Source organism: Streptomyces sp. NPDC107498, assembly GCF_055582805.1.
The window spans coordinates 224376-279023 of sequence record NZ_JBVJPE010000011.1; the positions used below are offsets into that span (position 1 = coordinate 224376).

53 protein-coding genes (1 of these 53 cut by a window edge) are annotated in these 54648 nt (G+C 72.7%); 25 read left to right on the top strand and 28 right to left on the bottom strand.

Translation table 11 applies throughout. From position 1 onward, the window contains the following. Positions 1–1593, bottom strand: the 5' portion of a protein-coding gene (locus ACZ66Z_RS21180; RefSeq protein WP_469936253.1) for a hybrid sensor histidine kinase/response regulator. Its footprint begins 2103 nt before the window's first position; the window shows 1593 of its 3696 coding nt (coding positions 1–1593); the start codon lies at positions 1591–1593; the stop codon falls past the left edge of the window. A 343-nt stretch (positions 1594–1936) separates the two neighbouring features. Here ACZ66Z_RS21180 and ACZ66Z_RS21185 point away from each other — a divergent pair, with 343 nt between their 5' ends. After that, the gene (locus tag ACZ66Z_RS21185; RefSeq protein WP_469936090.1) at positions 1937–2164 is read left to right on the top strand and encodes a DUF5133 domain-containing protein; all 228 of its coding nucleotides are present in this window, start codon (positions 1937–1939) and stop codon (positions 2162–2164) included. 157 nt (positions 2165–2321) lie between these two features. Here ACZ66Z_RS21185 and ACZ66Z_RS21190 read toward each other — a convergent pair whose 3' ends face one another. Beyond that, positions 2322–2483 carry a DUF5670 family protein gene (locus ACZ66Z_RS21190; protein WP_469936091.1) on the bottom strand — a complete coding sequence of 54 codons (162 nt, stop codon included), beginning with the start codon at positions 2481–2483 and terminating at the stop codon, positions 2322–2324. A gap of 87 nt (positions 2484–2570) precedes the next feature. After that, complete coding sequence (locus ACZ66Z_RS21195; RefSeq protein ID WP_469936092.1) at positions 2571–2960, bottom strand: hypothetical protein; 390 nt, start codon at positions 2958–2960, stop codon at positions 2571–2573. Positions 2961–3065: 105 nt separating this feature from the next. On the opposite strand from ACZ66Z_RS21195, the gene ACZ66Z_RS21200 reads away from it, so the two are divergent. After that, a complete protein-coding gene (locus tag ACZ66Z_RS21200) occupies positions 3066–4658 on the top strand; it encodes an FMN-binding glutamate synthase family protein (protein ID WP_469936093.1) in 1593 nt (530 codons plus the stop codon). A 32-nt stretch (positions 4659–4690) separates the two neighbouring features. Further along, positions 4691–6421 carry a thiamine pyrophosphate-dependent enzyme gene (locus ACZ66Z_RS21205; protein ID WP_469936095.1) on the top strand — a complete coding sequence of 577 codons (1731 nt, stop codon included), beginning with the start codon at positions 4691–4693 and terminating at the stop codon, positions 6419–6421. Positions 6422–6594: 173 nt separating this feature from the next. Here the strand turns inward: ACZ66Z_RS21205 and ACZ66Z_RS21210 are convergent, their stop codons facing one another. Together ACZ66Z_RS21210 and ACZ66Z_RS21215 are read right to left on the bottom strand one after the other, a co-directional pair. Continuing rightward, the gene (locus ACZ66Z_RS21210) at positions 6595–6810 is read right to left on the bottom strand and encodes a hypothetical protein (protein WP_469936097.1); all 216 of its coding nucleotides are present in this window, start codon (positions 6808–6810) and stop codon (positions 6595–6597) included. Positions 6811–7055: 245 nt separating this feature from the next. Beyond that, on the bottom strand, positions 7056–7424 hold the full coding sequence (locus ACZ66Z_RS21215; RefSeq protein WP_469936098.1) for a PRC-barrel domain-containing protein: 369 nt from the start codon (positions 7422–7424) through the stop codon (positions 7056–7058). 245 nt (positions 7425–7669) lie between these two features. On the opposite strand from ACZ66Z_RS21215, the gene ACZ66Z_RS21220 reads away from it, so the two are divergent. From ACZ66Z_RS21220 to ACZ66Z_RS21240, 5 genes are all read left to right on the top strand, one after another. Continuing rightward, on the top strand, positions 7670–7843 hold the full coding sequence (locus tag ACZ66Z_RS21220) for a CsbD family protein (protein WP_469936100.1): 174 nt from the start codon (positions 7670–7672) through the stop codon (positions 7841–7843). Positions 7844–8067: 224 nt separating this feature from the next. After that, on the top strand, positions 8068–9549 hold the full coding sequence (locus ACZ66Z_RS21225; protein ID WP_469936102.1) for a SulP family inorganic anion transporter: 1482 nt from the start codon (positions 8068–8070) through the stop codon (positions 9547–9549). A gap of 121 nt (positions 9550–9670) precedes the next feature. Further along, the gene (locus tag ACZ66Z_RS21230; RefSeq protein WP_469936104.1) at positions 9671–10222 is read left to right on the top strand and encodes a YciI family protein; all 552 of its coding nucleotides are present in this window, start codon (positions 9671–9673) and stop codon (positions 10220–10222) included. A 204-nt stretch (positions 10223–10426) separates the two neighbouring features. Next, positions 10427–10849, top strand: coding sequence for an STAS domain-containing protein (locus tag ACZ66Z_RS21235; protein WP_469936106.1), 423 nt, complete (start codon positions 10427–10429; stop codon positions 10847–10849). Next, positions 10846–11016 (top strand): hypothetical protein, encoded by a 171-nt coding sequence (locus tag ACZ66Z_RS21240; RefSeq protein ID WP_469936108.1) that lies wholly within the window; start codon positions 10846–10848, stop codon positions 11014–11016. The genes ACZ66Z_RS21235 and ACZ66Z_RS21240 overlap by 4 nt, the downstream gene beginning before the upstream one ends. Positions 11017–11100: 84 nt before the next feature. Here ACZ66Z_RS21240 and ACZ66Z_RS21245 read toward each other — a convergent pair whose 3' ends face one another. After that, complete coding sequence (locus tag ACZ66Z_RS21245) at positions 11101–11913, bottom strand: DUF6042 family protein (protein WP_469936110.1); 813 nt, start codon at positions 11911–11913, stop codon at positions 11101–11103. A 253-nt stretch (positions 11914–12166) separates the two neighbouring features. Next, positions 12167–16390, bottom strand: coding sequence for a S8 family serine peptidase (locus tag ACZ66Z_RS21250; RefSeq protein WP_469936112.1), 4224 nt, complete (start codon positions 16388–16390; stop codon positions 12167–12169). 91 nt (positions 16391–16481) lie between these two features. Between ACZ66Z_RS21250 and ACZ66Z_RS21255 the strand changes: the two genes are divergently transcribed. The 7 genes from ACZ66Z_RS21255 (at position 16482) to ACZ66Z_RS21285 (ending at position 24308) form a co-directional block, all read left to right on the top strand. After that, positions 16482–17435: a helix-turn-helix domain-containing protein gene (locus tag ACZ66Z_RS21255; RefSeq protein WP_469936114.1), complete on the top strand. Its 954-nt coding sequence runs from the start codon at positions 16482–16484 to the stop codon at positions 17433–17435. Positions 17436–17795: 360 nt separating this feature from the next. Then, entirely contained in the window at positions 17796–19025 is a 1230-nt protein-coding gene (locus ACZ66Z_RS21260; RefSeq protein WP_469936116.1) for an MFS transporter, read from the top strand. A gap of 39 nt (positions 19026–19064) precedes the next feature. Continuing rightward, on the top strand, positions 19065–19484 hold the full coding sequence (locus tag ACZ66Z_RS21265) for a GlcG/HbpS family heme-binding protein (protein ID WP_469936118.1): 420 nt from the start codon (positions 19065–19067) through the stop codon (positions 19482–19484). 178 nt (positions 19485–19662) lie between these two features. Beyond that, entirely contained in the window at positions 19663–21480 is a 1818-nt protein-coding gene (locus ACZ66Z_RS21270; RefSeq protein ID WP_469936120.1) for a glycoside hydrolase family 15 protein, read from the top strand. Between the two features lie 165 nt (positions 21481–21645). Next, on the top strand, positions 21646–21738 hold the full coding sequence (locus tag ACZ66Z_RS21275) for a putative leader peptide (RefSeq protein ID WP_352028280.1): 93 nt from the start codon (positions 21646–21648) through the stop codon (positions 21736–21738). Positions 21739–21862: 124 nt separating this feature from the next. After that, on the top strand, positions 21863–23266 hold the full coding sequence (locus tag ACZ66Z_RS21280) for a sulfatase family protein (RefSeq protein ID WP_469936122.1): 1404 nt from the start codon (positions 21863–21865) through the stop codon (positions 23264–23266). Between the two features lie 145 nt (positions 23267–23411). Further along, positions 23412–24308 carry a DMT family transporter gene (locus ACZ66Z_RS21285; RefSeq protein WP_469936124.1) on the top strand — a complete coding sequence of 299 codons (897 nt, stop codon included), beginning with the start codon at positions 23412–23414 and terminating at the stop codon, positions 24306–24308. A gap of 93 nt (positions 24309–24401) precedes the next feature. Here ACZ66Z_RS21285 and ACZ66Z_RS21290 read toward each other — a convergent pair whose 3' ends face one another. Continuing rightward, positions 24402–25781 (bottom strand): STM4012 family radical SAM protein, encoded by a 1380-nt coding sequence (locus ACZ66Z_RS21290; RefSeq protein WP_469936255.1) that lies wholly within the window; start codon positions 25779–25781, stop codon positions 24402–24404. A gap of 261 nt (positions 25782–26042) precedes the next feature. On the opposite strand from ACZ66Z_RS21290, the gene ACZ66Z_RS21295 reads away from it, so the two are divergent. After that, positions 26043–27140: a DUF1152 domain-containing protein gene (locus tag ACZ66Z_RS21295; RefSeq protein WP_469936126.1), complete on the top strand. Its 1098-nt coding sequence runs from the start codon at positions 26043–26045 to the stop codon at positions 27138–27140. Between the two features lie 26 nt (positions 27141–27166). On the opposite strand, the gene ACZ66Z_RS21300 is transcribed toward ACZ66Z_RS21295, so the two are convergent. Beyond that, positions 27167–28390: a saccharopine dehydrogenase family protein gene (locus ACZ66Z_RS21300; RefSeq protein ID WP_469936128.1), complete on the bottom strand. Its 1224-nt coding sequence runs from the start codon at positions 28388–28390 to the stop codon at positions 27167–27169. Positions 28391–28508: 118 nt separating this feature from the next. Between ACZ66Z_RS21300 and ACZ66Z_RS21305 the strand changes: the two genes are divergently transcribed. After that, positions 28509–29231 carry a TetR/AcrR family transcriptional regulator gene (locus ACZ66Z_RS21305; RefSeq protein ID WP_469936130.1) on the top strand — a complete coding sequence of 241 codons (723 nt, stop codon included), beginning with the start codon at positions 28509–28511 and terminating at the stop codon, positions 29229–29231. 86 nt (positions 29232–29317) lie between these two features. Here ACZ66Z_RS21305 and ACZ66Z_RS21310 read toward each other — a convergent pair whose 3' ends face one another. From ACZ66Z_RS21310 to ACZ66Z_RS21370, 13 genes are read right to left on the bottom strand one after another with little or no spacing between them, the layout of a single operon-like run. Next, a complete protein-coding gene (locus ACZ66Z_RS21310) occupies positions 29318–30109 on the bottom strand; it encodes a hypothetical protein (RefSeq protein WP_469936132.1) in 792 nt (263 codons plus the stop codon). 50 nt (positions 30110–30159) lie between these two features. Continuing rightward, positions 30160–30702 carry a nuclear transport factor 2 family protein gene (locus tag ACZ66Z_RS21315; RefSeq protein WP_469936134.1) on the bottom strand — a complete coding sequence of 181 codons (543 nt, stop codon included), beginning with the start codon at positions 30700–30702 and terminating at the stop codon, positions 30160–30162. 26 nt (positions 30703–30728) lie between these two features. Further along, a complete protein-coding gene (locus tag ACZ66Z_RS21320; RefSeq protein ID WP_469936136.1) occupies positions 30729–31544 on the bottom strand; it encodes a hypothetical protein in 816 nt (271 codons plus the stop codon). Next, positions 31541–32110, bottom strand: a complete 570-nt coding sequence (locus tag ACZ66Z_RS21325; protein ID WP_469936138.1) for a hypothetical protein — start codon at positions 32108–32110, stop codon at positions 31541–31543. The genes ACZ66Z_RS21320 and ACZ66Z_RS21325 overlap by 4 nt, the downstream gene beginning before the upstream one ends. Next, entirely contained in the window at positions 32107–33381 is a 1275-nt protein-coding gene (locus tag ACZ66Z_RS21330; protein WP_469936140.1) for an MCE family protein, read from the bottom strand. Before ACZ66Z_RS21330 ends, ACZ66Z_RS21325 begins: the two co-directional genes overlap by 4 nt. Beyond that, positions 33378–34595, bottom strand: coding sequence for an MCE family protein (locus ACZ66Z_RS21335; RefSeq protein ID WP_469936142.1), 1218 nt, complete (start codon positions 34593–34595; stop codon positions 33378–33380). The genes ACZ66Z_RS21330 and ACZ66Z_RS21335 overlap by 4 nt, the downstream gene beginning before the upstream one ends. Next, positions 34592–35620 (bottom strand): MCE family protein, encoded by a 1029-nt coding sequence (locus ACZ66Z_RS21340; protein ID WP_469936144.1) that lies wholly within the window; start codon positions 35618–35620, stop codon positions 34592–34594. Before ACZ66Z_RS21340 ends, ACZ66Z_RS21335 begins: the two co-directional genes overlap by 4 nt. Further along, positions 35617–36666: an MCE family protein gene (locus ACZ66Z_RS21345; protein WP_469936146.1), complete on the bottom strand. Its 1050-nt coding sequence runs from the start codon at positions 36664–36666 to the stop codon at positions 35617–35619. Before ACZ66Z_RS21345 ends, ACZ66Z_RS21340 begins: the two co-directional genes overlap by 4 nt. Next, a complete protein-coding gene (locus ACZ66Z_RS21350; protein WP_469936148.1) occupies positions 36663–37718 on the bottom strand; it encodes an MCE family protein in 1056 nt (351 codons plus the stop codon). The genes ACZ66Z_RS21345 and ACZ66Z_RS21350 overlap by 4 nt, the downstream gene beginning before the upstream one ends. Continuing rightward, the gene (locus ACZ66Z_RS21355; RefSeq protein WP_469936150.1) at positions 37715–38968 is read right to left on the bottom strand and encodes an MCE family protein; all 1254 of its coding nucleotides are present in this window, start codon (positions 38966–38968) and stop codon (positions 37715–37717) included. The genes ACZ66Z_RS21350 and ACZ66Z_RS21355 overlap by 4 nt, the downstream gene beginning before the upstream one ends. A gap of 1 nt (position 38969) precedes the next feature. Beyond that, positions 38970–39776 (bottom strand): MlaE family ABC transporter permease, encoded by an 807-nt coding sequence (locus ACZ66Z_RS21360; RefSeq protein ID WP_469936152.1) that lies wholly within the window; start codon positions 39774–39776, stop codon positions 38970–38972. A 5-nt stretch (positions 39777–39781) separates the two neighbouring features. Next, positions 39782–40546, bottom strand: a complete 765-nt coding sequence (locus tag ACZ66Z_RS21365) for an MlaE family ABC transporter permease (RefSeq protein ID WP_469936154.1) — start codon at positions 40544–40546, stop codon at positions 39782–39784. Next, a complete protein-coding gene (locus ACZ66Z_RS21370; RefSeq protein ID WP_469936156.1) occupies positions 40543–41553 on the bottom strand; it encodes an ABC transporter ATP-binding protein in 1011 nt (336 codons plus the stop codon). Before ACZ66Z_RS21370 ends, ACZ66Z_RS21365 begins: the two co-directional genes overlap by 4 nt. Before the next feature lie 624 nt (positions 41554–42177). Between ACZ66Z_RS21370 and ACZ66Z_RS21375 the strand changes: the two genes are divergently transcribed. The 4 genes from ACZ66Z_RS21375 to ACZ66Z_RS21390 all read left to right on the top strand — a co-directional run bounded on the left by ACZ66Z_RS21375 (position 42178) and on the right by ACZ66Z_RS21390 (position 46962). Next, positions 42178–42807, top strand: coding sequence for a hypothetical protein (locus ACZ66Z_RS21375; protein ID WP_469936158.1), 630 nt, complete (start codon positions 42178–42180; stop codon positions 42805–42807). 111 nt (positions 42808–42918) lie between these two features. Then, positions 42919–44550, top strand: coding sequence for a DUF6801 domain-containing protein (locus ACZ66Z_RS21380; protein ID WP_469936160.1), 1632 nt, complete (start codon positions 42919–42921; stop codon positions 44548–44550). 44 nt (positions 44551–44594) lie between these two features. Then, complete coding sequence (locus ACZ66Z_RS21385; RefSeq protein ID WP_469936162.1) at positions 44595–45536, top strand: hypothetical protein; 942 nt, start codon at positions 44595–44597, stop codon at positions 45534–45536. Between the two features lie 214 nt (positions 45537–45750). After that, positions 45751–46962: a PucR-like N-terminal domain-containing protein gene (locus tag ACZ66Z_RS21390; protein WP_469936164.1), complete on the top strand. Its 1212-nt coding sequence runs from the start codon at positions 45751–45753 to the stop codon at positions 46960–46962. A gap of 48 nt (positions 46963–47010) precedes the next feature. On the opposite strand, the gene ACZ66Z_RS21395 is transcribed toward ACZ66Z_RS21390, so the two are convergent. After that, entirely contained in the window at positions 47011–47493 is a 483-nt protein-coding gene (locus ACZ66Z_RS21395; protein ID WP_469936257.1) for a winged helix-turn-helix transcriptional regulator, read from the bottom strand. Positions 47494–47587: 94 nt separating this feature from the next. Between ACZ66Z_RS21395 and ACZ66Z_RS21400 the strand changes: the two genes are divergently transcribed. Together ACZ66Z_RS21400 and ACZ66Z_RS21405 are read left to right on the top strand one after the other, a co-directional pair. Continuing rightward, positions 47588–48289, top strand: coding sequence for an SDR family oxidoreductase (locus tag ACZ66Z_RS21400; RefSeq protein ID WP_469936166.1), 702 nt, complete (start codon positions 47588–47590; stop codon positions 48287–48289). 28 nt (positions 48290–48317) lie between these two features. Then, entirely contained in the window at positions 48318–48743 is a 426-nt protein-coding gene (locus ACZ66Z_RS21405; RefSeq protein WP_469936168.1) for a tautomerase family protein, read from the top strand. A gap of 79 nt (positions 48744–48822) precedes the next feature. Here ACZ66Z_RS21405 and ACZ66Z_RS21410 read toward each other — a convergent pair whose 3' ends face one another. After that, positions 48823–50310, bottom strand: a complete 1488-nt coding sequence (locus ACZ66Z_RS21410) for a long-chain-fatty-acid--CoA ligase (RefSeq protein WP_469936170.1) — start codon at positions 50308–50310, stop codon at positions 48823–48825. Between the two features lie 160 nt (positions 50311–50470). On the opposite strand from ACZ66Z_RS21410, the gene ACZ66Z_RS21415 reads away from it, so the two are divergent. Then, on the top strand, positions 50471–51622 hold the full coding sequence (locus ACZ66Z_RS21415) for a PucR family transcriptional regulator (protein ID WP_469936259.1): 1152 nt from the start codon (positions 50471–50473) through the stop codon (positions 51620–51622). A 96-nt stretch (positions 51623–51718) separates the two neighbouring features. Here the strand turns inward: ACZ66Z_RS21415 and ACZ66Z_RS21420 are convergent, their stop codons facing one another. The 4 genes from ACZ66Z_RS21420 to ACZ66Z_RS21435 all read right to left on the bottom strand — a co-directional run bounded on the left by ACZ66Z_RS21420 (position 51719) and on the right by ACZ66Z_RS21435 (position 53918). Continuing rightward, a complete protein-coding gene (locus tag ACZ66Z_RS21420; protein ID WP_469936172.1) occupies positions 51719–52171 on the bottom strand; it encodes a DUF5709 domain-containing protein in 453 nt (150 codons plus the stop codon). A gap of 43 nt (positions 52172–52214) precedes the next feature. Further along, entirely contained in the window at positions 52215–52382 is a 168-nt protein-coding gene (locus ACZ66Z_RS21425; protein ID WP_469936174.1) for a hypothetical protein, read from the bottom strand. Between the two features lie 376 nt (positions 52383–52758). Then, positions 52759–53283: a hypothetical protein gene (locus ACZ66Z_RS21430; protein WP_469936176.1), complete on the bottom strand. Its 525-nt coding sequence runs from the start codon at positions 53281–53283 to the stop codon at positions 52759–52761. A gap of 209 nt (positions 53284–53492) precedes the next feature. Then, positions 53493–53918, bottom strand: coding sequence for a beta/alpha barrel domain-containing protein (locus ACZ66Z_RS21435; RefSeq protein WP_469936178.1), 426 nt, complete (start codon positions 53916–53918; stop codon positions 53493–53495). Positions 53919–53994: 76 nt separating this feature from the next. Here ACZ66Z_RS21435 and ACZ66Z_RS21440 point away from each other — a divergent pair, with 76 nt between their 5' ends. Further along, positions 53995–54630 (top strand): TetR/AcrR family transcriptional regulator, encoded by a 636-nt coding sequence (locus tag ACZ66Z_RS21440; protein ID WP_469936180.1) that lies wholly within the window; start codon positions 53995–53997, stop codon positions 54628–54630. Positions 54631–54648: the final 18 nt, after the last annotated feature.

Here is a 54648-nt window from a genome sequence, read left to right on the forward strand (position 1 = left end):
GCCGAGTCCCGAGGAGATGACGACGTAGTCGGCGGGGACGTTCTCGGCCGCGATGGTGCGGCGGCTGCGGGCGGCCTGTCCGACGAGCGACTCGCCCAGCCGGAAACGGTCCTTGCCCCGGTCGTCGGCGGGTCGGCCGTAGGAACCGACGAGCCCCAGCTCGACGCCGCCCGCTCCCTCCTCGGCCAGGTAGAAGGCGCCGTACTGGGCGGCCACGAGCGGGGTCAGCTCGTCCATGACGAGCTCGGCGACGACGGCCAGGTCGCGGTGGCCCTGCATCAGCGCGGAGATCCGCGCCAGGCTGGACTTCAGCCAGTCCTGTTCCTGGTTGGCCCGCGTCGTCTCGCGCAGCGAGCCGACCATCGCGTTGATGTTGTCCTTGAGCTCGGCCACCTCGCCCGACGCCTCGACGGTGATCGAGCGGGTCAGGTCGCCCTCGGCGACGGCGCTGGCGACCTCGGCGATGGCGCGGACCTGTCGGGTCAGGTTCCCGGCGAGCTCGTTGACGTTCTCGGTCAGCCGCTTCCAGGTGCCGGAGACGCCCTCCACCTCGGCCTGGCCGCCCAGCCGGCCCTCGCTGCCGACCTCCCGGGCCACGCGCGTCACCTCGGCGGCGAACGAGGACAGCTGGTCGACCATCGTGTTGATGGTGGTCTTCAGCGCCAGGATCTCGCCGCGGGCGTCCACGTCGATCTTCTTGGAGAGGTCGCCGTTGGCGACGGCCGTGGTGACCTGGGCGATGTTCCGGACCTGGCCGGTCAGGTTGCTCGCCATGGAGTTGACGTTGTCGGTGAGGTCCTTCCAGGTGCCGCCCACGTTCGGCACCCGGGCCTGGCCGCCGAGGCGGCCCTCGGTGCCCACCTCCCTGGCCACTCGGGTCACCTCGTCGGCGAAGGACGAGAGCTGGTCCACCATCGTGTTGATGGTGTTCTTGAGCTCCAGGATCTCGCCCCGCGCGTCCACGGCGACCTTCTTCGACAGGTCGCCGTAGGCCACCGCGGTGGCGACGTGGGCGATCGCCCTCACCTGCGCGGTGAGGTTCCCCGCCATGGAGTTGACGGAGTCGGTCAGGTCGCGCCAGGTGCCGGAGACCCCCTGCACCTCGGCCTGGCCGCCCAGCCGGCCCTCGGTGCCCACCTCCCGGGCCACCCTGGTCACCTGCTCCGCGAAGTTCGAGAGCTGGTCCACCATCGTGTTGATGGTGTTCTTGAGCTCCAGGATCTCGCCCCGCGCGGCCACGTCGATCTTCTGGGAGAGGTCTCCCTTGGCGACGGCGGTGGCGACCTGGGCGATGTCACGGACCTGGGTGGTGAGGTTGCCGGCCATGGCGTTGACCGAGTCGGTCAGATCGGCCCAGGACCCGGAGACGCCGGGCACCACGGCCTGCCCGCCCAGGGTGCCCTCCGTGCCGACCTCGCGGGCCACCCGCGTCACCTCGGAGGTGAACAGGGAGAGCTGGTCGACCATCCCGTTGAAGACGGTGGAGATCTCGCCCATCAGGCCGCCCGCCTCGTCGGGCAGGCGGGTGCCGAAGTCGCCGTCCCGCACCGCCGTGAGACCGGCCAGGAGCTGTCGGAGCTCGGGCTCTGCCACCGCGCCCGGCTCCGGCCGCCCCTCGATCGAGGAGCCCTTGATCGTCGTCTCAGACACGCCTCATCCTCGTTCGCCTCCGGACATCCGTTCACGGGCCGTACGGACCCGTTCACATGCCGTGCTGCCCGTGCTCTCGTGACGGCTCCGGCCTCGACCGTTGCCGTACGGCAATGGTGACGACCCTACCCTTCCGTGATCGACAGGAGGAGAGCGGTGCCGCGTCAGGCGGCCGGAACACGACGTCGAGCGGCTTTCGGACGTTCCCCCGCATGCGACGCCGGAGCCCGGGTACACGGCGCGTCGAGCCGGGCGGTCGATGCCCTGCCTACGAAGGGAGTAGCACGTGCTGATGGCCCATCCCGCGGTCCTGCGCAACCTCATCGAGCAGTACGAGGCGCTCGAGGTGCTCCGGGCGGAGAACGGCAGCGACGAGGTGCGGCAGCGCATGGACGACCTGGCGTACACCCTGTGCGTCTCCACCGGCACGCGTGACGTGGACGCGGCGCTGATCGCGGCTCGCCACCGGCTGCCGGGCGTGCGTCCCGAGGACGACTCCGTGCTGACCGCCTGAGGGCACGACTGAGCCCGGCCCCCTCCTTCCGGAAGGAGGGGGCCGGGCTCAGTGGTGCCGGGGGGTGAGGCCACTCCGTGAGCGAGGTCACTCCGTGAGGGGGTTCACACCGTGGTGGGTTCGCACCACGGACGAGTTCGCACCGCGGGCGGTCCGCCTACCAGCGGTACCAGCGTCCCGTGCCCCCCTTCGGCCGGGCCACGAAGCCCAGCAGCCACAGGACGAGCACGATCACGGCTATCCACCAGAGCGCCTTGACGGCGAAGCCGAAGCCGAAGAGCAGCAACGCGAGAAGAAGAACCAGCAGCAGGGGAACCATGTGCGTCGACCTCCTGGAATGACGTTTGTTCAGGAACAGGTGAACGGGGTGTACGGCCGGCAGGAAGAGGAGGACGTCCGCAGTCCCTCAGAAGCGGCGTTCGAAGAAGAGGGCCACCGGGCCGCGGCCGCGTCGCCCCGCCCGCCGTCCCAGCGCGTACGCGGCAGCGGTGATCGCGGCCGTCGCGCCCACGGCGGCACCGGCCGTCACCGCGTCGAGCGAGCGGACGGCGGTCCACGGCCCGCCCCCGGCGCCACCGGGCCCGGGCGCGGCCGGTGCGATCGCACGGATCTCCTCGGCCGTCACGGTCGGCAGGAACCGCAACTCCCCCATGGTCACCGGTTCGTGCGTCCCCGTGGTGTCCACGCGCCCCTCCCCGGCGCGGTCCGTGCCGCGCGGTGTGCCGGCACGGTCCGACACCGCGTACGGGCCGAACCGGCGGAAGGGGTTCTGTCCACTCTTCTCCGAAGCACTCATGGGAATCCGTCTCGCCGGACTCTCCTGCCGCAAACCTCGTCCGTCCCGCCGGGCGCCCTCCCGGCGGCACGCTTGTGCCGACCGATCCGGGACAGACGGCCCCGCATGGTGACGCTTCTTCTCGCCGGTCTCCCGGTCATCGCCGCCCTGGCCACCGGCCTCCTGGCCGTCCTGGTGTCCCCGTGGTGGTGGTGCGCGGCCGGCCCCTCACTCCTGCTCGCCGCGGCGGCGTCGTACGACCTGCTCCAGCGGCGCCACTCGATCCTGCGCAACTACCCGGTCCTGGGACACCTGCGGTTCGCGATGGAGAAGATCCGCCCCGAGGTGCAGCAGTACTTCGTCGAGCGGAACGTCGACGGCGCCCCCTTCGACCGGGACACGCGCTCCATCGTCTACGAACGGGCCAAGGGCACCGACGCCGAGGACCCCTTCGGCACGGAGCTGGAGCTGGACCGGCCGGGCACCGACTACCTCGTCCCCTCCATGTCCCCGCGCCCGGTGCCCACGCGGCCGCCCCGGGTCCGGATCGGCGGCCCCGACTGCACCAGGCCCTACGACATGGCCCTGCTCAACGTGTCCGCGATGAGCTTCGGCTCCCTGTCGGACCGGGCGGTCCGGGCCCTGAACGAGGGCGCCCGGCGCGGCGGCTTCGCCCACGACACCGGTGAGGGCGGGATGTCGGAGCACCACCTGGCCCCCGGTGGGGACCTGGTCTGGGAGATCGGCACGGGTTACTTCGGCTGTCGTACGGAGGACGGCGACTTCGATCCGGAGAAGTTCGCCGAGAAGGCCGCCCTCGACCAGGTCGCCTGCGTCCTGCTGAAGATCAGCCAGGGAGCCAAGCCCGGCATCGGGGGCGTGCTGCCCGGTCCCAAGGTCACCCGGGAGATCGCCTCGGTCCGGGGCGTCCCCGAGGGCCGCACCGTGCTCTCCCCGCCGTACCACCGCGTCTACCGGACCCCCAGGGAGCTCGTGCGCTTCCTGGGCCGGATGCGGGAGCTCGCCGGGGGCAAGCCGGTCGGATTCAAGCTGTGCGTCGGATCGCGCCGCGAGTTCCTCGCCGTCTGCAAGGCGATGCTGGAGGAGGACGTCACGCCCGACTTCATCGTCGTCGACGGGGCCGAAGGCGGCACCGGGGCCGCGCCGTTGGAGTTCGCGGACACCGTCGGGCTCCCCCTCACCGAGGGGCTGACGACGGTCCACCGGGCCCTCGTCGGCACGGGACTGCGCGACCGGATCCGGATCGGCGCCTCCGGCAAGGTCGCCACCGGCAGCGACATCGTCAAGCGGTTGATCCAGGGCGCCGACTACACCAACTCCGCCCGGGCCATGATGTTCGCCCTGGGGTGCGTCCAGGCCCAGCGCTGCCACACCAACACCTGCCCCGTCGGGGTCGCCACCCAGGACCCCCGGCGCGCCCGGGCCCTGGACGTCGAGGACAAGGCGCGCCGCGTCCAGCGCTTCCAGGAGGCGACCGTCAAGAGCGCCCTGCAGATCATGGCCGCCATGGGCGTCGACGAACCGAGCGGCCTGACGCCCGACATGCTGCTGCGCCGGGTCGATCCGGACACCGTCCGGTCCCATGCCGACCTGTACACGCCGCTCGAAGCCGGACAGCTCCTCATGTCGGCGTCGGTCCCGTCTTCGTGGGCAGACGACTGGAAGGCGGCCCACCCTGACCGGTTCGCCCCCCGGTGACCCGGTCGTCGCCCTTCGTGAAAGGAGACCCCATGACCCGTACCGTCGCCCAGGTGATCGTCGACGGTCTCGCGGACCTCGGTGTCGACCACGTCTTCGGCGTGGTCGGCGACGCCCTCAACCCCCTCACCGATGCCATCCGGGTCACGGACGGCATCGAGTGGACCGGCTTCCGCCACGAGGAGGCCGCGGCCTTCGCCGCCGGCGCGCACGCCCAGCTGTCGGGCGAGCTCGGCGTCTGCATGGGCACCGTGGGGCCGGGATCGGTCCACCTCCTGAACGGGTTGTACGACGCCGCCAAGAGCGGCGCCCCCGTCCTGGCCATCTGCGGCCAGGTGCCGTTGTCGGAAGTGGGAGGCGACTACTTCCAGGAGGTGGACAACGACCTCCTGTTCCGGGACGTGGCCGTGTACCGGGCCACGGTGACCTCCCCCACCCAGATGCCGAGGCTGCTGGAGTCCGCGGTGCGGGCGGCCGTGACCCGCCGGGGCGTGGCGGTGCTGACCGTCCCGGGCGACCTCGGCGACCAGAAGGTCGAGGACGACCGGCCGCCCAGGTTCGCGCTGCCCCGCCCGGCCGTGACCCGGCCCGACGACCCGGCGCTGGCCGAGGCGGCGGAGGCGATCGCCGCCGGCTCCCGGGTCACCCTGCTCGTGGGTCGCGGTGCCCGGGACTCCCGCGAGGAGGTGCTGCGCACCGCCGAGCTCCTCTCGGCACCGATGGTGCTCACGCTCAAGGGCAAGGAGGGCTTCGAGGAGGACAACCCGTACGAGGTCGGCCAGACGGGCCTGATCGGCAATCCGGCCGCCGCCCACGCCCTGGACACCTGCGACACGCTGATCCTGCTGGGCACCGACTTCCCCTACCGCGACTGGTACCCGGACGACTGCCGGGTCGTGCAGATCGACGTCCGGGAGGAACATCTGGGGCGCCGGGTCCCGGTGGACGTGGGGCTGGCCGGGGACGTCGGCGCGACGCTGCGGGCCCTGCTGCCGCTGCTCGCCCCGATCGACTCCCGCACCCACCTCGACGAGGCCCGCGAGCGCTTCCTGCGGTGGCAGGAGGGCCAGGCCGCCCTGGCCGACCCCGCCCACGACAAGCGTCTCCTCGGGCGGGTGCGGGCGGTGTTCGACAACCGGGTCGAGGAGATCCGTCCGGAGGCACTGGCGGCGGCGGTGGACCGTCACGCGGCCGACGACGCGATCTTCACCTCCGACACCGGCATGGCCACGGTCTGGCTGTCGCGTTTCGTCAGCATGCGCGGCAGCCGCCGACTGATCGGCTCGTACAACCTCGGCTCCATGGCCAACGCCATGCCCCAGGCCATCGGCGCCCAGCTGTGGGCACCGGACCGGCAGGTCGTGGCGTTCTGCGGCGACGGCGGCCTGAGCATGCTGCTGGGCGACCTCATGACCATCCGGACCGAGCGGCTGCCGGTCAAGCTCGTGGTCTTCGACAACCGCCGTCTCGGCATGGTCAAGCTCGAACAGGAACAGGCCGGGCTTCCCGAGTTCGGGACGGTCCTCGACAACCCCGACTTCTCCGCCGTGGCCGAAGCCCTCGGGATCCGCGGCATCCGCGTCACCGAACCCGCGGAACTGGACGAGGCCGTGCGCCAGGCGCTCGCCGATCCCGGGCCGGTGCTCCTGGACGTGGTGACCAACCCCTCCGAAGTGGCCGTGCCCGGCAAGCCGACGGTGGCCCAGGGCTGGGGCTTCGCCATCGCCAAGATCAAGGAGAACCTCCCGTCGGGCGACGGCTGAGCGGTGTCGCCGCGGTGAGCCCGGCGCCCGGCCACAGGTGGGGGAACGCACCGGCCGGGTGCCGGGTTCCTGATGGTTTTCGGCCCGGGACGGAACACGTGTTCCGTCCCGGGCCGAAAACCATCAGGAACCCGGTGAAGGGCTCGAACCCGGCGAAGGGCTCCGCCCTCCGCTCAGGCCCGGCCGTTCTCCGGATCCGTCCCGCTCGCCCGCCGCCGCGCGTCCTCCTGCGCGCTTCGGCTGGGCGAAAGGGCGTCGGCCGCCTCGCCGTCCCGGTCGTCGTCCTCCCGCAGGTCCGTCTCCGCCTCCTCGACCTCCTGGAGGACCTCCTCGGCCGCGGTCTTCGGACGGCCACCGGTCTGCGACGCCTCACGGTTTCCCTGGGACATGCCTCTCCTCCTCGGTCTTTTCTCGTACACGTCCCCGCTACCCGCCGATCCGTGGTTCACCCCGGGCGCTTTCGGAATCCACCCCGCGCTCTGGATGTGCGTCCCGGCGCTTTCGGCATTCGCCCCACCGCTTTCGCCCGTTCTCCTCGGGCCGGGAAAGAACGGGGCCGGAAAGCACGGGGCCGGGAAAGCACGAAGGGAGGGCCCGAACTCGTCGAGTTCGGGCCCTCCCTTGACACGGGGGTTCAGACCATCGGGCCTCCGAACGGGCCCCCCAGTCCGTAGTACGCGCCCAGTTCACGGCGGTAGTCGGAATCACCGAGGTGCTTGTCGCGGTGGAACTCGGGAGCGTCCTTGACCTGTTCCTTCGTCCGGTCGACGAAGATCTTCCGCTCGTCCAGGTCGATCCGGACCACGGTGGCGGCCGGCAGGAGGACCTCCTTGCCGAAGATCCAGACCCCGGTGTCCACGACCAGGTAGGCGTCGTCGACCTCGTCGGAGTGCTTGTCCACCTTCCCGATGCTGCCGTCGATCGCCTCGACCCCGTAGCCGGTCAGATCGGTGCCGGCCAGGTGGCCCGCGGTCGACTTGTAGCTCCACACGTGCTCAGTCACGCGAAAACAACTCCTCCGGTGGACGGGGACGGCCTGCGAATCGCGGCCGTTCTTCTCTTCCGTGTGCGTTTCACCGCGGGCCCGGCCCGCTTGGACTCCGCTTGCCCCGGCCCCGACGGCTCATGCACCCGATCTCGGGTGCGACAGGAGGAAGGAAATCAATTTCCCTTTCCGGGTTTGTCGTCGCGCTTTCCGGCCAGGAGTCTTCTCGTCAGATGTGCTGAACGGAGAAGGAGTGATCGTCCGTGTCCGGTGAGCAGAAGATGAAGGCCAAGAGCGAGCAGGCCAAGGGCAAGGTCAAGGAAGCGGCCGGGCGGATGACCGGTGACGAGCGCCTCGAGGCGGAGGGCCGGGCCGACCAGGCGAAGGGCGACGCGCGCGGCGCCAAGGAGAAGGCGAAGGACGCCTTCAAGCACTGACGCCACGAACGCACGGACCGCGTCCGGCAGAGAAGGGGCGGCCCCGCCACGGCGGGCCGCCCCTCTGTCGTACCCGCACCCGCCCCCTTCCCCCAGGGCCCGTGTTCCGTCGGGGCTCGACGCCGGTACCGTGGAGGGCCGTCCCCACTCCCGTACGCTCGCCTGCCTGTCGGCGGTGTGCCCGCCCGACAGGTCTGCCCGCCTTGCCCGACTCCGCCGTTTCCATGTCCCCGCGGCCGCGCTTCTCCCGTCCGTCCTGGCTGTCACCGAAGGTGCTGCGCACCGAAGTGCCGGCCGGCCTGGTGGTCGCGCTGGCGCTGATCCCCGAGGCGATCTCCTTCTCGATCATCGCCGGGGTGGATCCGGCGATCGGTCTGTTCGCCTCCTTCACGATGGCGGTCACGATCGCCGTCGTCGGCGGCCGGCCCGCGATGATCTCCGCCGCCACGGGGGCGGTGGCCCTGGTCATCGGCCCGCTCAACCGGCAGTACGGCTTCGGTCATCTGGTGGCGGCGGTCATCCTGGCCGGCGCCTTCCAGATCGTGCTGGGCGCGCTGGGCGTGGGCAGGCTGATGCGGTTCATCCCGCGCCCGGTGATGGTCGGTTTCGTCAATTCCCTGGCGATCCTGGTGTTCATGGCCCAGATTCCGCAGCTGTGGCACGTGCCGTGGGCCGTGTACCTCCTCTTCGCCGCCGGTCTGGCACTCATGGTCCTGTTCCCGAGGATCACCACCGCGGTTCCGGCCCCGCTGGTCTCGATCGCGATCCTCACGGTGATCACCGTCGCCGCGGGCATCACCGTGCCGACCGTGGGCGACGAGGGCGCGCTGCCGTCCTCGCTGCCCGTCCCCGGCCTGCCCGACGTGCCCTTCACGCTCGGCACCTTGGCCACCGTCGCCCCGTACGCCTTCGCCATGGCGCTCGTCGGACTGATGGAGTCGCTGATGACGGCTCAGCTCGTCGACGAGATCACCGACACCCGCTCCTCGAAGACCCGGGAGGCCGTCGGGCAGGGCATCGCGAACATCGTCACCGGCTTCCTCGGCGGCATGGGCGGCTGCGCCATGATCGGCCAGACCATGATCAACGTGAAGGTCTCCGGTGCCCGGACCCGCCTGTCCACCTTCCTCGCGGGCGCGTTCCTGATGGTGCTGTGCATCGCCTTCGGACCGGTCGTCTCCGACATCCCGATGGCCGCCCTGGTCGCCGTCATGGTCATGGTCTGCTTCGCGACCTTCGACTGGCACTCCGTCGCGCCCCGGACGCTGAAGCGGATGCCCGCGGGCGAGATCGTCGTCATGGCCGTCACCGTGGTGTGCGTCGTCGCCACCCACAACCTCGCCGTAGGGGTGGTCACGGGGTCCGTCACCGCGACGGTCGTCTTCGCCAGGCGTGTCGCCCGGCTCGCGGACGTCACCGCGGTCACCGACCCCGACGGCGGCCAGGTCGTCTACGCGGTCACCGGCCAGCTGTTCTTCGCCTCCTCCAACGAGCTCGTCGGCCGCTTCGACTACGCCGGCGACCCCGACAGGGTCGTCATCGACCTCTCCGCCGCCCACATCTGGGACGCCTCCTCGGTGGCGGCGCTCGACGCGATCGAGCACCGTTACGCCCAGCGCGGCAAGACCGTGGAGATCACGGGCCTCAACGGGCCCAGTGCCGGCCTGCACGACTCCCTCAGCGGCGGACTCACCCCGGCGGGCTGACACCGGAACCCGCACACGGCGCCCACCGCCCCGTCGGACGGACGGCGCCGCGCGCGGGGCGGAACGGCCCTCCGGGGAAAACCGCTCGACCCGGACGCCCGTGTGAGGAAATCTTCGGGAGATGGAATTCCTCTGCTACCACCGTGACCGGCCCGGCTCGCTGCCGCTGCGCCACGAGCTGAACGAGGCGCACTGGTCCTACATGGATCAGTACGCGAAGGAGATGATCGCCCGGGGCCCGACCTTCGCCGACGACGGCGAGACGCTCACCGGAAGCGTGCACATCCTCGACCTGCCGGATCCCGCCGCCGCCCGCGCCTTCGCGTTCGACGAGCCGAACTACCAGGCCGGCGCCTACCGGGACGTGATGCTGCGTCGGTGGCGCAACGCGCTGGGGCGCACCATGGGGGAGTTTCCCGGCGGCCGGACGGGCGGCAACCGCTACCTGGTGCTGGGCCTCGGCACGGGACGGGCCGCCGACCTCGACGTGCCGGCCGACCCGAACGAGCTGATCGCCTACGGGCCTCTGCTGTCCGACGACGGCGCCACCTGGCTGGGCACGGCGGCGCTGGTGCGGGCGCCGGACCCGTCCACGGCGCGCGCCGTCCTCACTTCGGACCGGTACGCCGCCATCGAGGTGCACGACTGGCAGTTCGGCGGGCGCCCGTCCTAGGGCCCGTCGTCTCCCAGGGCCTGTCGTCACGGTGGAAGTCCGGGGATCGCGCGGCGTTTCCGGACCGCGGATGCCGGCAGGGGCGCCCGTATGCCTCGTCCGGGTGGAATCTTTCCCCCTTGTCGGGGATCGGTGCTGGTCGCATGGGGTGAAAGGGCCGCGTGGCCCGTTTCCCGGGCCGGGCCGGAGGGCGTTGATGGGGATGTGAGCACCTCAACCACCGCCCCGATACTGGCCGCGTCCCTCACCGCCCCCGCCCTTCCCGTCGTGCACGACTCGGGCGCGGACACCGCGCCCGGCGTCATACTCATCGACTCCTGCACCACCCTCGGCGACACCCTGGTCGTCCACCTCGCCGGGGAGATCGACCGCTCCAGCGCCGCACCGCTGTGGGCTCTGTTGGCCTCGGCCGCCGACCACGGCTGCACCGGCCTCGTCCTGGACACCTCGCGGGTCACCTTCTGCGACTCCGGCTTCCTCGCCGTCCTCCGCTGGTGGCCCCGGCGCGGACGCCGTCTCAGACTGGCGAACCGCTCCCGGCCCGTTCAGCACCTCCTGAACGCGGCGGCCGCGGCGGGGCGGCGGCCGGCCCGGTCCGGTTCACCGACGGCAGCGATCACGTCATGACGTTCATGCTCCTGACCTGCGGCCCGATGCTCGCGGCGGTCCTCCTCGCGTACCGGGAACCCCGGGAGGCACGGCACCGCCGCTCCGCCGAACCGTCCCGGCCCGCACCTCGCAGGACCCTGGTCCACTGCCGCCTGGCACCCCCGCTCCTGCGCCCCACGGCCTAGACAGGGGAAGGTGTGGGGGCCCTGCCGGCTCGCCGGGCCCCCACACCTGTGCCACCGTCCCCACCCCGTCCGGCGCTTTCCCCGTCACGCGTCGTCGTTCACGACGATCGTCTCCACCCGGATCCCGTGGAAGTGGTCCCAGTCCATGACCAGGCGGAAGCGCCGATGGGCCTCCAGCCGTTCCGCGTCGGCGGGAACCCGCCCGCGTCGCACCTGGGCGTCGCCGGACTCCACGAGTTCCGCGAGGGCGAGACGGACGTCGTCGACGTCCTGGCCGGTGGCGGCCGCCAGGCGGTCCAGTGAGGTGAGGACCTCCTGAGGTTCACCCAGATCGTCGACCAGGTGCCGGATCAGCGCGTTGACGAGGGGGTCGGTGCGCATCGTCCAGCGCATCGAGTCGAGTCGCTCGGCGAGTTCGGCGTCCAGGGGCAGCAGGTCACCGGGCAGCGGCAGTGCGGCGGGCATCGACCAGCGGGGACCGTCCGGCGTTTCCTCACGGCTCGCCGGACCCCACGTCAGGTAGAGCTCGGACAGGTCCCGCACGGTCGTGGGCACCGGGAAGCCGGCGGCCGTGAGCACGGCGCCGAACGTCTTCCAGTTGTTCGCCTCGTATGCTTCGCGTCCCTCCGGCGCGGTCTCGTGGTCCCCCTCCTCATCGGGCCACGCGAACGTGAGCGCGGCGTCCAGGTCGCCGCCGATCATGTGCCAGTGGCCGTCGACGACCTCCTGCAGCAGGTCGTCCAGGGAGCCGGTGAAGTCGGGCTGGGCGGCGGTGCTGACCAGCATCGCCAAAGGGAAGCCCTGGCGGGGCAGGACGTGGTCCCAGCCCGAAGCCCACCAGTCGTTGTGCATCGCCACGTCCCGGCGCGGTCCGGGCACGGACGGGTTCTCGGTCATCCGCAGCTCTTCCTCGGAGGAGGGCCGAACGCCGACGGCGTACGCACTGTGGTGCACGCCGCGTTCTCACGCGGCGTGCGTCCCGGGCGCGGGGACGTCGACGACACCGTCCGGCTCGCCGTCGGCGCCGAGCGGTCACGCGCGCGAGCGCCGGCCCGGCCCGGGGCTTCCGGGCCGGGCCGGCGCTCGCACCGGTCGTGCGGTCGTACCCGTCATGCGCGGGTACAGTCGCACCCGTCACGCGCGGGGTGGGTCAGCGGCGCAGCTTCAGGCGGTGCACCCCGCCGTCGACCGTGCCGACGTAGAGCGTGCGGCCGTCGGGGGCGGCGGCCAGCTCGGTGGTGTCGGTGTTCTGCAGACCGCCCGAGATGTTCTCCCAGGTGAGGCCATTGTCGGTGCTGCGCAGTACGCCCCGGCCGCCCTGGACGAGTCCGGACGCGGTCGAGCCGGCGGTGGCCGCGTAGAGCGCTCCGCCCACCCGCAGCAGGTCCGCGACGTGGACCGCGAGCGGGCCGGTGTCCGCGGTGCGGAAGGTCCTGCCGTCATCGGTGCCGACCCGGACGGTCGATCCGCCGACGACCAGGCGCCGGCCGTCCATCACGATCGCGGAGACGGGGCCCTCGGCGACCTTGGTCTTGGTGACGCCGCCGTCGTCCGAGCGGTAGAGGCCCGAGGCGTTGCCGAGCCAGAGGCGCCGCGGGTCGCGCGGGTCACCGGCCATGGCGTCGAAGGACCTCTCGTGGAAGAGGTTCTTCCACGTCCTGCCGCCGTCGGACGTCGAGAACAGCCCGTCGCCGAAGATGCTCCTGAAGCTGATCGCCACCCGGTCCGGGTCGGCCGGGTGCACCAGGATCGAGGTCGGTATCTCCGACGACGTGCCCTTCACCCGCCAGGTCCGGCCGGCGTCACCGCTGCGGGAGACCTCGAAGAGGCCGGTCGCGGTGCGCCGGACCTGCCACACCACCTTGGTGTCCTCGGGCGAGACGGCGAGGTGCGAGGTGAGACGACCGGTCATGCCCTCCGCCCCGGACCGGCCCCACTCGGGGCCGGCGACGGGGATCGTGGTGCGGTAGGTGCCGCTCACCGTTCCGGCGAGCAGCTGGTCTCCGCCGACCGCGAGGGCGAAGGCGGTCAGGCCCTGGACGCCGATCCTCCGGTATCCGGTGCCGTCGGCCGAGCCGCGGTACAGGCCGTCCTGTTCGCTGGACACGGTCACCGAGCCGTCGGCCCAGCGGTCGTAGTCCATCGCGATGGCCGCCTTCGAGGGCGCGGGCACGGGCTTCCAGGTCCTGCCGTGGTCGCGGCTCACCTGCCCGGCGCCGAACAGCGCGCGCAGGTACAGGTCGCCGCCGGAGGCGGACAGTCCGTTGCCGCCCTGCGCCAGGGGCAGCAGGGTGGACCAGGTGCGGCCCTTGTCGTAGGAGCCGCGGACGCCCGTACCGGGGACGTACGCCGCCACCACGGTGGAGTCGGCCGCCATGCCGCGGATGGTGTTCACCGGCTCGTCGAGGACGAGGTGCGCCGTACCGGGGTCGCCCTTGCCGACGCCGTCGATCCGCCAGACGGCGTCGAAGGTCGCCAGGTACAGGGTGTCGCCGACGAGGGTCGCGTCGCGGACGTCACCGGTGACTCCGGTGGGGTACGTCGCCCAGCTGTCGCCCGCGTCCGTGCTGACCAGCAGCGTGCCGTCGACGATCGCGGCGAGGGTGCGGGTCTGCTCGTCCGCGACGAACCCGTCGATGTGCGCGTCGGGCACGTCGAGCCTGCGCCAGGTGCGGCCGTTGTCGTCGGTGCGCAGGATCGTGCCCCGGCGGGTGGGGTCGGCGGCCGTGTTCACGGCGTACCACCAGCGATCGGGGCGGCGGGCGTCGACCACGACCGCTCCGGTGCCGTTGCCGTCGGCGATCGGCAGCCTGCCGACCTGGCGCCAGTGGGCGCCGCCGTCGGTGGTCAGCCAGGGGGCGGCCTTCCGGAACTGGGTCACGACGGCCTGCTTCGGCCGGGCGGGCGAGAGCGCGACGTGACCGGCCTCGCTGTTCGGGCCGATGGGCTCCCAGCGGTCGCCGCGGCTGCCGGCGGGGGTGACCTCGAAGGCGCCGGTTCCGGTGATCCGTCGGCCGTCGGTGGTCGTGGCCCGCACGGCCAACCGGTGGGCACCGGCCGCCTTTCCGGTCACGTCGGCCTGGTAGTAGCCGGCGCCGTTCATGGTGGTGGGCAGCGTGAAGGCCTTGCCGTGCGGCGGCGTGACCCTGATCTCCGGCGGCGCGTTCAGGGCGGCCGGGGCGGCGACGTGCACGGTGGAGCGGCCGTCGCTCGGGTCGGGGGACGCCTGGACGACCAGGTGCCGGACGACGAGCAGGTACGGCACCCGGAGGGCGGGGCCTCGCGCGGGGGTGGCCGTGATCCGGCCGCTGATCTCCGTGTCGGTGGCCGGGCGGTCCGCGCGCAGGGTGACGTCGACGGTCGCCGACCCCCCGGCGGGGACGGTCACCCGCGGCGGGGACACGGTGGTGGGCCCGGTGCTGTCGAGGGCGACGGTCAGCGGCTTCCTGCCGGGGTTGGCCAGGCGCACCTTCGCGGTGCCGCCGACGGTCCGGTCCGCCAGGTCGGCGAGGCCGAACGACACGCTCGTCGGGGAGGCGATGAGGGTGGCCGACGCCGCGGCGGCCACGTCGAGCCGTCCGTTGCCCTGGACGGTGGGGCCGGTGCCGGCGAGCTGCTTCGCGGTGCCGACCAGTGCGGACCTGATCCCGTCGGGGTCCTGGTCGGGGCGCAGTTGGCGCAGCAGGGCGGCGGCTCCGGCGACCTGCGGGCTCGCCATCGAGGTGCCCGACATGCGGTAGACACCGGGTTCGTACATCGAGGTGGGGACCGAGGAGCGGATCTCCACGCCGGGTGCGACCAGGTCGGGTTTGAGTCCGAAGCCGGTGCCGGGTCCGCGCGAGGAGAACGAGGCGATCTCGTCGGTGGAGTCGGTGCCGCGCAGGGTGACGGACACCTTTCCGGCGGCCAGTTCGCGGCTCAGCTGGGCGTACTGGGTCGTGTCGATGCCCATGACGACCAGGCGGTCCATGCGCAACGAGTCGCCGGAGGCGGCGGTCCGGGCGAGGTCGGGGCGGGCGGGGGTCTCCCGGGCTTCGGCCGTTCCCCGGGTGGCGGCGAGCGCGGGTCCGTCGTGGTCCGGGAGGCCGCCGAGCACGGCGAGCGCGCCGCGTTTCTCGGCTTCGCGCGCCCAGTCGATGTCGCTCTGGCTCAGGACGTCCGTACTGGGCGGGACGAGGATGTCGGCCCGCAGGATCTTGCCCCGTACGTCACCGACCCGCTTCCAGTCCTCGGCGGTGCCCGCGCCGACGTCCACGAGCGGCGCGGTGACCGGTTCTCGGGGCGGGTTCGCGGACAGGACGCCCCGGTACGTCTGGATCAGTTCGGGCTCCTCGCCCGCCAGGTACGCGCTGGGGACCCGCAGTCCGCTGGTGGAGGCGCCGACCGCGATGACGCCGTCGGCCGCCGCCGGTGTGCTGACGGTGCCGCTGCCGGGTCCGGCGTTGCCCGCCGCCGCGACGACGACCACTCCGGCCCGCACGGCGGCGGTCGCCGCGCGGCCCAGCGGGTCGGTGCCGTCACCGGGGCCGCCGAGGCTCATGTTGATGACGTCGGCCGGATGGGGGTTGCTCGGATCGGCCGCGGCCTCGATGCCGGCGATGATGTCGGAGGTGTAGCCGCTGCCGTCGGCACCGGTGACCTTGTAGGCGAGCAGGCGCGCGTCGGGCGCCATGCCGGTGACGCCTCCCTTCCCGGCCGCCTTGCCCGCGACGATGCCCGCGACGTGGGTGCCGTGGCCGTTGTCGTCCATCGGGTCGTCGTCGCCGTTGGCGAAGTCGAAGCCGCCGACGACCTTGTGGCCCTCGCCGAAGCCGCCGCCCAGGTCGGGGTGGCCGTAGTCCACGCCACTGTCCAGGACCGCCACGACGGTGCCCTTGCCGGTGGCCTTCACCCCGGCCGGGTCCTGGCGCTTCCAGACCTCGGGCGCGCCGGTCAGCGGGACGCTGGTGTCCGTGCGCACCTGTATCCGGGTGTCGGGACGGACGGCGACGACGCCCGGCAACGCGGCCAGCCGTGCCGTCTCGGAGGCGGGCACCGTCATCGCCACGGCGTTGACGAGCAAGCCGAGTCCGCGGGGTGCGGCGGGGTGGAGTCCGGCGTGCCGTGCGGTCCTGACGAAGGTGTCCTGCCGTGCCGCCAGGGCCCGTCGGGCGTCGCCGACGGCGGAGGCGGTGCCGGCGGTCAGGGTGGTGAGCGAGCCGTCGGGGGCGGCTGCCACGGCGGCGTCTCCGGACAGCTCGACGATGACCCGCTGGTTCGGGTCGGGTGACTTCGCGGTCGCGGTGCCGGGTGTCGCGGTGAGCGTCCCGGCCAGCGCGACGGTGGTGACCGCGGCGGCCACCAGACGTCGGCTTCCTCGTGGGTTCTTGGCCATGGGGAGAAGTCCTAGCGCCGAAGTCACTCTCCGTACAACGGATCTTGGCGGCCCATTGCTGCACCTGGCACAAGTGGGCCAGGATCCGCACATGACGAACGAGCTCAGCGCGGCAGGCATCGATCCGTTCGACGAGAGCGTCTACCGGGCCGTGTTGGCCCGGCGCACGGCGGCCCCGGCCGAGCTCGCCGCCGACCTCGGCTGCTCCTCCCTCCGCGCCGCCAGGGCGCTGGACCGGCTGCACGACCACGGCCTGGTCGGGCGGCTCGCGGGGGTCCGCCGCCGGTACGCGGCGATCGAGCCGGGAGCCGCGGTGGAGTCCCTGGTGCGGAACAGGACAGCGGAGTTGGACCGGGTCCGTTCGGCGGCGGGCGAGCTGTCCCGCCTCTTCGCGGCGGCCCAGGCCGGCACCGCCGGGGAGGACGAGGTGGAGATCGCCACCGGCCGCGAGGCGCTCGGCCGCTGGTTCGTCCGCCTCCAGCAGGAGGCGCGCGAGGACGTCATGACACTGGACCGGCCGCCGTACGCGCTGACCACCTCCAATCCGGTGGAGAGCACGGCGCTGGGGCGCGGCGTGCGCTACCGCGCGGTCTACGCCCCCGAGGCGCTGGAGTGGCCGGGGGTGCTGGAGGACATCCGCGGACTCGTGCGCCGTGGCGAACAGGCCCGGGTGATGCCGGGCCTGCGGATCAAACTGGCCATCGCGGACCGCCGGCTGGCGCTGATGCCGCTCTCCCTGGACCTCGACGGCGTGCGCGCCGCGGTCATCCGCCCCTCCACGCTGCTGGACGCCCTCACCGACTACTGGGAGCTGTGCTGGAGACAGGCCCTGCCTCTCGACGCCCCCGCCGAGGACCCGCTCGGCGAGGAGGACCGCCTGGTGCTCACCCTGCTGGTCAGCGGCCTCAAGGACGAGGCCATAGCCCGCCAGCTCGGCTGGTCGGTCCGCACCATGCGCCGGCGCATGAGCCGCCTCCACGAACTCCTGGGCGCGGTGAACCGCTTCCAGGCCGGTGTCGTCGCGGCACGCCGCGGCTGGATCTGACCCGCCGCCGGGCCGGGGCCGACCAGCTGGCGGCGATCCCGCCCCCGGCCATGAGCGCCCGCACAGGGGCCGGGCCGCCCGGCGCGTTCGGCAGCGCCGGTGCGGGGCGGGGGCCGCTTGTCGGCTCTCGTCGGCGTACCGCCGACACGAGCGGGAGCCCTGGGGCTCCACCGGCACCCCTCGACTGCGGTCCCGGGCCCCAGGAACACCGAACAGCCCGCGTCGTCCCCGGGTCGACTTCGTCCACGACCAGCACCACCCAGACCGCACCATCTACCCGCGCTTGCAATTATAACGCGCATGCAATTATTGTGGAGGCACGCAAAGAGCTCACTCAAGCAATTACGGAAGGGCTGAGCCATGCCGCTCGCACTCCTCGCCCTGGCTGTCGGCGCCTTCGGCATCGGCACCACGGAATTCGTCGTCATGGGCCTGCTGCCCGACATCGCCTCCGCATACGGCGTCACCATCCCCACCGCCGGCCTGCTGGTCACCGGCTACGCCCTCGGCGTCGTCATCGGGGCGCCGGTGCTGACCGTCCTCGGCAACAAGGTGAGCCGGAAGCGGATGCTCATGCTGCTCATGGGCCTGTTCGTGCTCGGCAACCTGCTCTCCGCCGTCGCCCCGAGCTTCGGACTGATGCTGACCGGCCGGGTGGTCGCCTCGCTCGCGCACGGCTCGTTCTTCGGCATCGGCTCCGTCGTCGCCGCCGGCCTGGTCGCGCCGGACAGGAAGGCCGGCGCCATCGCCACCATGTTCACCGGTCTGACCGTCGCCAACATCGTCGGCGTGCCGCTCGGCACCTTCATCGGGCAGACGATCGGATGGCGCACCACCTTCGCCGTCGTCGCCGCGCTCGGCGTGATCGGGCTCCTCGGCATCGCGAAGCTCGTACCCGCCATGCCCCGCCCCGAGGGCACCCGGCTGCGCGGCGAGCTGACGGCCTTCCGCAATCCCCAGGTCCTGCTCGCGATGGCCATGACCGTGCTCGGCTTCGGCGGCGTCTTCGCCGCGATCACCTACATCGCCCCGATGATGACCCACGTCGCCGGTTACGCGGACGGCTCCGTCACCTGGCTGCTCGTGCTCTTCGGCGTCGGCATGTTCCTCGGCAACCTGCTGGGCGGCCGCTTCGCCGACCGCGCGCTGATGCCCCTGCTGTACACCACCCTCGGCGGGCTCGCGGTCGTCCTCGCGCTCTTCACCGTGGTCGCCCACGACAAGGTCCTCGCCGCGATCGCCGTCCTCCTCGTCGGAGCGCTCGGCTTCGCCACCGTGCCCCCGCTGCAGAAGCGCGTCCTCGACCAGGCCCACGGCGCACCGACGCTGGCCTCCGCCGTCAACATCGGCGCCTTCAACCTCGGCAACGCGCTCGCCGCCTGGCTCGGTGGCCTCGTCATCGCCGCCGGCTTCGGCTACACCGCCCCCAACTGGGTCGGCGCCGCCCTCGCCGCCGCCGCCCTGGGCCTCGCCCTCTGGTCCGCCGCGCTGGAGCGCCGTACCCCCGCGGCCACGGCCGACGCGGGTGCCACGGCCGATGACAGTGCCGGTGCCGTTGCCGACGCCGTCCGTACCCCCGTACATCACTGAGCCCCCACCCCCTCCCCCATCACCTCAAGGAGAAGCGCCATGAGCACCCCCGTCACCCCGCTGAGCACCGCCGACGCCGAGACCCTGATCACCGCCGCCCACCGCGCCGCCGAGGCCTCCGGGGTCGCCGTCAGCGTCACCGTCCTGGACGCGGGCGGGCACCTGCTGGCCTTCCGCCGGGACGACCGGGCGGTCCTGATCTCGGGCGAGACCAGCACGCGCAAGGCGTACACCGCGCTCCAGCTGAACGCCCCGACCGCCGACCTGGTGGACCTCGTCAAGCCCGACGGACCGTTCCACTCGCTGCCCACCGCGCTCGACCGGCCGCTGCTGTTCATCGCCGGCGGCGTCCCCGTCCACCGCGACGGCCGCCTGATCGGCGCGATCGGCGTGGGCGGCGGCGCCCCCGAGCAGGACCACGGCTTCGCCGCCACCGCGCTCGGGGAACTCGCCCGGTGACCGGCCCCGCGGCCGCACCCCGCAGGAGGTCCTCGCCGACCGCGGCGCCCGCCTCGACGCCCCTCTCCCCCGTCGGCCACGGCGCTTGATCGGCGCAGCTCCGGTGGCCCGGGGGGCCGTCCGGCCGGAGGGTGGGTGCAGGATCGCCTGTCGCCCCGAGCCCGCGAGGACGCCGCCGATGCACCGCTACCCGCCGATCGCCGACCACGGTCTCGTCGGAGACCTGCAGACGTGCGCGCTGGTGTCGGCCGAGGGCGTCGTGGACTGGTTCTGCTCGCCCCGCTTCGACTCCCCGAGCGTCTTCGGCCGGCTCCTCGACCACGAGCGCGGCGGCCACTTCTCGATCACCGTGGAGGCGCCCGGCACGACGGTGCGACAGCTGTACCTGGCCGACAGCGCGGTGCTACTCACCCGCTTCCTCACCCCCGACGGGGTCGGCGAGGTGGCCGACTTCATGCCGCTGCCCGCGGACCCGACCGTGCCCGTCGACCGGCACACCCTGGTCCGGGTGCTGCGGGTGGTCCGCGGCACCGTCCGCTTCGCGGTCGAGTGCCGGCCGCGCTTCGACTACGGGCGGGAGGCGCACGAGCTGGTCCTCGACGGCGCCACCGCGCGTTTCACCGGAGCGACCGCCGCCGCTCACCTCCAGGTGCTCGGGGCCGTCGCGCTGGAGCGGGACGGCCCGGACGTGCGCGCCGAGGTGGAGCTGACCGCCGGTCAGCGCGCCGCCGCCGTGCTCACCCTGGACGCGCCCGGCGCCGAGCCTCCCGAGCCGGCCGACGAGACGAGCCTGCGGGCCGCCTTCGACTCGGTCCGCTCCTTCTGGCACGACTGGATCGGCCGCTGCCGCTACCGCGGCCGCTGGCAGGAGCAGGTCAACCGCTCGGCGATCACGCTGAAGCTGCTCACGTACGCCCCGTCCGGCGCGCCGGTGGCCGCCGCCACCATGGGGCTGCCCGAGCAGGTCGGCGGCGAACGCAACTGGGACTACCGCTACACCTGGATCCGGGACGCCTCGCTGTCCGTGCGCGCGATGGTCGACCTGGGCTTCACCGAGGAGGCGGACGCCTTCCGCCGCTGGCTGGGTGCCCGGCTGCAGGCCGGCGGCACGGTCAGCGGCGAGCCGCTGCAGATCATGTACCGGGTGGACGGCGACCCGGAGCTGGGGGAGGAGGTGCTGGACCACCTGGAGGGCTGGCGCGGCTCGGCCCCGGTCCGGGCCGGCAACGGCGCCGCCGACCAGCTCCAGCTGGACATCTACGGTGAGGCCGTCCACGCCTTCGCGCAGGCCCGCCACCTGACGCAGCAGACCGGTTACGACGGCTGGCAGCGCTTCGCCGCCACGGTGGACTGGCTGTGCGAGCACTGGGACCGTCCGGACGAGGGGATCTGGGAGACCCGCGGCGGCCGGCAGGACTTCACGTACAGCCGGCTGATGTGCTGGGTCGCCTTCGACCGCGCGGTGCGGATGGCCCGGGAGTTCGGCCGTCCCGCCGACCTGCCGCGCTGGACGGCCGCCCGGGACGCGGTGCTGCACCAGGTGATGGAGCGCGGCTGGTCCACCGGGCGGCAGGCCTTCGTGCAGCACTACGGCAGCGAGGTCCTGGACGCCTCGCTGCTGATGATGCCGATCACCCGGTTCGTCGCGCCGCGCGACCCGCGCTGGCTGTCCACCCTGGACGCGATGGACCGCGAGCTGGTCTCGGACAGCCTGGTCTACCGCTACGACCCGGCCGCCTCCCCCGACGGCCTGCGCGGCTCCGAGGGCACCTTCTCGCTGTGCAGCTTCCTGTACGTGGACGCGCTCGCCCGGGCCGGCCGGCTCGAGAAGGCCCGGTACGCCTTCGACAAGATGCTCACCTACGCCAACCACGTCGGACTGTTCGCCGAGGAGATCGGCCCGACCGGCGAACAGCTCGGCAACTTCCCGCAGGCCTTCACCCACCTCGCGCTGATCACCGCCGCGCTGACCCTCGACGAGGCGCTGGAGGGCTGACGCCCCCGGGGGGAGTCTTCGCTCCACGCCGTCACCCGGCACGCCCCCCGGTGCGTACCCGAACGCCCCCGGTGTGCCGACGGCGTTTCGATCATGCGAACTACGCGCGTCGACCTGCCCGTACGCCGTTGACGCCCCCGGCCGGCTCCGCGAGACTCCTGCCCCATGCAGCCCCCGCGTGACCGCTCGGTCACCCTCGTCCAGCGCCGGCACGTGGACCTCGTCCGTGTCGCGAGCGCGGTCTGTCGCTGCGCCTGACGGCCCCTTCCGCTCGCCGGGTCGTCCCCCACGCTCCTCCGCCCGCCCCGCCCGCGGCGCCGTCCCCCGCCCGCCGGGCCCCGGAGGCATGCCCGCACGTCCGCACGCCCTTCTGGAGACCCGCATGTCCACGCCCCTGTCCCGCCGCACCCTCGGAGGGGTCGCCGCCGGTGCCGCCGCCGCGGCCGCCCTCGGCGCCACCGCGACCGCCGCGCAGGCGGCCCCCGCGACCGAACCGCGGGAGCGTCCCTTCCGGGCGGCGCACCCGCGCCGCCACTCCCGCAGGCCCAACATCCTCTTCGTCCTGGGCGACGACCTCGGCTGGGCCGACCTCTCCTCGTACGGCTCCCCGCACATCCGCACGCCCCACCTGGACCGGCTCGCCCGCGAGGGCGTCCGCTTCACCGACGCCTACTCCGGCTCCGCAACCTGCTCCCCCACCCGCTTCAGCCTCTACACCGGCCGCTACCCGGGCCGTACGAAGGGCGGGCTCGCCGAACCGATCGCCGACAGGTCCGCCGGCCTGGAACCCACCCACCCCACGCTCGCCTCGCTGCTCCGTGACTCCGGCTACGCCACCGCCCTCATCGGCAAGTGGCACTGCGGCTACCTGCCCGACCACTCCCCCACCCGCTCCGGCTGGGACGAGTTCTTCGGCAACTTCGGCGGGGCCCTGGAGTACTACTCCAAGCTCGGTCTCGGCGGCGAGTACGACCTCTACGAGGGCGACGCCGAGTACAAGGACCTGCGGTACTACACCCGGATCCTCACCGAGCGGGCGAGCGAGTACGTCGGCCGCGACCACGGGAAGCCCTGGCTGCTCAACCTGAACTTCACCACCCCGCACTGGCCCTGGATCGCCGACGGCGACACGGAGGAGAGCGCCGAGATCGTCCGCCGGATCAAGGCCGGCGACCGCTCCGCCCTCTGGCACCAGGACGGCGGCTCCGTCGAGAAGTACAAGGAGATGGTGGAAGACCTCGACCGTTCGGTCGGCCGGGTCCTCGCGGCGCTGAAGCGCTCCGGCCAGGAGCAGGACACCCTCGTCTTCTTCGCCAGCGACAACGGCGGCGAGCGCTTCTCCTACAACTGGCCGCTGTCCGGGAACAAGGCCTCGCTCCAGGAGGGCGGCATCCGCGTCCCCTCGATCCTGCGCTGGCCCGCCCGGATCGACGGCGGCCAGGTCAGCGACCTGCCGGTGTTCACGCCCGACTGGACGGCCACCCTGCTGGACCTGGCCGGCGCCCGCCCCCACCCGGCGTACCCCCTCGACGGCACCAGCCTCGCCGGGCACCTGCTGCGCGGCACCGAGGTGCCGGAGCGGGACCTGTTCTGGCGGGTGCGGGGCGAGCGGGCGCTGCGCCGCGGCGACTGGAAGTACTACCGGGGCAAGTCCGGTCGCGACCAGCTCTTCCGCCTGTCGGAGGACTCCCGCGAGCAGGCGGACCGGGCGCCGTTCGAGCAGGCGCGGCTGGCCGAGCTGCGGGCCGCGTGGGAGCGGATCGACGCGGGGCTCCTCCGGTACTGAGCCCACCGGCCGTGGAACCGCGCGGTACGGTGCGAAGTCGCCGCATCCGCCGGTGGGGAGGCCCGAATCTCATGGGTTCTGCCAGGGGCCGGAGGGCCGTCCGCGCCGGTACGTTCACGCCGTCTGTGCCTAGGGAGGGGTCGGCGTGAGTGGTGTGGTGTCGGTGCTGGTGGCGGCGGTGTTGTGGGGCACCGTGGGGCCGGCGCAGATCTGGGCCGGGAGCGGGGCGCACCCGGTGTCGCTGGGAGCGGCCCGGATGTTGGCGGGCGGGCTGTTGCTGACGGTGGTGACGGTGCGGCCGGCCGGGCTGCGCACCCTGCTGCGGCGGGGGGTGCGGCGGTGGGTCGTGGTGAGCGTGCTGGTGACGGCCGCGTTCCAGGTGTGCTTCCTTCAGGCGGTCGAGCGTTCGGGGGCGGCGCTGGCGACGGCGACGGCGTTCGGGACGGTGCCGGTGGTCAGTGGGGTGTGCGGGCTGGTGCTGTCCGGTGAGCGGCTGTCGCGGCGGTGGGCGGTGGGAACGCTGTGCGCGGTCGTCGGGATCGGGTTGTTGCTGGTGCCCGGCAGCGGAGGACGGGCGGACGTCCTCGGTGTGGGGTACGGGGTGGTCGCGGGTGCGAGCTTCGGCGTCTACATCGCGGCGACCAAGGAGTTGGGCGCGCGGGGCGGCGATCTGGACGCGGCGGCGCCGGTGAGCGTGCTGCTCGCCGGTCTGGTGGTCTCGCCGTTCCTCGTGGTCGCCCCGGAGGGGCTGTTCACGGCGCGCGGGGCGGCGCTGGTGGGGTGGCTGGCGCTGGGGACGACGGCCCTGGGGTATCTGCTGTTCACGCGGGGCGTGGGCCGGCTCAGCGCCGCCACGGTGGGGACGCTGAGCCTGACCGAACCACTGGTCGCCACCGTGCTGGGGGTGGTGCTGCTCGGCGAACGGCCGGGGTCGGTCGCCGTCGTGGGCGGCGTGCTGCTGCTGGGCGGACTGGTGGCCGTCTCGGTGCCGGGGCGTCGGCGGGCGGCGCGGGAGCCCCGGCCCGAGCCGGTGGGGCGGTGAGGGGCCGGGCGGCTCGACGGTTCCTGTGGTTGCTCGACGTTTCCTGTGACTGCTCGACGGCTCCTGTGACTGCTCGACGGCTCCGTCAGCCGCTCAACGGTCCTGGTAGCTGCTCATGTTCGCGCGCACGTGGTCGGAGAAGAACCGCGGGCCGATCGCGTCGGCGCGGGCCATGCCCTCCGGGGTGAGCAGCAGGACCGTGCCGGCGGCCCGGACCCAGTTGCGGGCCAGGAGGGTGTCGAGCTGGGGGGCGAAGTCGGCCTCGAAGCGGGTGCCGAAGTGGCGTTCGTAGCGGGTGACGTCGAGTCCGGACGATTCGAGCAGGTGCTGGAGGACGAACATCCGGCGTCGCTCGTCGTCGTTCATGGCGAAGGCCCACTGGGCGCGGCGGAAGCGTTCGTCCGGGGTCGCGATGTAGTCGTCGATGATGCGGCGCACCTCGGGGACGGCGACGGCGTAGTCGGTGGTGTAGTGCAGATCGGTGGTGAAGGAGCGGGCACCGACGCCGAGGCCGACCATGCCGGCCTGTTGGTTGTACTCGTTGATGCTGTTGCCCTCGGTGTCCTCGGTGGCGGCGCTGCCGAGGCGCCGGAAGACCCGCATGGACGTCTGCTCGTATCCGGCCGACAGGAGGTGGTCGCGGCCGAAGCGGTAGAGGCGCAGTCGCTGGTCGTCCCACTCCGCGGGGCTGGTGGCGTGCCGGGAGCTGAGACCGGTCAGCGGGCGGACGTAGAGGGGGTAGAGGTAGATCTCCTCGGGTTCCCAGGCGAGGGCGGCGTCGAGGGAGACCTGGAAGGTGCGTTCGGTCTGGCCGTCGATGCCGTAGATGAGGTCGATGTTCAGGATGGGGAACCGGGCGTCGCGCAGGCGGGCGAGGGCGGATTCGACTTCCTGGCGTTTCTGCGGGCGGACGGCGGCGCGGACTTCGTCGTCGAGGAAGCTCTGTACGCCGATGCTCAGTCGGGTGGCGCCGCGTTCGGCGAGGACGGCGAGCCGGTCGGCGGTGGCGGTGGCGGGCGAGGTCTCGACCGACCAGGACGCGGCCTTCAGGTCGGCGCCCATGATGTTCTCGGAGATGTCGCAGAGCTGGGTGAGTTCGTCGGCCGTGAGGTAGGTGGGGGTGCCGCCGCCGAAGGCGGCGAGGGTGAAGCGTAACGGCTTGCCCTGGGCGTCGAGGGCTTCTCTGGTGACGCGGGCCTGGCGTTCGAGGGTGTTCAGGAAGGCGGTGGTGACCTCTTCGGGGGCGCCGGTGCGGGTGAAGAGGTTGCAGAACCCGCACCGCATCTCGCAGAAGGGGACGTGGGCGTAGAGGGAGAGGGCGTCGAGCCGTTCGCCGGCCCACAGGTCGCTCAGGAGCGGGCCGTCGTCCAGGAGGCGGTAGGCCTTCTGGTGCGGGTAGGCGTAGACGTACTGCTGATAGGGGGTTTCCGCCTCGGTGGGTGCCGTGGAGGGGAGGGAGGGGGACGGAAGCATGACGGACTTGCCCATGGGCGATGTGCCTCGCTTTCTGAGGGGTCGTCACGGGGGGTGACAGCTCGGCACCTTAGAGCGGCCGAGGGGTGGATATCTGTAGTGTGATCAACAAAAGTTATGTTTCGTCACCTAGAGGTTCGTCTGCACTTTTCGCGAAGAGGGCACTTCCTCCCGAATTGCCGCCTCCGGCGCGGGCGCCGGGCGGTCCGGACCGCCCGATACGCCTGACGGAGCGGACGCGCATGGGGTTGGGTGTCCGCCATGAAGCGACTTCTCATCGCCGCGGGAGGCGGCGGCGACGCCATCACGGCGGCCATGGTGCACGCCGCGCTGCACGGCCCGCGCACTCCGGCCCTGGTGCTCACGTACGCGTGGGAGCGGCTCGTCGTCGACCCCGTGCCCGGTCCGCGCGGCGTCGCGGACTTCACCGCGCTGGACCGTCCCGCGCCCCGTCTGGCCCTCGTCACCCCGCGGACCGCGCCCAGGGCCCCGGCCGGTTCGCTGCTCCCCCGTCTGGCCGGCGGCCTGCGCCCCACGCTGGGACTGCTCGACCCGTACGACGGGGTGATCGGCCTCGCCCGGCAGATCGAGGCGGCGGCCCGCTGGTGCGGTGCCGACCGGGTCGATCTCGTGGACGTGGGCGGCGACGTCGTCGCGCGCGGTGACGAACCGACGCTGCGCAGCCCGCTCGGCGACGCGCTGGTCCTGGCCGCCTGCGCCGCGACGGGCCTTTCGACCACCGTGTACGTCGCCGGGCCGGGCCTGGACAACGAGGTGCCGCGGGCCCTCCTGGCGCCCCGGCTCGGTGACCCGGCCTTCGCCCTCACGCCCGAGGACACCGAGCACGTGATGCCCGTGTTCGACTGGCACCCCTCCGAGGCCGGCGCACTGCTCGTCGCGGCGGCCCGTGGCGTCCGCGGCGCCTGCGGCACCCGCGACGCCCCCGCCCCCGTCGTCCTGGACGACTCCTCGCACCTCGTGCACCGGCTCGCCGGAGAGGACGCGCTCCGGCTCAGCCCGCTCGCACGGGCCCTCGCCCTGTGCCCCAGCCTGGAGGCCGCCGAGAAGGTGTCGCACGCCGTCTGCGGCTTCTCCGAGATAGCCCGGGAACGGCAGCGCGCCGCCCTCCTCCCGGCCCCGCCCGCCCCACGTCCTCCTGCGGACCCCGAAGCCGTTCTGGGCCGGTACCTCGCCTTCGAGCGCGCCCGTCGCGCCGAGGGCCTCGCCTACGTCACGACCCGCAGGATCACCGAAGAGCTCGCCCTCACCCCGGCCGAGGCCGCCGCCCTGCACCTTTCACTGGCCACGGGTTCGCCGGCCCGGCGCGCGGCACCGCTGTGGCGGCTGGCGGCGGCCTGAGGGCGGGCCCCGGGGGCCACGGCGGCTCAGCGCTCCTCGCGGAGCCCCCACGGGGATCCGTACGCGCCGAGCAGGTCGAGGAACGGTCGGGGCGGCAGCGCCTCGGGGCCGAGGACACCGCTCGCCTTCCAGGCGCCGGCGGCGATCAGCTCCAGGGCGACCACCGGGTTGAGGGCGGTCTGCCAGACCACGGCCTGGGAACCGTACTCGCGCATCGTCCACTCGTTGTCGACGACGTGGTACAGGTACACCTCGCGCTCCGCGCCGTCCTTCGTCCCCTTGACCCAGGTGCCCGCGCAGGTCTTGCCCTTCATGCGGTCGCCCAGTGCGGCCGGGTCGGGCAGACAGGCGGCCACCACGTCGCGCGGGGACACCCGGACCGGTCCGTCCGCGCCGGGGACGGTGACCTCCGCCGTGGAGTCGAGGCCCAGGTCGCGGAGGGTCTTGAGCTTGGCGATGAAGTCGTCGCCGAGGCCGTACTTGAACGTGACCCGCCGGGCGTCCACCCAGCGGGGCACGAGGAGGACCTCCTCGTGCTCGACGTTCACGCACTCCACCGGGCCGATGCCCTCGGGGAAGTCGAAGACCTCCGGCTCGCTGAAGGGGGCCGTGGTGAACCAGCCGCGCTTCTTCTCGTAGACGACGGGCGGGTTGAGGCACTCCTCGATGGTGGTCCAGATGCTGAAGGAGGGGGCGAAGTCGTACCCCTCGACGGTGAGGTTCGCCCCGTCGCGGACGCCGATCTCCTCGATCTCGTCGAAGAGTTCGTCCGCCGCGTAACGGGCGAACACGTCCGACAGGCCCGGCTCCACGCCCATGCCGACCAGGGCGAGGCGGCCGGCCTCCTCCCACTCCCCGGCCAGGGCGAACTGCTCGTCGCCGAGCTTGACCCCGCACCGTTCGTAGGGGGCGGTCGGGTGCGGCACGGACAGCGACATCGCCATGTCGACGTAGTGCGCGCCCGCGGCGAGCGCCGCGCGGAACAGCGGCATCACGAACCGGGGGTCGGTCGCGTTCAGCAGCACGTCGCAGTCCTCCTCGACGAGGAGGCGGCGGACCGCGTCCTCGTCGGAGGCGTCCAGGCGGTGTGCGCCGAACCGGCCCGCCGGGTCGTCGAGCGCGGCGACGGCGGCCTCCGCGCGGGCCGGGTCGTAGTCGGCGACGATCATGTGGGTCAGGAAGTCACGGCGGGCCGCGATGCGGGTGACGGCGGTTCCGACGCCGCCCGCACCCACGAGAAGTACACGCATGTCACACACCCTTTCGACGGGTCCGTCCCGGCGAACGCCCGGGGACGCCTCGATGGAACACGACCCCGGCGGTTAAGGTCTACGGCGTTGGCATAAGGGACGACGAGACGGTGGCGCGATGCCGAAGAAGGTGGTTCCGGAGGCGGAACGGCGCAGGCGGAGGCCGACCCGGCAGGGCACCGTGCTGTCGGAGCGGCTGATCGTGGAGACGGCGCTGCGGATGCTGCGCGAGCACGGGAGCGCCGGGCTGACCGCGCGCCGGCTCGGTGCCGCTCTCGGCGCCGACCCGAGCACCGTGTACCGGTACTTCGCCGGCCTGGACGGCCTGACCCGGGCCATCGGCGAGGAGCTGATGGGGCGGGCCCTGGACAGCTGGACGGCCACCGGGGAGTGGCGGGCCGACCTGCGGGCCCTGGGTCTGGCCGTCCACGCCTCCTACCTCGCCCACCCCCAGGCCGCGTTGCTGACCGCGAGCCGCGTCACCGGCCGCCCCCGGGAGATCGAGGTGGACGAGACGATCCTCGGGATCCTGCGCGGCGCGGGCTTCGGCGACGCGGACGCCGTCGGCCTGTACCACGCCTTCATCGACCTGGCCCTGGCCTTCGCCGCCCTGGACGCGGGCGCGCTGGCCGTCAAGGACGAGGTGAGGGAGGCGGACGAGGAGATGTGGACCTCCACCTACGCCCGGCTGCCGGCCGGGACCCATCCCCACATCGCCGCCACCGCGCACCTGCTGGCGGACCGGATGAACCACAGCGCCTATCCCGTCGTCCTGGACATGCTCCTGGGCAGGGCGGAGGCCCAGCTGATGACCGCGCGGAAGCGGCCCGCCGCGACGTGAGCCGGGCGCCCGGGACGTGGGGGGCGGACGGGGCGGATGGAGGCGGTTTCCCCGCCACGGGCCGGTGGCGCTCCCGTGAGGGCGGCTCAGCGACCGAAGGTGTCGATGTTCTCGACGAGCCAGCGGCCGTCGCGACGCACGACGTCCACGGCGAACACGGCGCCCGCGTAGACGCCCTGGTCCTGGGCCTTCGACCGCTGCTTCCCGCCGCCGGCGCGGCCGGTGCCGGCCGTGCTCACGCTGCTCTGGTCGGCGTAGACCAGGACCCGGGCGCGGTCGCCGTCGATCCGCTCGACCGCGCTGTCCGTGACCGTCGTGGTGATGACCGTCTTCTGCCGGGCCGCCTGGGCGAGGACCCCGCCGAACAGCGTCCGGTGCTGGGCCACGGCCCTGCCCGTGAGGAGGGTCTTCCCGGCGCGTTCGAAGGGGCCCGTGTCGGCGTGGTCGTACGAGAAGAGCGCGGCGACGGCCGCGGCGGTCTGCCCCTTGATCTCGCTGGTGCGGGCGAGGTCGGTGAGGGCCGTGTTGCCGCGCGCGGGGTCGTCCCGCAGCTCCCCCGCCCTGTTGTGCGCCCACCCGGCGAAACCGCCGAGGAGGAGGGTCAGGACGCACAGGACGACGAGGGGGGCGAGGCCGCGCGCGCCGCCCTTCGCGGCCCTCGCCGCGGCCGGGCGGTCGGTGGTCGCCGCCTCCTCCCCCGGTGCCCCGCTCGCTCCTCGTACGGGCTTCACCGGCGGTCGTCGGCCGGGGCGGGAGTCGGGGCGGGAGTCGGGCGCGGGCAGGAGACCGACGGGCGCGTGGGCCCTGGCGGCGGTCGGCTGCTCGGCGAGGGCCTGGCGGCGGCGCTGGCGGTTGAGGTGGTGACGGGGCGTCGGCATCGTGCGTGTCCTTTCGGGTGCGGGCGGCTCTCGCGTACGGGACGGGCCGGTCAGCCGGTCGCCGTGCCGCCCACGGGGGCCTGTCCCAGACCGCTGAGCTTCCACCGGCCGTCGGTGCGGGTGAGCTCGCCCAGCATGCGGCTGTCCTTCTCCGTGCTCTTGTCGTCGGGCGTCGTGACGGTGACGCGCAGCGCGACGAGCAGCCGGGCCCGTCCGGCCCGGTCGTCGAGTTCGGTGACGGCGCCGGACAGCACCCGGGCCGTGGTCACCGTCCTCGCCGCCTTCACCTGGCTGGTGAACTCCTCGCGTCCGTCGACCAGTTGCTGGTGCAGCTCACCGGTCGTCGAGGTCTCCCAGAGGTCGAGGCCCTGGTCCAGGCGCCGGTGGTCGAGCGTGTTGAGGTTCTGCACGGCCTGCTCCCCCGCCGCGAGCGCCCGGTCGCGCTGCACGGCGTACGCCGCGGAGTCGTCGTGGGACGCCGCGTACCAGCTCCGGCCCTCCCAGGCGGCGAAACCGCCCGCGACCAGAGTGAGCACGAGGGCCACGACCAGGGCCGGCCGGTTACCCGCCGCGGCGCGGACCTGGCGTGTCATGGGGTTCTCCCGTCTCCCGCTCATCGTCAGCGGGCCTTGATGTCGACGATCAGCCACCGGTCTCCCCGGTACTTCGCGGTGACGGTGAGCTGGGCCGCGGCGGTCGTGGCGGCGGCCCCGTCGCGCCGCGAGGTCTGGTCGAGGAAGACGAGGAGGCGCGCGCCGTCCCCGTCGAGTTCGATCACCCCGGTGCGGACGGCCTGGGTCGAGAGGGTGATGCGCTGTGCGACCAGGTTCGCGCGGACCTGGGCGAGCAGGTCGCCGTACTGGCGGGCGGCGCGCCCGGCCAGCACGGTGCGCGAGGACCGTTCCGCCGCGTCGGTGTCGGCGGGCGTGTAGGAGAAGACCCGGGCGAGGCCTTCGGCGACGTCGCCGCCGACGCGGGTGGTGGTCTCGGCGTCGGTGAGCGCGTGGTTGCGTGCCGACGGGGTCGAACGGAGCTGGTGGGCGGCGTGGTGGAGCCCGCCTCCGCCGAGGAGGAGGACGGTGACGGCGGCGGCCAGGACGGCCTTCCGCCCCGTGCCGGAGGGCCCCGTGCCGGAGGAACGGCGGCCGCCGGACTCGTCCGTGGTGCCGTGCCCGTCCGCGTCCGCGCCCTGCGATGCCTCCGGGCCCTGCGATGCCTCCGGGCCCTGCGATGCGTCCCGGCCCGGTGTCGCGTCGGGGGCCTGTCTCGCTTCGGGGGCCCGTTTCGCGTCCGGATCCGTGGCGGGCTCCGCGGCCTCGGCCTCTTCGGCGGTGGACGTCCGCACGCCTTCGTCCGCGGCCTGCCTCGCGTCCGCCTCCGGGGCCTCGTCGCTCCCGGCGTCCCCGCCCCTCGCCTTGCGCAGCAGTCGCGTCACTCGCCCCCGCCCTCCACGTCCTTCTCGTCCTTCTCGACCTTTTCGTCCTTCTCGGTCTCCTCGCCCTTCTCCGCTCCCGCGACGGGTACCGCGCTCAGTGCCGCGACCCTCCACGTGTCCTCGCCCGTGCGGGTCAGGACGGCCTCCAGGCGCTTGCGGTCGGTGGTCGCGCCGGCAGCTCCGCGCGGGGTGACGTCGACGCGTACGGTCGCGATGAGTTTCGCCGTACCGGCTCGGGCGTCCAGGGCGGTGAGCGCGGCCTCGGTGACCGTGGCGCGGGCCGAGGCGCCCACCGCGGGCCGGGTGCGGCCCAGTTCGGTGCGGAGCGGTCCGGTGGAGGCGTCGCGCCAGGCCCGGATGCCCGCTTCGGCGCGTTCGCGGGTCGAGGCGTCGAGCGTGTTCAGGACGGTGAGCCGGCTCCGCCCCTCGGCGAGCGCGGTGTCGCGTTCCCGCCCGAAGGCGAGTCCCTCGTCGGTGCGGGCCTGGGCGTAGGACCAGGCGCCGGTCCCGCAGAAGCCGAGGGCGACGACGAGGGCGCCGGTGCCCAGGACCTTGGCGCGCCTCATCGCGTGCTCCCCGCACCGAGGCCGAGGAGGCCGGCCATGTCCGTCGGGCCGCCGGTCCCGCCGGGCAGCGCGAGCGCGCCGGGCAGGTTCGGCCGGGTGCCGGCCGTGGTGCGCGCGCTGCCGGAGGGCAGGGAGCCGGGCCGGGCCGGGGTCGGCACGCCGCCGCTCCCGGGGGCGTGGGCCGAGCCGCGGACGTTGATCCCGGTGGAGGCCGGAGAGGTGCAGGAGGCTCCGGTGTTGAGGGCGGGCGCGGTCCCCAGGTCGAGTCCGTTGCGGTAGCGCGTCCCGCCGTACCCGGCGGTGCAGGGCAGCGGTGTGAAGAAGGTGACGGCCATGCCGAAGTTCACGTGTCCTCCGTCGACGGTGGTGGCTCCCGCCGAGACGGCCGCCGGGAACTTCACGAGGAGTTCCTCCGTGCCGCGCTGTCGGGTGACGGCGATCTCCGAGGTGGTGAGGAGGTTGGCGAGGACGACGCCGAGGCTGGGGTCGAGGTCGTGCAGGAGGCCGCTGACCTGGCCGGTGGCGTCGGGTGCGACGGCGAGGAGGCGGCGCAGGTCGGCGTCGGAGCCCTTGAGGGTGGCGGCGAGGTCGCGGGCGCCGGTGGCGAAGTCCCGGATGGCGCGGCTCTCGTCGGCCTGGGTGCGCAGCACGACCTCGCCGTCGTCGATGAGCCGTGCGGTGGCGGGCAGGGAGCGATCGGCGGCCCGGACGAACCTGCTGCCGCTGTCGAGGAGGACCTGGAGGTCGTCGCCGTGTCCCTCGAAGGCCTTGCCGAGTTCGTCGACGACCGTGCGCAGGGAGTCCAGGGGTACGGAGCGGGTGAGGTCGTTCATGCTCGCGAGCACGTCGGTGACGGGTGCCGGCACCTCGGTGTCGGACTGTTCGATGCGGGCGCCGTCGGCGAGGAAGGGCGCGCCGTCGCTCTCGGGCCGCAGGTCGATGTACTGCTCGCCCACGGCGGAGAGGCCGGCGACGACGGCTCGGGCGTCGGCGGGGATGAGGGGGGCGGAGTTCTTGATGCGCAGTTCGGCGACGACTCCGTCGGCGGTGAGGTCGATGGCTCCGACGCGGCCGACGGACACGCCGCGGTAGGTGACGTCGGAGTGGGTGAACAGCCCTCCCGTACGGGCGAGGTGGACGCGGACGGTGTAGTGGTCGGCGACTCCGGCGTAGCGGCCGAGGTCGGCGTAGCGGACGCCGACGAAGCCGAGGACGAGTACGGCGATGACGAGGAACGCGAGGTTCTTCAGCCGTACGGCACGGGTGATCACTGCTTCTCGCCTCCGTCCTTGGGTGTGGTGGGTGTGGTCGCGGTGACCGGGGGCAGCGGCAGCGTCGATCCCGGGTCCCGGGGGGCGCGGTTCGTTCCCTCCCGGCCGCGCGAGGCCGGTTCCGGGTTCGACGGGGAGGGGGTCGGGGCGGGTTCGGTCCTGGGGATGAGGGGCGGGATCACCTCGGTGCCGGGGGCGGCGGCGAGGTGCAGATAGGTGTTGAGGTAGTCGCCCTTGATGCCGCGCATGACCTCGTCGGTGAAGGGATACGTGAGGAGCACCTGCAGCGATTCGGGCAGGTCGGCACCGGCGTCCGCGAGCGCCGTCAGGGTCGGGGCGAGGGCCTTGAGGTCGGCGACCATGTCCTTCCTGCTCGCGTCGACGGTGCTGACGGCGACTCCGGACAGGGTGTCCAGGGCGCGCAGCATGGTCAGCAGGGAGCCCCGCTGGTTCTCCAGGGTCTTCAGGCCGGGTGAGAGGCCGGTGAGGACGGTGTCGACGTCCTTCTTGCGGCCGGCGAGGGTGGCGGAGAGCCGGTTGACCCCGTCGAGGGCGCGGGTGATGTCGCCGCGGTGCGCGTCCAGGTTCGTGACCAGGGTGTCGACGCGGGCGAGCATGGAGCGGACCTCGGGTTCGCGCCCGCCGAGCGCCGCGTCGAGTTCCCGGGTGATGGTCTTGAGCTGGTTGACGCCACCGCCGTTGAGCAGCAGGGACAGCGCGCCGAACACCTCCTCGACCTCCGTGTTGCGGTTGGTGCGCGCGAGCGGGATGACGCTGCCGTCGGTGAGGCGTCCGCCGCCGTCCTTCCGGGGGGCGACGAGCTGGACGTACTTCTCGCCCAGGAGGCTGGACTGTTCCAGGCGGGCGCCGGCGTCGGCGGGGAGCCGGACGTCGCCGTTGATCTTCATGGTGACGCGGGCGGTCCAGCCGCCGGTGCCCAGCTCGATGGCGGTGATGCGGCCGACGGCGACGTCGTTGACCTTGACCGCGGACTGGGGCACGAGGCTGAGGACGTCGTCGAGTTCGGCGGTGACCGTGTAGGGGTGGGAGCCGAGGTCGGCGCCGCCGGGCAGCGGGAGGTCCTCGATGCCGTCGAACCGGACGGGGTTCGCGGGGGTCGCGCCGAGGACGACGGCGAGTCCGAGGCCGATCGCGACCGCTCCGACGGCTCCGGCCCCGAGGGCCTTGCGGAAGGGCGGGGCGTCCCGGTTCATCGCTGCCCCCCTCGGGTGCCGGTCGAGGAGGAGCCGCCGGTCACCGGCAGCGGGAGCAGGGGGCCGCCCGCGCTGATCTCGTTCAGGTCGGCGCGGCCGTCGAGGGTGCGGGTGTCCTTGTCGTACGCGTTGACGACGTTGCCCGCGGCGAGCGGGGCGACGTCGAGCGCCTCCGCGAGGGAGGCGCGCTGGTCGACGAGGGTCTGGGTGAGGGGCACGAGCCGGTCGATGTTCTTCTTCAGCTCGCCGCGGTTGTCCTTGACGAAGGCCTTGACCCGGGCGAGGGCCTTGCCGAGTTCCTCGAGGGCGCCGGCGAGGTCGTCCTTGTTCTCGGCGAAGTAGCCGACGACCTCGTCCAGGCGTTCCTGGGCGGTGCGGACGTCGCCGTCCTTCTTCTTGAGCATGGTGGTGAAGGTCTGGAGCTGTCCGAGGGTGGCGAACAGGTTCTCGCTGCTGCCGTCGAGGGTCTTGGCGGCCTTGCCGAACTGTTCGATGGAGGTGCCGATGGCCGTGCCGTTGCCCTTGAGGTTCTTCGCCCCGGTGTCCAGGAGTTCGGAGAGGGCTCCGGCGGAGTTGGCGCCGTCGGGGCCGAGGGCCTCGCTCAGTGCGGTGATCGAGTCGTAGAGCTGGTCGATCTCGACGGGGGTGCGGTTGCGGGAGGCGGGCAGCTGGGCGCCGTCGGCGAGGGCGGGGCCGGTGGCGTAGGCGGGGGTGAGCTGGACGTACCGGTCGGCGACGATGCTCGGGGCGACGACGAGGGCCCGTGCGTCGGCGGGGACGCGGACGCCTTCGTCGAGGCGGAGTCCGACGCGCACCCGGGTGCCCTGCGGCTCCACGGATTCCACCTCTCCGACGCGGACGCCGAGGACGCGCAGGTCGGATCCGGCGTAGATGCCGACGGCCCGGTCGAACCAGGCGGTGACGCGGATGCCGTCGTCGTCGAGGGCGTTGACGGCGACGAGGCCGCAGGCCGCGAGCACCGCGAGGGCGAGCCCGGCGGCGAGGGGCTTCCTGGGCTTGGTCATCGTTCACCGCTCCCCTGGGCCGTCGCCGTCTGTTTCGGCGGCAGGCATCCGGTCTTGGGCTGCGAGGTCTCGGGCAGGTAGGTGCGGGGCACCACGCCGCACAGGTAGGCGTCGAACCAGCGGCCGCTGCCGAGGGTGTTGCCGACGAGCCGGTAGTAGGGGCCGACGAGCGCGAGCGTCTTGTCGAGCCGGCTGCTGTTCTTCTCCAGGACGCCGGTGACGCGGCCGAGGGCCTTCAGGGTGGGGCCGAGCTGCCGGTTGTTGTCGCCGACGATGCCGCTGAGTTCGGTGCCGAGGTCCCGGCTCCCCTTGAGCAGGGCGCGGATGGCCTCGCGGCGCTTCCTGAGCTCGCCGAGGAGCGAGCCGCCGTCCTCCAGGAGGATCTCGAAGCTGGACTTCTTGTCCTCCAGGGTCTTGGTGAACCTCTTGCTGTTCTCCAGGAGCCGGGCGAGCTGGGTGTCGCGCTTGGAGACGGACTTCGACAGCTCGGAGAGGCCGGTGGCGGCGTTGCGCACGTGCGGCGGGGAGTCCTTGAAGGTGTCGGAGATGGTGCGGAAGCTCTCCGCGAGCTTCTCGGTGTCGAGGGCGTCGACGGTGCCGCTGAGGTCCTGGAAGGCCTGGGTCACGTCGTACGGGGACGTGGTGCGGGACTGCGGGATGCGGGCGCCCGGGTCCTGGGGTGCGGAGCCCAGCGGGTCGATCGCCAGGTACTTCTCGCCGAGCAGGGTCTTGATGGCGATGGCGGCGGTCGACCGGTCGCCGATCCAGGCGTCGCCGACCTCGAAGGTCACCTTGACCCTGGGCCCGTCGAGGGCGACCCCGGTGACCTTGCCGACCTTGACCCCGGCGATGCGGACCTCGTCGCCGGCGTCGAGGCCGGCGGCCTCGGTGAAGTCGGCGCTGTAGGCGGTGTCGCCGCCGACGAGGGGGAGGCGCTCCACGTTGTACGCGAGGGCGGCCACGAGGGCGAGGACCAGCAGCCCGACGACGGCGACGGCGACGGGGCTGCGCTCCTTGACCGGCTTCGGCCGGGGGCGCGGGCTCATCCGCGGCACCTCGTCTCGGTCACGGCGATGCCGGTCGGCGGCTTGGAGCCGTCGGAGGTGCCCACGCCGCTCACGCGCGCCTCGCAGAGGTAGAGGTTGAACCACGATCCGTACGAGGACAGCCGGGCGAGGGCCGACATCTTGGCGGGGGCGTGGGCGAGGAAGGACTCGATGGCGGGGGTGTGGTCGCCGAGGGTGCCCGAGAGCCGGCCCAGTTCGCGGATGTCCTTCTTGAGGGGCGCGCGCCCCTCCTGGAGGAGGCCGGCGGTCGTCGTGGTGAGGTCTCCGATGGCCTCGACCGCCTCGCCGAGGGGTTTGCGGTCGGTGTTGAAGCCGGTGACGAGCTTCTGGAGGGTGACGACGAGGTCGTTGAAGCCCGCCTCGCGGTGGTTGAGGGTGGTCAGGACGGTGTCGAGGTGGGTGACGACCTCGCCGATGACCTCGTCCTTGGCGGCGACGGTCCTGGTGAGGGAGCCGATGTGCCTCAGGAGGCTGTCGACGGTTCCGCTCTCGCCCTGGAGGACCTGGACGAGGGAGCCGGCGAGGTCGTTGACGTCCGCGGGCGAGAGTCCCTCGAAGAGCGGCTTGAACCCGTTGAAGAGCAGGGTCAGGTCGAGGGCGGGTGTGGTGCGGTCGAGCGGGATGGTGTCGCCGGCGCCCAGGGTGCCGGTCAGGTCGCCGGTGCCCCGGCCGAGGGAGACGTACCGCTGCCCGACCATGTTGAGGTACTTCACGGCGGCGGTCGTCGACCGGGGCAGGGGGCGGTCCTCGCGGACCGTGAAGGTGACCTGGGCGGTGCGCCGTTCGACGACGCGCACGTCGGTCACCTCGCCCACCTTCACTCCGGCGACGCGTACGGAGTCGCCCTCGACGAGGCCGGTGACGTCGGTGAACAGCGCCTTGTAGGAGCGGGTGGCGGAGCCGACCCCGGTGTCGGCGATGCTGAAGCCGAGGACGGTGGTGGCGAGGGCGGTGACCAGGACGAACGCGAGGGACTTCAGTACGGTTCCGGTCAGGCCGCGGCGTCGCGTGTGGCTGGGTCGCGTCGTCATCGGAGGGTCACCTCCGCGCCGCGGAAGGCGGGGCCGGCGAGGAGGCTGCTCCAGTCCGGCAGGTCGCCGGGCCGTTTCTTCGCCGCGGGGGCGAGCAGTTCGTTGACGAGGTCGTTCTCCTGCGGCGAGTTGGCGGGGCCGAGTTGCTGGTCGGCCGCGGCGGACGCCCGTGCGGCGGGTGCGACCGGGACGCCGAGGTAGGGCACGGGGTAGCAGTGGGGGCCGCCGCCGGAGCCGTACGAGGGCGTGTCGCGGCCGGGGACGTAGGCGCCGCGGGAGGGGACGGTGGTCACCTCGACGTGCAGTCCGGGCTGCTTCGTGCCCTTGCCGAGCGCCTTGTCCATCGCGGGCACGAACTGGGCGAGGGTGCGCAGGGTGCAGGGGAAGGACGGTGAGTACTCGGCGAGCAGTTCCAGGGTGGGTCTGCCGGTGGCGCCGAGCCGGATGATGTTGTCCTTGTTCTGCCGGAGGAAGGCGGTCAGGTCCTGGGCCGTCCGGGTGGTGGCGCCGAAGGTGCCGGCCAATGCGCCCTCCTTCTCTGCGAGGGTGCCGCTGGTGGTGGTGAAGTCGGTGAGCGCAGTGACGACGTCCGGGGCCGCGTCCGCGTAGAGGTGGCTGACCTTCACGAGTTCTTTCAGGTCGCGGGTGAGGGCGGGCAGGTGGGGGTTGAACTCGCGCAGGTGGGCGTCGAGTTCGGTCAGGGTCTCGCCGAGCTCGTCGCCGCGTCCCTCCAGGGCGCGGGAGACGGCGGACAGGGTGGCCGACAGTTTCTGCGGCTGGACGGCGGTGAGCAGGGGCAGGACGTCGTCGAGGACCTGCTGGAGTTCCACCGCGTTGCTCGACCGGTCCTCCGGGATGACGTCTCCGGGCCCGAGGGGCCGTGTGGAGGGGTTTCCGGGCGGTACGAGGGCGACGAACCGCTCGCCGAAGAGGGTCGTGGGCAGCATCTGCGCGCGGACGTCGGAGGGGACGTGGCGCAGGGTTCCGGGCCGCATGGCGAGGGTGAGCCGGGCCCCGCCGTCGATGGCGTCGATGGCGCGGACCTCGCCGACGACGACGCCGCGCAGTTTGACCTCGGCCCCGAGGTGCATCTCGTTGCCGACGCTGCCGGTCTCGACGACGATCGGGTCGGAGTCGGTGAAGCGCTTGTCGTAGACGGCGACCGCCAGCGAGGCGAGCAGGACGGGGACGAGCAGGAAGACGACGCCGGCGAACCGGCGGCGCAGGGTCTCGGCACGTGAGCCGTTCATCTCACCCCGCCACCTTCACGGTCGTGGTCGCGCCCCAGAGGGCCAGCGACAGGAAGAAGTCGGTGACGCTGATCAGCACGATGGCGTTGCGTACGGAGCGGCCGACGGCGATGCCGACGCCGGCGGGTCCGCCGGAGGCGCGGAAGCCGTAGTAGCAGTGGGCGATGATCACCATCACGCTGAAGATCAGCACTTTCAGCACCGAGAGGAGGACGTCCGTCGGTGACAGGAAGAGGTTGAAGTAGTGGTCGTAGGTGCCCTGGGACTGGCCGTTGAAGAGGACCGTGACGTAGCGGGAGGCCAGGTAGGAGGAGAGCAGGCCGACCGCGTAGAGCGGGACGATGGCGACGACGCCCGCGATGATGCGGGTGGTGACGAGGTACGGCATGGAGCGGATGCCCATGCCTTCGAGGGCGTCGACCTCTTCGTTGATGCGCATGGCGCCGAGTTGGGCGGTGAATCCGGCGCCGACGGTCGCGGAGAGGGCGAGTCCGGCGACGAGCGGGGCGATCTCGCGGGTGTTGAAGTAGGCGGAGACGAATCCGGTGAAGGCGGCGGTGCCGATCTGTTCGAGGGCCGCGTAGCCCTGGAGGCCGACGACGGTGCCGGTGAACAGCGTCATCGCGACCATGACGCCGATGGTGCCGCCGATGACGCCGAGGCCGCCGGAGCCGAAGGCGACCTCGGCGAGCAGCCGTTGCACCTCCTTGAGGTAGCGGCGCAGCGTGCGCGGGATCCAGAGCAGGGCCCTGACGTAGAAGAGGAGTTGGTCGCCGGAGCGGTCGAGCCAGAGGAACGGGGAGGCCATCGGTGTCAGCCGCCCTTCGGGGGGACGATCTGCAGGTAGATGCCCGTCAGCACCATGTTCACGAAGAACAGCAGCATGAAGGTGATGACGACGGACTGGTTCACGGCGTCGCCGACGCCCTTGGGCCCGCCGCGGGGGTTGAGTCCGCGGTAGGCGGCGACGATGCCGGCGATGAACCCGAAGATCAGGGCCTTGAGTTCGCTGATGTAGAGGTCGGGCAGCTGGGCGAGGGCGGAGAAGCTGGCGAGATAGGCGCCGGGGGTGCCGCCCTGGAGGACGATGTTGAAGAAGTAGCCGCCCAGCGTGCCGACGACGGAGACCATCCCGTTGAGGAGCACGGCGACCGCCATGGTGGCGAGGACGCGCGGGACGACCAGGCGCTGGACGGGCGAGACGCCCATGACCTCCATCGCGTCGAGCTCTTCCCTGATCTTTCGGGAGCCGAGGTCGGCGCAGATGGCGGAGCCGCCGGCGCCCGCGATCAGGAGGGCGACGATGAGCGGGCTGGCCTGCTGGATGACGGCGAGGACGCTCGCGCCGCCGGTGAACGACTGGGCTCCCAGCTGCTGGGTGAGCGAGCCGACCTGGAGGGCGATGACAGCGCCGAACGGGATGGAGACGAGCGCGGCCGGCAGGATGGTGACACTGGCGACGAACCAGAACTGCTCGACGAACTCCCGGAACTGGAAGGGGCGTCGGAAGACGGCGCGGCTCACCTCGGCGGCGAGGGCGAAGAGGCGGCCGGTCTGCCGCAGCGCGCCGGTGATCACGAGCCGCTCCCGGGGGCCGGCAGGGTCAGGGTGGGTGCCGTGGCGCCGCGCGCATAGGTGTCGCGGATGGCGGCGCGGGCGGCGGGCGGCAGCTGGTCGAGCATGCCGAGGACGCGCTCGCGCCGTCGGGTGACGGCCGCGCGGGGCGGCAGACCGGGTGAGGGTTCCAGCTGGGGGACGATGTCACGGGGCACCGCCGGGTGGCCCGCGGGGCCGGCCGCCTCGGCGGCGAGCAGGGCGGCGTCCTTCTCCTCGGACATGCCGATGGGGCCTTCGCGGCGGCCGGCGAGGAACTGGGTGACGACCGGTTCGTCGCTGGTGAGGAGGACCTCTCGGGGGCCGAAGGTGACGAGCCTGCGCCGGAAGAACATCCCCATGTTGTCGGGGACGGTGGCGGCGATGTCGAGGTTGTGGGTGACGATCAGCATCGTCGCGTCGATGCGGGCGTTGAGGTCGATCAGGAGCTGGGACAGGTAGGCGGTGCGGACGGGGTCGAGTCCGGAGTCCGGTTCGTCGCACAGGACGATCTGCGGGTCGAGCACGAGCGCTCGGGCCAGTCCGGCGCGTTTGCGCATGCCGCCGCTGATCTCGCCCGGCAGCTTGTCCTGCGCGCCGAGCAGGCCGACGAGTTCGATCCGCTCCATGACGATGCGCCGGATCTCGGACTCCCGTTTGCGGGTGTGCTCGCGCAGGGGGAAGGCGATGTTGTCGAAGAGGCTCATGGAGCCGAAGAGGGCGCCGTCCTGGAACATGAGGCCGAAGAGTTTCCGGGTCTCGTAGATGTCCCGTTCGGGGCTGCTGACCATGTCGACCCCGTTGATGAGGACGCGGCCCTGCTGGGGCTTGAGCAGTCCGATGAGCGATTTCAGGAAAACGGTCTTCCCGGTGCCGGAAGGGCCGAGCATGACGCTGACCTCTCCGGCCGGAAGGGTCAGCGACACGTCCTGCCAGATGTTCTGCTTGCCAAAGGACATGGTCAGACCATCAACGACTACTTCGATTCCCATACCACCTCCAGCAAGCGTGCGTCGGGTGTGCGCCGCGGGCGCACGGTAAACCGGTGCGGATCACCCGGACAATAGGTGTGGCGCAAAATCCTTGATCCGCTCCGGCAGTTGTCACCGTGGAGACAAAGCCGGTGTCGGACCTTGTCTCCGTGGAGACAGAGTGCCGCGCCGACCTGCGATCGAGCGTCGGCCCGGGGAACGTTACGGCCGAGTAACCTCTCACGGCAATACCGGAATCGGAGTTTTCGCGGGCCGAAATCGAGCGACGGGACTTTTGTCAGGCGGGAGACAGTTCCACCTGCCCTCCTGTCACCGGCGAGAGCAAAAGGCCGATCCGGCGGGACCGCAAGGGCGCATCGTCCGCCAATCCGTCGGCCACGCCTGATCTGATCGATCATAAATGTCGACATTGCGCACCCGGGAACCAAGGGGATTCGCGCCACCGCTCACCCGCTTGACAGGCAATTCGACGTCTTCAAAGAATCATGGACTGCGCCATTGTTCAGCTAAGTTTCCCGCAAGTAACGTCTGGTTTCGCGGCCGAGGAATGTCGGGGCCGCCGGCCGCTCGACCCCCACCGCGGCCACCCTCTGCCGGTCAATCCCCAAGGAGAGTCCCAGAGTCATGAAGAAGCCCATCAGAAACCTCGCCGTCGTCGCCGGAGCCGCCTCGGCCGCGTTCGCCCTCGCCGTGAGCCCCGCCTCGGCGGTGCCCTCCACGGTCTGGACCGTCAGCCCGTCCCCGGCCAGCATCACCGCGATCAACAGCGGGAACATCGTCCTCAGCGTCAACGGCATCGCCATGACGTGCACGAAGTCGAACGGTTCGGGCACGGGGCAGAGCACCACCGGCAACCCGGCGACCGTCGGCAACATCAGCTCCATCGCCTTCGGGGCCACCGGGGCGCCCTGCACCAGTGTGCTGGGCCCGGTGACCGCCGTCCCGACCACCCCCTGGACGATCGTGGCGCAGGACTACACCGCCGCGACCGGCGTCACCAAGGGCTACGTCGGCAACGTCGACGCCAAGGTGACCGTCGGCGCGTGCGTCTTCCGCGTGACGGGCAAGGCCTCCGGCACGTACACCAACTCGACGGGCGCGCTCGCCGTCAACAGCCTCGCGGGCGAGCTCACCGTCGTGTCGTCGACCGGCTGCGGTTCGGCCGTCCCGGTCGGCGCCAAGCCCACCTTCAAGGGCACGTACCTCTTCAAGACGGGCGCCACCATCCCGACGATCGTCGGTTCCAACCCGTAAGGCAGCAGGAACCCGCGTCCGTCCGGCCGGCGACCCCGGCCGGGCGGACGCGGGCTGTCCGCCCCCATGGCCGACCCCGTCGGCGCACGAACGATCCGAGCGGAGCAACAGATGAGAGGCCCCGGGCCCACCCCTCGACCCTCCCGCATCCGCGCGCGCGGCGCGACGATCGCCGCGTTCGTGGCGCTCGCCCCCCTGCTCCCGGCCGCGGCCGCGGCCGTCGGGACGCTGAAGGTCGACGCCGCGCTGCCCTACGTCTGCACCCTTCCCTCGGGGCAGCAGCCGGCGACGGTGCGGATCACGGCGGCCCTCCCCGACCGGGCGGCGCCGGGCGAGGAGATCCGGCCCACCGACGTCACCACGACGGTGGAACTCCCGGTCCCGGCCGACCTCGCCGCGTCCCCGGGCTCCCCCGTACGGGCCGAGACCCGGCTCACCGTCGGCGTGGCCCAGAACGAACAGCGCGCGGAAGCCACGTGGAGCGGCACGGCCCAGTCCCTCGACGTCCCCGCCGAGGGCCCCCTCGTGCTCACCACGACCGGTGACGTGCCCGTCCTGACGACGGACACCGCCGGCGACCTGACCCTCACCGCCCAGGGCCTCGCCCTCGACCTCGCCCCGAGCACGGCCACCACTCCCGCCGCCGTCTCCGTCACCTGCGCACCCGCTCAGGACGCGGAGGGCCGGACACCGCTCGCCACGGTCCCGATCGGTGCCGACGGCGGCACCGGGGAGCCGAGCACCCCGCCCCCGACGTCGCCGCCCGCCCCCTCGTCGGCCCCTCCCCCCTCCTCCGCCTCCCCCTCCTCCGGGCCGTCGCTCCCGACGGACCGGACGGCCCCGGTGAGGCCGGGGACCGCGGACGGGACGGGCCGCCCGCCGAAGGACCCGCGGACCGGACGGCGGGCGGACGAGGGCCTGACGGTGACCGACGAGGGCGCCCCCGGCACCCCGGGGACCCGGCCGTCCGCACCGCCCTGCGTGACGGAGAAGCCGACCCCCACGTCGCTGTCGGCGTACATCACCGGCTACTCCAACGTGCGGAAGCTGAACGGCGCCACCCTCATCCCCGTGTCCTGCGTCCTGATCGAACAGGGCCAGCCGGAGTTCGTGATCCGGCCGGACGGAAGCATGCACCTCCTCACTCCGTCGGTGGGACACCTCTCCTACCAGGGGCGCCGGCAGACCCCTCCGTTCAAGGCCACCTTCCTGACGTTCGACTTCGCGCCGGCCACGGCCACCATGGTCCTGGAGCAGACGGGTCCCCTGACCGTCGACTCGGACGTCCTCCTGGTCTTCCCCGACAACCTCTCCGACACCTACGTCCGCGCCCGCTTCGTCCTGCGCGTGCTCGACGTCCGGGTCAACGGCACCCGGCTGGACGTCGGCCCCTCCTGCCGCACCGAGAGGCCGCTCACCTCATCCGAGCCCGACCCCGTCAAGTACCCCGGGGACCACCTCGTGCTCCTGGGCAAGGGGCAGCTCCTCAACGGCACCGACGCCACCGGCTACCTCCTCACCGGCGGCGGCCCGCTCACCGGCGAGGTGACCATCCCCGCCTTCAAGGGCTGCGGCGCCGGCGGCGAGAACCTCGACCGGCTCCTCACCGCGTCCATCTCCGGCCCCGGCAACTACATCAAGCAGATCCAGGGCCAGACCTGCGCCGTGGGCGTCGACGTGCCCACCGAGGGCCAGTGCACCGAAGACCGTCAGCCGTTCGTGGTCCCCAAGCCCGAACGCTGAACCGACCCATCTGTCCTCTCTCCCCCCGACGGAAGGCATCCGCCATGTCCCTCGTCCCCTCCCGCACGAGACTCGCCACCCTCTCCGCGCTGACCGCGCTCGGTGCCTTCGTCTCCATCGGCACGGCGACCGCGGCCGCTCCGCGGCTGGACGGCGCCTGGGCCCCGTTCGACCGCTGTCCCGTCGACGCCCCCGCGATACTCGCCGCCGACGGCCTCGACCGGTCGCCGCAGTGCGTGTCGTCCTCCTCCGCCGGCGGCTCCATCAAGCTCGGCAACACCACCGTCGTCACCGGACGGACGAACCTCCAGATCGGTGTGGTCCAGAACGCCGACGGCACCAACACCGTCGTCCCCCCGCCCGCCGGCTCGCTCATCGCGGACTCCGCCACCGTCCCCGGCGGCCTGCTCGGCCTGATGTGTCCGAGCGACGTCCCGTTCATCACCGACATCTGCCGGCAGCTGTCGGACGCCAACCTCAACAAGATCACCGCGACCGTGGAGTCGGTCGGCACGCCCTCGGAGTTCGACCAGATCGCGGGCGTCCTCACCGACATGCCGATCGTGCGGATCCCGGTGCGCATCCACCTCCAGAACCCCTTCCTCGGCGGCAACTGCTACATCGGCACGAAGTCCAACCCGATCGTGCTGCGCCCGAGCAACCTCACGTCCCCCGACTTCTCCGTCGAGCGCTACGACGGCGACGGCTCGCCGAACGAGGAGGGCGACATGAGCCGCCTGAACATCCTCGGCTCCACCCAGGTCGACAAGACCTTCGCCGTCCCCGGCGCCAGCGGCTGCGGGCTCGGCCTCGGCCTCGTCAACGGCGCGGTCAACCTCAAGACCGGACTGCCCGCCGCCGCCGGCAGGAACAGCATCACCCTCGACAACACCCAGACCTACCTGACCGGTCTCTACGCCCCCGGCCTCGCCGCCCCCGACGCCGGAAAGGTGTTCTCGCGGAACTGGCACTCGGCCGTCAGGTAACGGCCACCCAGGGGCGATTCCCGGCCTACTCGGGCGCCACACGGACCCCCGGGGCGCCAACTCTTGCGCAAGTTGTGTACAGCACACAGCAGTTGATTTAGCTTCGGCAGTCCCCGTTGGTACGCACCTGACGGCCAAGGCGGTGCCCGTCCTTCACGGCGGGCGCCGCACCGCCGCTCCCCACCGGTCGCGCAGGAGAGCAAGGGATCGGTCCATGCCCGCAATCGCACAACCACCGAACGTCGGCGAGCCGCTCGATCCGCTCCCCCGGGAGTTCGCGGCCTTGATGAGACCGGAGATCCCGGGCCTCATCAAGGAGATCGGCGTGGAGGTCCAGCGGGCCTACCCCGTGTACGCCCACCTCTTCAAGGGGCCCCACTCGGACGCGATCCGCCAGGGCGTGGAGCAGGCGCTCGCGGCCTTCGTGGAGCGGGTCGCGGATCCCGGGCGCAACTCGGCCCTCCGGGACGAGCTGATCCGCAAGTTCGGCCGGGTGGAGGCCTACGAGGGCCGGGACCTCGACACCCTGCAAGGCGCCTACCGCCTCGGCGCGCGCATCGCGCTGCGCCGGGCCAAGAGCATCGGGCGCACCTACAACCTCTCCCCCACCCTGATCCTGGCCTTCGCGGACGCCCTCTTCGCCTACGTCGACGAGCTGGAGACCCTCTCCCGCGAGGGCTACCTCATGGTCCAGGCGCGTGCCGTGTCCGATGTGGCGGCGCTGCGGAGACAACTGCTCCACCTGGTCGTCGCCGGCCCGCCGCTACCCCGGGCGACCATCGCCGAGCTGTGCCAGGAGGCCTCCTGGGAGCTCCCCGCCGAGTGCACCCTGGTGGCCCTCCGCCCCCCCGTCGCCGAACTCGTCCAGGCGGGTCTCGACCGGGACGTCCTGGCCGACCTCAGCCTCCCCGAGCCGCATCTGCTCATCCCCGGCCCGCTCACCGCGCAGCGCCTCGCGATGCTCGACTCCGCGCTGGCCGGCACCCCCGCCGTCGTCGGTCTGACCGTGCCGCCGGTGCAGGCGGCGCACTCCGTCCGCTGGGCGCGACGCGTCCTGCAGCTCATCGACGACGGCATCGTGGCGGACGCTCCCCTCGTGCACTGCGAGGAGCATCTGACAACGTTGTGGCTGTTATCCGATCCGGCCCTCACGGCCCATCTCGCCGCGCGCGAGCTGGCCCCGCTCGACAGGTTGTCCGGCACCCGGCGCGAGCGGCTGGTCGAGACCCTGCGCGTGCACGTCTCCACACGGGCCCCCGCCGAACAGGTCGGCGAGATGCTGGGCGTGCACGCCCAGACGGTCCGCTACCGCCTGCGGAACCTGGACAACCACTTCGGCGACCGGCTCCTCGACCCCGACCACCGGTTCGCCCTGGAGGCGGCCCTGCGCTCGCTCCACCTCCAGGGCGGGAAGCGCGCGGACTGAGCCGCGGGCGCCTCCTCGCCACGCGGCGGGACCCGCGCCGGCGCCGTGTCAGTCGCGGCGCCGGTCGGGGTGCACGCGGATCTCGATGGCGTCGGGGGACGGATCCGGTGCCGGGTCGGCCGTCACGCGCACGCTCAACGGGCGACCGCTCTCGGCCTCGACGAAGGCGAGCGGCGGACGGCCGTCCTGGAGGTACGCGTCGCCCCACCGGATCAGCGACAGGAAGACCGGCAGGAGGTCCTCGCCGGCCCCGGTCAGCCGGTACTCGTCGCGCGCCCGCCTCCCCGGCTCCCGGTAGGGGGTGCGGGTCACGACCCCGGCGGCCTCCAGCTGCTTGAGCGCGCGGGACACCGAGGGCGCGGAGGTGCCGATCCTCGTCACGAAGTCCTCGAACCTGGTGGTGCCGTAGAAGCACTCCCGCACCACCATGAAGACCGTCCGGGTGCTGAGCAGGTCGAGCACCCGGCCGGCCGAGCACCCGTCGCCGATCGACCAGGCGTCCCGGTCGCTCAATCGCTTCTCGAACCTCATCGCCACCCGCCCATTGTAACTAATGCTTGCGTTACTCAGCCCTGACGTGCTTGCATCTGACTAACGAGGTCGTTATTCAGATCGGGAGCGTGCTGTGGTTGCGGTGGCGGGCAAGGTGGTCGTGGTGACCGGCGGACGGCGGGGGCTGGGCGCCGCGTTGGTGGACGAAGTGCTGGCACGCGGGGCGGGCAAGGTGTACTCCACCGCCCGCTCGGCGTACGTCGACGGGCGCCCCCGGGTGGTGACCGTCCCGCTCGAGGTCCGCTCGGCCGAGTCGGTCGCCGCCCTGGCCGAGCTCGCCGGGGACGCCGAGGTCGTGTTCAACAACGCCGGGGTCCTGCACCCCGCCCCGCTGCTCACGGGAGACGTCGAGGAGGCGGCCGAGACGTTCGACGTCAACGTCTTCGGCCCGCTGCGGGTGGCCCGGGCGTTCGCGCCGGTCCTCGCCGCGAACGGCGGCGGGGCGCTGGTGAACATGCACTCCGTGCTGTCGTGGCTGGCGGGCAGCGGAGCCTACGGCGCCTCCAAGGCGGCGGCGTGGTCCCTCACGAACTCGCTCCGGCTCGAACTCGCGCCGCAGCACACGCACGTCGTCGGCGTGCACGCCGGATTCATCGACACGGACATGGTCTCCGCCCTCCGGCGGAGCAAGGCGAAGCCCGCCGACGTGGCCGCGCGGATCGTCGACGGACTGGAGGCCGGGGACGTGGAGGTCCTCGCCGACGACGTCAGCGCCGCCGTGAAGTCCGCGCTCTCCGGCCCCGTGGAGCACCTGACCTTCCCGGCCGCCGGCTGACCCCCTGACGAAGGAGAGACGAACCGCCATGCCCCTGTGGACCGTTCACCACACGCCCGGGATCTTCTCCGCCGAGGAGAAGCACCGGCTCGCCGCGACCGTCGCGGACCACTACGAGAAGGCGGGCCTGCCCCGCTTCTACGTGGTCACGCTCTTCCACGAGACCCGGCCCGAGGACTTCTACGTCGGCGGGGAGCCCGCCCCGGTCGGGGTCCGCATCACCATCGACCACATCGCCCGGCGCAATCCCGACGAGGACAGCAGGCGCAGGACCGCCCGCTGGATCAGGGAGATGCTGCACCCCCACCTGGAGCGGCACGCCGGTCTCCACTGGGAGTTCCACGTCGACGAGACCAGCGAGGAGCTCTGGATGATCAACGGGCTCGTGCCCCCGCCGGGCGGCTCGGACGCCGAACGGAACTGGGCGCGGCAGAACGCGGCAACGCCCTACTGACGCCCGGTCGCCCCCCGGTCGACCCCCGGGCCGCTCCGGTCCGGGGCCGACCCGGGGCATCCACCGCGACGGACGGCCCTCACCCCACGGGTGCGGTGATCTCCCGCTTGAGGATCTTGCCGCTCGGTCCCAGCGGCAGCGCGTCCACCAGCCACACCCGGCGCGGGTACTTGTAGGCCGCCACGCGGTCCTTGACGTACTCCCGCAGCTCGTCGGGGAGGGCCTGCGCACCGGCGCGGAGCACGACCGCGGCCGCGACCTCCTCGCCCAGTGCGGCGTGCGGGACGCCGATCACGGCGGCGAGGGCGACGGCCGGGTGCTCGTGGAGGACCTCCTCGATCTCGCGCGGGTAGACGTTGTAACCGCCGCGGATGATCATGTCCTTCTTGCGGTCGACGATGTACAGGTAGCCGTCCTCGTCGGCGCGGGCGAGGTCGCCGGTGCGCAGCCAGCCGTCGGGGACGGCGGCCTCCGTCTCCTCCGGGCGGTTCCAGTACCCCTTCATCACGTTGGGGCCCCGGACGACCAGTTCGCCGACGCCGCCGGGGGCCACGTCCTGGCCCTCGTCGTCGAGCAGCCGCACCTCGACGTCCCGGATGGGGGTGCCGATGGAGCCGGCCTTGCGCGGCCGGTCGGGGTGGTTGAAGGTGACCACGGGGCTGGTCTCGGACATGCCGAAGCCCTCGAGGACGGCGCAGCCGAAGCGCCGCTCGAAGCCGTGCAGGATCTCCACCGGCAGCGAGGCGCCGCCGGAGATGCACATCCGCAGCGTCGACACGTCCGCCTCGGACGGGTGCTGGAGCAGCGCCGCGTACATGGTCGGCACGCCCTCGAAGAAGGTGGCCCGTTCGCGGGCGATGGCGTCCAGGACGGCCCCCGGGTCGAAGCGCGGGATCATGACGAGGGAGGCGCCGCTGCGGACGGCCGCGCTCATGGTGCAGATCTGGCCGAAGATGTGGAACAGCGGCAGACAGCCGACCACCACGTCCTCCGGCGTCATCCGCTGGACGTGGACGCTGTTGACCTCGGTGTTGTGCCGGAGCCCGGCGTGGGAGAGCACGGCTCCCTTGGGACGGCCGGTGGTGCCGGAGGTGTACAGCAGGACGGCCATGTCCTCGTCGTCCGTGTCGGCGACCTCGGGCAGCGGCTCGTGCCGGGCCAGCGTCGCGGCGAAGTCCGCCGGCTCGACGGCCGTGTGCCGCACTCCCGCGGCGGCCGCCCCCCGCGCGCCCTCGCCCGGCGCCCGGTACCACTCGAAGAGCCGTACGGCGCCGGAGTCGGCGAGGTGGAACTCCGCCTCCCGGGTCTTCAGGAGCGGGTTCATCGGCACGACGACCGCTCCGGCGCGCAGGACGCCGTAGTACAGCACGACGAACTCGGGAACGTTCGGCAGCATCAGGGCGACGCGGTCCCCGGGCCGTACGCCCTCGGACCTGAGCAGGGCGGCGGCCCGGGCGCTGCGCTCGTCCAGCTCCGCGTAGGTGATGACCTGCTCCCCCAGGCGCAGCGCCGGGCGCTCGGGCTGCCGCCCCGCCGTCTCCACGAGGAACCCTGCCAGATTGGCCATGACCCGCCTCCGTTACCTGGGATCACCGAATGTTTACATCGTCGACATCTTGCAGCCGTGCGCGGTCGCGGCCTATGGCCGGAGGGACAACGCACGGCGTTCCGGATTGTCCCCCGCCACAACATGAGGGCGTTAGGCTGCGGAGATGATCCTTTCGGGCGTGGCGGCGACGCTTCAGGCAGGGCTTCCGGAACTGGGCGAGCGGATGGCGCTGCGGATCCGCGCGGACGTCGAGGCGTACAAGGACGAGTCGCTGATCTCCCTGGACTCGCTGCGCGATTCCTGCACCGCCAACGCGGACCTCATTCTCACCCACCTCCGTCTCGGCGGTGCTCCTGACGCGAGCTCGGCCCGTGAGACGGGACGGCTCCGCGCGGAGCAGGGGGTTCCGCTGGCGGACACGCTGCACGCGTACCGGGTCGGCTCGCAACTGCTGTGGACGGAGATCCTCGCCGAGGCCCGCACGCGCCCCGAGGTCTCCGGCGACCTCCTGCTGTCGGAGTCGACCGAGTTCTGGACGCTGTCCGGGCTGTACGCGGAGGCGGTGGCGGTGGCCTACCGCGAGACGGCCGCGGAGCTGACGTCACAGGGACAGGCACGGCGTTCCGCCCTGGTGGAGGCGGTGTTCACCGGCGTCGTCACCGACCGCACGCTGTGGGAGGCCGCCCGCGAACTGGAGCTGCCCGAGCACGGCCCCTACGCGGTCGCCGCGGCGAAGGCCGGTGCTCCCGGCGAGGAACCGCTCACCGGCGCGGAGACGGCACTGCGCCAGGCGAACCTCCCCTCCGCGTGGAGGCTCCTGCCGGACGAACAGCTCGCCCTGATCGCCCTGCCCACGGCGGCGGCGGAGACGACGTGCCTGCGCATCCTCCGCCGGACCCGCGCCCGCGTGGGCTTCAGCCCGTGCTTCCGGTCGCTGCGGGACACGCCCCGGGCGCTGCGCTTCGCACGTCTCGCCCTGGCCGGCCTCGAAGGCACCGGGCCCGGCGTGGCCCGCTTCGACGACGACCCGCTGGCCATGGTGGTCGCCGCGGCCCCGGCCGAGGCCGCGCACCTGATGGAGGTGGTCCTCCGGCCGGTGCTCGACCTTCCGGTCGCGGAGCGGTCCCGGCTCCTGCGCACCCTGGAGCACTGGTTCGCCGCCGCGGGCTCGGCCGGCGACGCCGCGCGGAGCCTGTTCGTCCACCCCAACACCGTGCGCTACCGCCTGCGCCGCGTGGAGGAGTTGACGGGCCGCTCCCTCTCCGACCCACGAGCGGCGGCGGACGTCGGCGCGGCACTGCTCGCGGTCCGCAATCCGGGGCCGCGCTGACGTCGTTCCGCGCGGAGGCCGTTCCCGGCACGCCGTCCCCCGTCGAGGTCGCCCCTCGACGGCGTCACTCCCCCCGCACGCCGTCCCGCGCCGGGGTCACTCCTCCTCGACGACGTGCATCGCCGCTTCCTCCGCGGACGCCGCCCCGCCCGCCAGGCCGAGGTCCCGGGCGTTCGGTTCCGAGCCGACCGGGCCCGTGCCCTCGTCCTCGGACATCAGGCGGCCCGCGCGCCGGCTGCCGACCTGGTCGTCCAGGAGCTCCCCGTCGGTGTCCGTCGTGTCGCCGAGGCCGTCGCCGTCCAGGGGGGAGACCTCGGGCTCCTCCTCCGCCAGACGCTCGTCCAGGGTTTCGCCGCGCTGCCGTTCGGCCGCGGTCACCCCCGTGTGCTGGACCCCGAGGGGCCGTTCCGGGGGCGAGTACCCCTCGTCGAACGGGTCGCCGAGCGGCCCTTCGAGGGTGTCCTCGTAGTCCAGGAGACCGACGTCGTCCCGGACCTCGCTTCCGTCGGGCTGGTAGACGTCATCGCCCCACGCTTCCGCCTCGGTCATGGGGAACTCCGTTCCTTCGGCGGGACGACGGCTCGGCCTGGGTTCACTCCTCCCGTTCGAAGTCGGCCTTCGCCCGCTCGTCGTCGAGGTCGGACTGGGCCTGTGCGTACAGGTCGTGCACGAACCTCCGGGCGTCATCGGGTGAAATGCCGACGCCGAGCCGGAGCAACCGACCCGCCCAGGAGCCGAGCGGGTCGTCGGGTTCGGTCATGGCGCCTCCTGAGGGGGAGTACGGTCGATGCCGGCCGTCCCGGTCGCGCGGCGGGCCGTGCCGGGGCGCCCCGGCCCGTTCGTCGTGGACCGGCCGGAGGCGACTGCCGTCCTGTGCACGGACCGTGCGGCTTCCGGGCACGGCCGGCCCCGTGCGGGTCGGGGTCGCGCGTCCCGGTGCGGGGCGCCTTCGGCAGGCGTCGAATGCCTCTTCTCCCTTCCATGGTCCCCGCGTCCCGGGCAAACGCAACCCGGTGTGGACGCGGCGGCGGCCACGGTTCCCGACGGACCGCGCGGCCGACCGGAAGCACGGACCGACCGGGGCACGGGCGACCGGAAGCACGGACCGACCGGAAGCACGGACCGACCGGGGCCGCCTAACCCACCCACTGCCGCAGCAGCTTCTCCCGCTGTGCCGGGCGAGGCGTTCCGCCCTCCCATCCGCGGCCCCACGCCGACATCGCCGCCAGCGTCGTGGCCATCGTCGCGGCGCCCTCCGTGAGGCGGTTCAGAAGCGCGCGGGAAAGGGCGACCTCGGTCGGGGAGTAGCCGACGGCCGCGGCCACGTAGGCCTTCAGCTCGTGCTCGCCGTCGTGGGACTCCAGGACCGTCGTCATCAGCGGCGGGGCCTCGCCCAGGCCCGCGCCCACGGTCATGGCCAGGTTCATCACCATGTCCAGGGCCACGTCCGTGACCACGCCGACCTGCCGCTTCAGGGACTTCACGGGGACGTCCGCCACCGTCAGGGCGCGCACGTCCTCCCACAGGTGGAGGCCGGCCTGTCCGTCGCCGAGGGCCACCACTCCCTCGGGGGTCAGGCGTACCCCGGGCGCCGAACCGGACGGCTTCGCACCCACGTACACGTCGCCCTCGGCGATCCAGAACAGGCCCACCATGGCCATGGCTTGCTCGCTTCCCCCGACGACGGCACACCGCCGTCGTGTCACACGTCAGAAGTTCAGGTCGCCCTCCGGAACGCACGGAAAGGCCGGGAAGTTCCCTTCCTCCGGCCTTTCCACGCGCCGCCCCCCGTCCCCGGCCGACGCCACCCCGCACGGCCCTCGTTCCCGGCTCGCGGAACCCCCGCACGGCCCTCGCTCCCGTCAGGCCCTCATCCCCGGGCGGCGGCACCCCAGCCGACGTCGGACGGACCCCACACGACGCCGGGCATGTCGGAGGCCACCTGGCGGCCGGGGTGGTTGATCTGCATCCAGAGGACGGCGCCACCGGACTTCCCGGCTTCGGCCCACGCGGCGAACGGCTCCGGGGGTGCGTGCTCGTCCAGGACGACTCCGCCGGGACCGGTGAGCGCCTCGGCGTGCACCCTCACGTTGCCGCTGATCAGCAGGCCGGCGCCACCGACGGCCCAGCGCCGGTACGGCGTCAGCAACCGCTGGTCGGGAAGCCGGCCGGTGCCCGCCGTGTTCTCCTCGTTCTCCTCCATGGCGGCCTTCGCGACGCGGTTGCCCAGCACCCGCCCGGAGCGCAGGGGCAAAGGCGAGAACAGCTCGCCGGCCATCCCGGTTCCCTCTTCCATGCCGCTCCCCTACGATGTGTGCGCCACAAACATTAAGCTCCGATGTAAGCGGCGCAAACATAAAAGAGTGTGACCCATGTCGCAAACCGGTACGTATCACCACGGCGATCTGCGCGCCGCCTGCCTGAGCGCCGCGAGGGAGCTCCTGGAGGAGGACGGCGGCGCCGGTCTGTCGCTGCGCGCGGTCGCCCGCCGGGCGGGCGTGTCGGCCACGGCTCCCTACCGCCACTACGCGGACCGCGACGCCCTGGTCTCCGCCGTGGCCGCGGAGGGCTACCGCGAACTCGCCCAGCACCTGGCCGCCGCCCATCCCGCGCCCTCGACGCCCGAGGACCTGGCCTCCGTCGCCGTCGCCTACGTACGGTTCGCACTCGACCACCCCGCCCTGTTCCGGGCGATGTTCGCGGAGCCCTGCGACCCGACCGACGCGGAACGGGTCGCCGCGACCGGCGTCATCACGGCGTACGTGCGCGGCATCGTCCGCGACACGTTCCCCGGCGCGGACGAGACGGGCCCCCTCCCGACCACCGTGTGGGCGCTCGTCCACGGCCTGGCGTTCCTGCACCTCGACGGCAAGCTCGACGCCTCCTCCCCCGAGGCGGTCGCCGCCCGGGTGCGGGCCGCCGTGCAGGCCCCGTTCGCCGCCTCGCCCGCGCTGCCGTCCACGTCGGCGGCGGGGACCGCGGCACCCGGCGGTTCCCCGCGCGGATGAGCGGATGACCGGTTGCCC

What these genes read in the sequence shown, in the direction of transcription:
- ACZ66Z_RS21190 (WP_469936091.1), bottom strand. Translation starts at nt 2,483, where the DNA reads ATGGTTCCCCTGCTGCTGGTTCTTCTTCTCGCGTTGCTGCTCTTCGGC.
- ACZ66Z_RS21195 (WP_469936092.1), bottom strand. Translation starts at nt 2,960, where the DNA reads ATGAGTGCTTCGGAGAAGAGTGGACAGAACCCCTTCCGCCGGTTCGGC.
- ACZ66Z_RS21200 (WP_469936093.1), top strand. Translation starts at nt 3,066, where the DNA reads ATGGTGACGCTTCTTCTCGCCGGTCTCCCGGTCATCGCCGCCCTGGCC.
- ACZ66Z_RS21205 (WP_469936095.1), top strand. Translation starts at nt 4,691, where the DNA reads ATGACCCGTACCGTCGCCCAGGTGATCGTCGACGGTCTCGCGGACCTC.
- ACZ66Z_RS21210 (WP_469936097.1), bottom strand. Translation starts at nt 6,810, where the DNA reads ATGTCCCAGGGAAACCGTGAGGCGTCGCAGACCGGTGGCCGTCCGAAG.
- ACZ66Z_RS21225 (WP_469936102.1), top strand. Translation starts at nt 8,068, where the DNA reads ATGTCCCCGCGGCCGCGCTTCTCCCGTCCGTCCTGGCTGTCACCGAAG.
- ACZ66Z_RS21230 (WP_469936104.1), top strand. Translation starts at nt 9,671, where the DNA reads ATGGAATTCCTCTGCTACCACCGTGACCGGCCCGGCTCGCTGCCGCTG.
- ACZ66Z_RS21240 (WP_469936108.1), top strand. Translation starts at nt 10,846, where the DNA reads ATGACGTTCATGCTCCTGACCTGCGGCCCGATGCTCGCGGCGGTCCTC.
- ACZ66Z_RS21245 (WP_469936110.1), bottom strand. Translation starts at nt 11,913, where the DNA reads ATGACCGAGAACCCGTCCGTGCCCGGACCGCGCCGGGACGTGGCGATG.
- ACZ66Z_RS21250 (WP_469936112.1), bottom strand. Translation starts at nt 16,390, where the DNA reads ATGGCCAAGAACCCACGAGGAAGCCGACGTCTGGTGGCCGCCGCGGTC.
- ACZ66Z_RS21255 (WP_469936114.1), top strand. Translation starts at nt 16,482, where the DNA reads ATGACGAACGAGCTCAGCGCGGCAGGCATCGATCCGTTCGACGAGAGC.
- ACZ66Z_RS21260 (WP_469936116.1), top strand. Translation starts at nt 17,796, where the DNA reads ATGCCGCTCGCACTCCTCGCCCTGGCTGTCGGCGCCTTCGGCATCGGC.
- ACZ66Z_RS21265 (WP_469936118.1), top strand. Translation starts at nt 19,065, where the DNA reads ATGAGCACCCCCGTCACCCCGCTGAGCACCGCCGACGCCGAGACCCTG.
- ACZ66Z_RS21270 (WP_469936120.1), top strand. Translation starts at nt 19,663, where the DNA reads ATGCACCGCTACCCGCCGATCGCCGACCACGGTCTCGTCGGAGACCTG.
- ACZ66Z_RS21275 (WP_352028280.1), top strand. Translation starts at nt 21,646, where the DNA reads ATGCAGCCCCCGCGTGACCGCTCGGTCACCCTCGTCCAGCGCCGGCAC.
- ACZ66Z_RS21280 (WP_469936122.1), top strand. Translation starts at nt 21,863, where the DNA reads ATGTCCACGCCCCTGTCCCGCCGCACCCTCGGAGGGGTCGCCGCCGGT.
- ACZ66Z_RS21290 (WP_469936255.1), bottom strand. Translation starts at nt 25,781, where the DNA reads ATGCTTCCGTCCCCCTCCCTCCCCTCCACGGCACCCACCGAGGCGGAA.
- ACZ66Z_RS21295 (WP_469936126.1), top strand. Translation starts at nt 26,043, where the DNA reads ATGAAGCGACTTCTCATCGCCGCGGGAGGCGGCGGCGACGCCATCACG.
- ACZ66Z_RS21300 (WP_469936128.1), bottom strand. Translation starts at nt 28,390, where the DNA reads ATGCGTGTACTTCTCGTGGGTGCGGGCGGCGTCGGAACCGCCGTCACC.
- ACZ66Z_RS21305 (WP_469936130.1), top strand. Translation starts at nt 28,509, where the DNA reads ATGCCGAAGAAGGTGGTTCCGGAGGCGGAACGGCGCAGGCGGAGGCCG.
- ACZ66Z_RS21310 (WP_469936132.1), bottom strand. Translation starts at nt 30,109, where the DNA reads ATGCCGACGCCCCGTCACCACCTCAACCGCCAGCGCCGCCGCCAGGCC.
- ACZ66Z_RS21315 (WP_469936134.1), bottom strand. Translation starts at nt 30,702, where the DNA reads ATGACACGCCAGGTCCGCGCCGCGGCGGGTAACCGGCCGGCCCTGGTC.
- ACZ66Z_RS21325 (WP_469936138.1), bottom strand. Translation starts at nt 32,110, where the DNA reads ATGAGGCGCGCCAAGGTCCTGGGCACCGGCGCCCTCGTCGTCGCCCTC.
- ACZ66Z_RS21335 (WP_469936142.1), bottom strand. Translation starts at nt 34,595, where the DNA reads ATGAACCGGGACGCCCCGCCCTTCCGCAAGGCCCTCGGGGCCGGAGCC.
- ACZ66Z_RS21340 (WP_469936144.1), bottom strand. Translation starts at nt 35,620, where the DNA reads ATGACCAAGCCCAGGAAGCCCCTCGCCGCCGGGCTCGCCCTCGCGGTG.
- ACZ66Z_RS21345 (WP_469936146.1), bottom strand. Translation starts at nt 36,666, where the DNA reads ATGAGCCCGCGCCCCCGGCCGAAGCCGGTCAAGGAGCGCAGCCCCGTC.
- ACZ66Z_RS21350 (WP_469936148.1), bottom strand. Translation starts at nt 37,718, where the DNA reads ATGACGACGCGACCCAGCCACACGCGACGCCGCGGCCTGACCGGAACC.
- ACZ66Z_RS21355 (WP_469936150.1), bottom strand. Translation starts at nt 38,968, where the DNA reads ATGAACGGCTCACGTGCCGAGACCCTGCGCCGCCGGTTCGCCGGCGTC.
- ACZ66Z_RS21360 (WP_469936152.1), bottom strand. Translation starts at nt 39,776, where the DNA reads ATGGCCTCCCCGTTCCTCTGGCTCGACCGCTCCGGCGACCAACTCCTC.
- ACZ66Z_RS21370 (WP_469936156.1), bottom strand. Translation starts at nt 41,553, where the DNA reads ATGGGAATCGAAGTAGTCGTTGATGGTCTGACCATGTCCTTTGGCAAG.
- ACZ66Z_RS21375 (WP_469936158.1), top strand. Translation starts at nt 42,178, where the DNA reads ATGAAGAAGCCCATCAGAAACCTCGCCGTCGTCGCCGGAGCCGCCTCG.
- ACZ66Z_RS21380 (WP_469936160.1), top strand. Translation starts at nt 42,919, where the DNA reads ATGAGAGGCCCCGGGCCCACCCCTCGACCCTCCCGCATCCGCGCGCGC.
- ACZ66Z_RS21385 (WP_469936162.1), top strand. Translation starts at nt 44,595, where the DNA reads ATGTCCCTCGTCCCCTCCCGCACGAGACTCGCCACCCTCTCCGCGCTG.
- ACZ66Z_RS21390 (WP_469936164.1), top strand. Translation starts at nt 45,751, where the DNA reads ATGCCCGCAATCGCACAACCACCGAACGTCGGCGAGCCGCTCGATCCG.
- ACZ66Z_RS21395 (WP_469936257.1), bottom strand. Translation starts at nt 47,493, where the DNA reads ATGAGGTTCGAGAAGCGATTGAGCGACCGGGACGCCTGGTCGATCGGC.
- ACZ66Z_RS21405 (WP_469936168.1), top strand. Translation starts at nt 48,318, where the DNA reads ATGCCCCTGTGGACCGTTCACCACACGCCCGGGATCTTCTCCGCCGAG.
- ACZ66Z_RS21410 (WP_469936170.1), bottom strand. Translation starts at nt 50,310, where the DNA reads ATGGCCAATCTGGCAGGGTTCCTCGTGGAGACGGCGGGGCGGCAGCCC.
- ACZ66Z_RS21420 (WP_469936172.1), bottom strand. Translation starts at nt 52,171, where the DNA reads ATGACCGAGGCGGAAGCGTGGGGCGATGACGTCTACCAGCCCGACGGA.
- ACZ66Z_RS21425 (WP_469936174.1), bottom strand. Translation starts at nt 52,382, where the DNA reads ATGACCGAACCCGACGACCCGCTCGGCTCCTGGGCGGGTCGGTTGCTC.
- ACZ66Z_RS21430 (WP_469936176.1), bottom strand. Translation starts at nt 53,283, where the DNA reads ATGGCCATGGTGGGCCTGTTCTGGATCGCCGAGGGCGACGTGTACGTG.
- ACZ66Z_RS21435 (WP_469936178.1), bottom strand. Translation starts at nt 53,918, where the DNA reads ATGGAAGAGGGAACCGGGATGGCCGGCGAGCTGTTCTCGCCTTTGCCC.
- ACZ66Z_RS21440 (WP_469936180.1), top strand. Translation starts at nt 53,995, where the DNA reads ATGTCGCAAACCGGTACGTATCACCACGGCGATCTGCGCGCCGCCTGC.